Origin of the sequence: Erwinia oleae, assembly GCF_000770305.1 — a bacterium.
In the GTDB taxonomy this organism is placed as follows: Bacteria; Pseudomonadota; Gammaproteobacteria; order Enterobacterales; family Enterobacteriaceae; genus Erwinia; species Erwinia oleae.
Window position 1 is genome coordinate 56986 of record NZ_JNVB01000002.1, and the last position, 56608, is coordinate 113593.

The window sequence follows — 56608 nt, forward strand, 5'->3', positions numbered from 1 at the left end:
TACTCATGCAGAAAACTCCTTGCGGCGTTCACCACGTCCTCAACCGGGATGGCGGAAAGGTAGCGAAGAGACGTTTTGGTATCAATGCTGTCCGGCGAGGGCAGCGGCGCATAGTCGCCCGCCCAAATCACCCGATTATGCTCGCCCCAGGGACGCCATTGCGTCAGTTTGGTCGGGCCGAACAGCGCGATGCAGGGTGTATTGAGCGCCGCCGCCATGTGCATGGGGGCGGAGTCCACGCCGATAAACAGTCGGGCGTGATCGATAAGCGACGCCAGCTGCGGAAGGGTAAGTTGCCCTGCCAGCGAGATAGCATGGCGGTTATGGCTTAGCGAAAGAATGTGCTCAATCATCGCCAGCTCCTTCTTGTCGGGCGCGGCGGTCAGGACAATATCCGTATCGGCTGCCTCAAGTGCGTCAATCAGCTCCGCCATCTTCGCATCTTCCCAACACTTATAGGTCCAGCGTGAGGTGGGCTGGATCACGATATAAGGTCGCGACGTTGTCTGGTGCTGTGCCAGCGCCGCCTGCGTTTTCTGCCAGTCGCTTGCGTCGTAGTGCATCGCCACAGACCGGCCTTCAGAGGCAATGCCAAGCGGCGCCAGCGCAACAAGATTCTGTTCAACGGTATGAAGCTGGCTGTGTCGCTCGGTGGAAACGCGGTGGGTATGTGCTTTTTGCCACAGCAGGTTGCGACGCTTTTTGTAATCAAAGCCAATCCGCACTTTTGCACCGGACAGACCCGTAACGATCGCGCTGCGCCACTGGTCGGCAAGGTTAATCACCAAATCGTAATGGCAGCGACGTAGCGTCTTAACCAGCGCCATCTCATGGCGGAGATGCCTGACGACTCCCTCATTTTTCCATTTGCGATCGATAACGTGCAGATGGCGAATGGCCGGATGCGCCTGAAGCATCGGCATCGTCTCCTTATACAGGAGCACGTCAATAGCCGCCTGCGGATAACGCTGGCGAAGCGCATGAATAACCGGCGTGGTAAGCAGCATGTCGCCATGATGGCGCAGCTTAATCAGCAGGATGTTTTGCGGCGCGAACGCGTCAGGGATCGGTTGAGGCGTAGCCATACTCAATTTTCTCGAAGTGAACCGGGGGCGATTGTAAGGGAAACGCCGGAAAGGGGAAAGCCGGCGGATATCATCGACGGCGCCAGCGGTAGAGACGGCTCAGCCACAGCAGCAGCTGATACCATTGCCGAAGGCCGCGAGCATTTCGCAGCATACGGGCGGGCGTCCGGGTGGCGAACAGGTCGGCGATGATCGCCTGCCGCGCGTCGGCATCCGGTTCGCGACGGACGGCATGACAAACGGTCAGCGCTTCTCGCGTCACCTGACGGTAAATCTCAGGGTAGATTTTCACCCGATGGCGATAGCGCTGATTGATCTCATCCAGCATCTGCGCAATCTTCAGATAGTGTCGTTGGTACTCGACATTACGCTGGCCGGTGCGCTTCTGGTTGCTGATGGACTGGTCATGTACGTAGTAGCGGTACATCACCTCGTCGGTGTAGCGCACGCGACGGGCGTTCAGCATCAGCTCGGTGGTCCAGGGAATGTCCTGATGATGCAGGCCCGGCTCAAACAGCAGATTTAATTGCCTGATCAGCGACAGCCGATAAATACCCAGCCAGACCACGTGCAGATAGCGGTTCGTCGCCAGCGCTTTGCTGAGCCACGCAGAGCCGTCCATGACGTCGGTGGACTGAAGTCTGTCGCCGGGAATCAGCACTTTGGCCTTGCCCGAACCCGTGAAAAAGCGCTCGGCATTGCATTGGGCGACATCCAAATCGTCCGCTTCCGCCATTGCGATCAGCGTGCTGTACAGGTTGGGTGAGAGCGTATCGTCGGCATCCGGAAAGGTGACGTACTTACCGCGCGCAATGGCAAGACCCGCATTGCGCGCGCGGGAGACGCCGCCGTTTTGCTGATCGATAACCTGAACGTGCGCGTGTTCTGCGGCGTAACGATGCGCCATTTCCGCCGACACATCGGTTGATCCATCGTTGACAATGATGACCTCAATGCTTTCAAGCGTCTGTTCAAGCAGGGAGGTCATAAACGCCTGAAAGCTGTTCCCGGCATTGTACATGGGAATGATAACGCTCAGCGTCGGAGGTAAAGCTTCTGAATGCAGGATCATACTCAGCGTGACATCTTAGTTTGCTCGGCCAGCACCGGTTGTCTGGCGACGATAAAGTGATAAATATCATCAAGTTTTCGCTGATTAAGCTCGTAAAGCTTTTCAACAGGTTGATGAAACTGGTAAAGCGCATGGAAAACAAAAGAAGAGGCCGAAATATGATCCGGGCCAATCAGCAGTACGTCCCCGAGCGGGCGCTGTTCTTCAACGCAACATGGACCGTAAATCAGGATCACCGGTACGTTTTGCGCGTCGGCAATGTAGACGTTGCCGGAGTCGGAAGCGACGTAGAAATCCATGTTGCCGATCGCCCACGGTAGCCCTTCCAGCTTTACTTTGCCGATCAGGTTGATGACGTTTTCAGGCTCGCCGACAACCTTCATCAGGTCATGGTATCTCGGCAGTTCCCCTGGTGAACCGAAAACATAAAACAGGCAGGGGAGATCGCTGAGCCGGTCGAACAGCCGTTTCCAGACGACCGGGGGAATGGTTTTCGCCTGGTTGCCCGCAGAGATACTGATGCCAATTTTTATTTTGTCGTTACGGAAAACGTCCCCGGGCGTGTCCTGTGGTTTCAGTAACGGCAGGGTGGCGTGTTTAGGATAGCTCTCTCTGGTCAGGGAGCGATCGGCCAGCTTAAGGTAGTTTTCCAGCGTGAGCGTATTTTTCTCATGATTCACCGTGCCAGAAGCGGTCAGATAAAAGATCGCCTGATACCACTTACGGCGGTAGGTCGTGAGAAACTGCTTGTTACCGGCATTGCAGCAGGCGGCAAAAAACAGGTTGGCATTATTCGGTAACAGCAGGTAGACATTTTCGTAACGATTCATCAGCCGAAGCGCCAGTTTGAGCCTGGCCAGCGTGTTGGTTTTATGATCCTCGATATAAAACAGCGCGTCCAGCGTGGCGTCATGCTTCGCAAGGGGAGCAACCGAATGGCTGATTAGCGCATCGCTATGCTGTAAGTGACTGAGCAGCGGCGTAATATTAATGAAATCACCGATTTTTGCCGTCTGAATAACCAGATTGCGGGACGTCTTTTTCCGCCTGAGCTTCATCAAAAGCTTCACCGGTAAAAGAAGAATAAACAGCAGGACATAATTCACGCTCTTTTCTCCCTGAGCGAACGGACAACGCCTCTGTAACCGGGGCGCTGATAAGAAGGCTGAACACCAGCCCCATAACAATAATGAGAGCTCAGATAGCCGTTCCAGAATGTGAGCGTTATCATGGGCTTAGGCCTTGTAGGTAAAGTCTTGAACGTGTGTCATCCGTGGAACCTGTCGTCACTGATGCGTCGATGCAGACTAAGGGCGACATTAAAGAGTAAAATTTTACGGCTCACTCATTTTTTATTTATCAAATCAACATACTGATTGCATATCTTTTCAATGCTGTAGGCGTCGAGATCCAGATCGGCGATGTTCGGAGGCGTGAAATATACTTCACGAATCGTCTCTGCCAGAGAAGCCACATTCATTTCAGCCAGGCCGCGACTTAAATCGCCGGTCATGATACTGATTGGCCCGCCGGGGCAGCGCGTACTCACCACTGCCGTCTGGCAAATCAGCGCCTCCACCAGCACATTGCCAAAACCTTCGCTATCAGAACTGACAATCAACAGCTTTGCATGGCGAATGTAGGGATAGGGATTGGCGATAAACCCTTTAAAAAGGACGCGATCGTTAATACCCAGCTCATCCACCAGCTGCCTGACTTTATCGGTCGATTCACTGCTTCCCTGCCCAATCAGCAGCAGTTTTGCGGTCAGACCGCTGGCGGCATAGGCACGCAACAGGCGATCGTGACGCTTGGTCTGATGAAAGCGTCCGACATGGATAACATAATCCTCGTTCGCCATATCGCAGGGTTCAAGTGAGAGCTGGCGGACGGCGTCAAAATCAAACGGATTAAATATCACACGTTCGCGCCGGGGTTTTACATAAAAAGAGCTTTTCAGATCGTCCAACACGAATTGCGACACGCCAATGAGGTTGCGATCCTGATAAACGCAGCGCGTTTTGAATTTTTTAAGCCATAACGAAAAACCGCTGCGGCGCGCCAGATAAGAGGCAGAAAACACGCCATGCAGGCAAAACCACGTTTTTTCAGGTTCAAGCACTTTCGAGCGGCTGACGATGCGATCGGTTTTGTGCAGGTGTGAAACAATCAGATCGTAGCGCCCGCCGGACTGCTCTGCTGCCTTAATCGCCTTATCGAGAAGGGCGGCGCGGCGATGCAGTTCCGTCAGCTTGCGCCAGGGCTTTTTGCAGCGGTCTTCTATTACCTGATAATCCACTTGAGCCGGCATCGGGTAATCACAGACGGTGCGCAGGGAAAAAAGCGAGACGCGATGCCCGCGTTCGATCAGCCCTTTTGACAGGCTCAGCACCACCTTTTCTGCTCCGCCGCCCGGCAGACCGTCAATGATCAGCAATATGCGCTTGGACAATTTTTTATCCTTTAAAAGAGAAGACACAGCCGCATTGCAGTGCTGTTGTTTCAGGTGCGCCAGGCATCCTGATGAGTAACATCTGTTTGTTACCTGATTTGACCCGCACCGACTTCAAAGCATTATTGTTTCCATGGCAAAGATAATCTTAGAAAATTAATAAAGATAGTGCTACAGGGAATCTCTTCGTCAGCGACGGTAGCGGTAAATCTCTTTGCGTCGCGCATAACGGCTGCGTAACATACCCTAAAGGCATTATGGAGCCCGTCAACGGCATGAATAAACCTGCATTTATTATCACCATTGATACCGAAGGGGATAACCTCTGGCGTAATCGCAGTGGCAATGTGACGACCGAAAACGCGCGCTTTCTCGGCCGCTTTCAGCAGTTATGTGAAAAATACGCCTTTAAACCGACCTGGCTCACTAACTATGAAATGGCGATCGATCCGGTTTTTATCGCGTTTGCGAAGGAGGTTATCGCACGCGGCACGGGCGAAATTGGCATGCATCTCCACGCGTGGAACAGCCCGCCAGACTTCAGGCTGACCGATAACGACTGGCAATTTCAGCCCTATCTTGTCGAATATCCACGGGATGAGATGCACAGAAAAGTGGCTTTTATGACCCGTCTGCTGGAAGAGACGTTTCAGACCAAAATGCTCAGCCATCGGGCAGGACGCTGGGCATTTAATGAAGCCTATGCGCAAATTCTGATTGAATTCGGCTATCGCGTTGACTGTTCCGTCACGCCGCGCGTGAACTGGCAGTTTTCGCCCGGCGCGCCGCAGGGGAAGGGCGGCACCGACTATACGCATTTTCCACAGCACGCCTACTACCTTGATCCAGCGGATATTTCACGGCCGGGGCGTTCTTCACTGCTTGAAGTGCCGATGAGCACCCTTTATAAACATTCGGCAATGGTGAATGGTATCAGGCAGGGTTACGATCGGCTGCGGGGTAAAAGACGAAGCCCGTCCGTTTACTGGCTGCGCCCGACCGGCGGCAACGTACAGCAAATGATCCACGTGGCGGAAAAAACGCTGGCGGGCGGGGCGGACTACGTCGAATTCATGCTGCACTCGTCTGAGTTTATGCCTGATGGCAGCCCAACCTTCAAAACCGAAGCGGATATTGACCGTCTTTATGAAGACCTGGAACACCTGTTTATCTGGTTACAAACGCGAACCGTCGGCATGACGCTGGCGGACTATGCCCTGGCGAAATCGGCGCTGACGTAATTAATTGCTCCATTTTTCTGAGAACCATTATGCAAATCAGTGAAAACAATAAAGCGCGCTTTCGGGCAGCCCTTTACTTTCTGGCCCTCGGCGGCGCGTTGCTTTCTGTCATGCTGACATTTATGGATGTGAAATCAGCGAAAGTTTCTTTTTACTGGACGTTTTATTTCTCGCTGGCAGGCGTGCTCTTTCACTATAAACAGTATGATCGCTCGCGGCTTTGGCTGTTGGGGCTTTTGCTCGCGTTCGGGCTGACGAAAGTGATTTGGTTTTACTGGGAATATCTGGGCAAAGTAAACTTCAATCCCTATAACGATTATCTGAACGCAGGGAAACGTCTTCTCCTCGCCTGCGTAATCGGCTATTGGCTGTTCGGCCAGATGCACAGATTCCAACGGCGTTCACTGGATTTTATTCGCTACGGACTGCTCATCGGGTTCGCGGCCGCCACGATTTTTGGCTTTTATCAATATTTTGGCAGCGCCAGCCGCGTCGAATTTGCGCTTAATCGCGCCACCATTTCGGCCTATGGGTATGCGATGCTCTCGATGATGGTGCTGTTTCTGCTGGCGGCAGAGAGGCACACGCTGATAAACATTCTCGCCTGCCTGGGCATCTTTTTGCTCTCCTATTTTGTACTGATGCAGACAGGTACGCGAAATATGATAGTCGCCTATCCGCTCATCATTCTGGCGGTCGGAGTAGTGCAGTTCCGCCACTTTGGATGGAAAACTCTTTTTGCGGTGATTGTTACGCTCGGCATCCTTATTTCACTTAGCTACAAACCGGTCATCAAGCCCCGGATCGACAGGACATTGAGCGAATATACGATTTATGAGAACAACGACGGGAATGAAAATGGTTCTCTGACCACCCGCCTGGCGATGTGGAAGGTAGGGGCATACTGCCTGCAACAACATCCGTTTGGCATGAATTCAGAAGCGCGCACGGCCTGTTTTGAGCACTACGTGAACACCTATCATAAAGACAAGGTTTCTTTGATCTATGAGAAAGTGCACCTTCATAATGAGGTTCTGGATACCGCCAGCCTTCAGGGCATTCAGGGCGCTGTTGTTTTGCTGCTGTTCTACTTTGCGCCGATCGTTTATGCGCTGCGCAGGCGTAATGCCTTATTGCTGGCGGTGATGCTCGGCGTCGTTGTCAGCGGTTTAACCGATGTGGTGTTTATCAGCCGTGAGTTAACCGTGTGTATCGCGCTGATGATGATTATTGCTGAGATATGGCGCGCGCAAACCCGTTCCGCCCTCAGACGCTAATTCTTTTGCTCAGCACGGGGCCTTACAGGCCCCGATTTCTCACGGTCAGCATCTTTCTCTTATAGCTCAGCCGGATTTTTCCATTCAGCATAAACCGAAGCGGACTCATGCGCCGCAGGCGTTGCTCAACCTCTTTTCCCTGTGGCGTATCATGAAGCTGCGAGTAATAACGATTGGCAATATCCAGCCAGTGACAGGTAATAAGCGGGGCATAACGCGCAGGCAATACCTCGTCGAGATGGCGAGTCGCCTCAATCAGGCAGTCAATCTTGTGGTGATCGATGGCTGATGACAGGCTCTGTGGATGTTTGCGATACAGGTAGAAACCGGCGCGAGAGTAAAGCGTTTTGCGGCTGTGCATCAGCATCAACGGGAAAAGCCAGGTATCTTCATAACAGATAAGATCCGGGAAGGCGTGTTGTTGCAGCAGGCGACGGGCAAAAAACTGTCCGATAAAGTGCGCCTGATAGTCGCGATGGATCAGAAAACGTTCAACAGCGTCATGCTGCGTTAATTCTTCCGGCACGGCAGGTTGCCAGGCCAGCTGGGGGCCGTCAGTCCGTGTTTCAATGATTTTACTCAGCAGAATGTCGGGACTGCGCTGCGCCAACAGCGCGAGCCTGTCCGCCAGCGCGTCGGGCAGCAGCCTGTCGTCGCTGTCTACCATCAAAATGTAGTCGCCACGAGCCAGTTGCACCGCGTGATTACGAACGCGGCCGACGTTGCGATAGCGCGTCTTCTCCGTGCGAATGTGAGGATAGCGTCCGGCGTAGTCGTCGATAATCGCCTGGGTATCGTCGGTGGAGTCATCGTTGATGATGACGATCTCCGCGCGGTTGTGCGCATCGGCCAGAGAAGCAAAAACGCTGTTCAGCGTCTCCGCCAGCCAGGGCGCGCAGTTGTGCGCGGCAATTAAAATAGTGAGCTGCGGGCAGACGTCCATCAGGCGTCAGCACTGAGCAGAGGAAGAAGCATCGTCTGTACATCCGACGCGGAAATAGCCGCCATCGCGTTTCCCTCCGCAGGCCGGACGACAAACTGGTTTTTTCCGTATCCGCCAATCAGGCCGGGGTCGGTCGGGCCATACAGCGTGATATTAGGACGATCGAGCGCGGCAGTCAGATGGCTCAGGCCGGTGTCGACGGAAACCACCGCCCTGGCACCGGCCAGCACGCGTGCGATCTGCTCCAGCGTAAGCCGGGGCAGCACCTCAACGTTGTCAAACCCCTGCGCCAGACGTTGCGCGCGCTGATGTTCATGATCGGTGCCCCAGGGAAGCTTGATGCGCAGCCCGGTGTTTTGCAGCAGGCCGATAAGATCGCGCCAGTGTGACTCCGGCCAGTGCTTGGCGTCGCGGGTGGTGGCATGCAGGAAAACCAGATACTGGTTGACGTCGGCGGGCGGTTCAGCCAGAAAGTGGCTGGCGATGGCATAGTCGCCTTTACTTTCCGGCAGCGGATAGCCGAGGCTTTTCGCAAACAGTTCGCGCGTGCGCTGCACGGCGTGCTGCTGTTTGTTAATTTCATGACGTTGGTCATACCACCAGCTGGCAAAAGGCTCACGCGCGCTGCGGCTGTCCTGGCCGTGCTTGATGCCTTTGGCGATGCGGGTGACCAGCGCCGCGCTTTTGATTAAGCCCTGCGCATCGATCACCAGATCGTACTGGCGCGACTGAACGTCCTGCTTAAAGCGAAAGCGCTCTTCCCGGACATCGCTGCCAAACCAGTGTTTCCGCCAACGGCGAATGGCGACCGGGATCACCCGATCTACCGCCGGATGCCAGGCGGGAATTTGTGCAAATCCCTCTTCCACTACCCAGTCGAAGCGAATGCCGGGAAGGGCGCGCATGGCATCCGTCAGCGCGGGCAGCGTGTGCAATACGTCGCCCATGGAGGACGTTTTAACAATCAGAACCTGCATTCGCTCTCCTGGTTTTTCTCCAGCAGGGTTTCCAGCTCAGCGAGAACGCGCTCTGGCGTGATATCAATCAGGCTTTGATGGTAGCCTTCCGCGGCATCCCCTTTGCGCACCCGGTGATAGCCGGTGATCAATCGGATAACGCGCGCTTTGTGCGACAGCGGCGGGGTAAAGTCGGGGCTGCTGGGGCCATAAAGCGCCACCAGCGGACGATCCAGCGCGGCGGCGATATGCATCAGTCCAGAATCGTTGCTGACCACGGCGCGGCACTGCGCCAGCAGGATCACCGCCTGCTCAAGCTGCGTTTCGCCTGCCAGATTGTGGCAGCGTTCGCGGGCGTCGGGATGAAGGCTTTGCACTATTTGCTCGCCGGTTTCTTTATCTTTTGCCGAACCAAACAGCGCTATCTGAAAACCTTTGTCGATCAGCATCTGTGCCAGTTCTGCATAGTGATGGTGCGGCCAGCGCTTGGCCGGACCGAACTCGGCGCCGGGGCAGAAACCGATCAGCGGGCGCGCTGGCGACAGGCCGAAAGCGGCAGAGGTAGCTACTTTTTCTGCATCATTGACGTCCAGTTTGGGCCACAGCAGCGGCTGCGGAAGATCGCTTGCGCGCCGCACGCGCGATTTATCGTAGGCCAGCGCTACATAGCGCTCCACCATTAACGGCCAGGCGGCTTTATCCAGCACGCGCGCATCGTTTAACACGCCGTAGCGCATTTCACCGCGCCAGCCGGTACGCGTTTTGATCCCGGCGAAAAAGGGCACCAGGGCGGATTTGAAGGAGTTGGGCAGAACATAAGCGCGATCGTAACCTTTATCACGTAGCGCGTGGCCCAGCCGACGGCGCTCGCCTAACGCCAGCGCGCCGTGACCCAGCGGCATCGGCAGCGCCTCGTTAACCTCCGGCATGCGCGACAGCAACGGACGGCACCACGGAGGCGCCATTACGTCGATGACGGCATCCGGGTGGTTCGCCTTCAGCGTGCGATACAGACTTTGCGACATCATCATATCGCCCACCCAGGAAGGCCCGATGACCAGTATTTTCATCGGCACCCTTTACGCTTTGCGGTTGAGCCAGGCCATATAGTCGGCCACGCCTTCGGCGACGGTTTTGAACGGCTTATCGTAACCTGCCGCGCGAAGCCGGGTTAAATCCGCCTGGGTATAGCCCTGATAGCGGCCTTTCAGCTTTTCCGGGAAAGGAATGTATTCAATTTCACTCTTCTGATGGAATTTCAGGGCGGCCTCAGCCACTTCCTGGAACGACTCCGCCCGGCCCGTGCCGCAGTTGAAGATGCCGGATACGCCGTTTTCCCAGAACCACAGGTTGACGGCGGCCACGTCTTCGACATGGATGAAGTCGCGTTTAAAGCCGTCGCTGCCTTCAAACAGTTTGGGATTTTCACCGTTATTAAGCTGCATATTCAGATGAAACGCCACGCTGGCCATGCTGCCTTTATGGCCTTCGCGCGGGCCGTAAACGTTAAAATAACGGAAGCCGCAAATCTGCGATTCTGCCTGCGGCAGCACCTGACGCACGTAGTGATCGAACAGCATTTTGGAGTAGCCGTAGACGTTCAACGGCTCTTCGAACTGGCGCTCTTCAATAAAATTGTCGTTACGGCCGCCATAGGTCGCGGCAGAGGAGGCGTAAAGGAAGGGGATCTGGCGCTCGATGCAGTAGTGCATCAGCTCCTTGGAGTACTGATAGTTGTTATCCATCATGTACTTGCCATCCCATTCGGTGGTGGCCGAGCAGGCGCCTTCGTGGAAGACCGCTTCCACATCGCCGAAATCTTCATCCGCAAGAACGCTAATCAGGAAATCTTCTTTATCCATGTAATCGGCAATATCCAGATCCACCAGGTTGGCGAACTTGGTGCCGTCTTTCAGGTTGTCGACCACAAGAATGTCCGTATAGCCTTTCAGATTCAGCGCTTTAATGATATTGCTGCCGATAAAACCAGCGCCGCCGGTGACGATAATCATGAGCTTTAACCTTAAACAGTGGGGGTGAAACGGGAGGTTTCACACACTAATGCTTAATATCATAACATCTCAGCACCACCCGGACAGCCGCAGGCGGCAGGAATTATCTTTCGTCGGCGTTAAATATGCTGTGAAAATCACACAACACGATCAGCACTCTCGTGACAACGCGCGCGCTTCAGTAAGATGTTTCGCTCATTTGCTCCCGTCGGAGAATAAAAAATGGCCTCATCATTTTATCAGCAGCTTACGCAGCAACTTGCCACGCTTCACGAAGACGGTTTGTTTAAGGAGGAGCGAGCGATCGCCTCCGCTCAACAGAGTAATTTAACGCTTGCGAGCGGCGAACAGACAATCAACTTCTGCGCCAACAACTATCTGGGGCTGGCAAACCACCCGGCGCTGATTGCGGCGGCGAAGGAGGGCATGGACAGCCACGGTTTCGGCATGGCCTCCGTGCGTTTCATCTGCGGCACGCAGGACACGCACAAACGGCTGGAGCAGCGGCTGGCAGAGTTTCTCTGCATGGAGGATGCCCTGCTTTACTCCTCCTGTTTTGACGCTAACGGCGGCCTGTTTGAAACGCTGCTTGATGCAGAGGACGCGGTGATCTCCGACGCGTTAAACCACGCCTCAATTATTGACGGCGTGCGGCTGTGCAAGGCGAAACGCTATCGCTACGCCAACAATGATATGGCCGAGCTGGAAGCGCGTTTGACGGAGGCACGCAGCGCGGGCGCGCGACATATTATGATCGCCACCGACGGCGTGTTTTCGATGGATGGCGCGATAGCCAACCTTAAGGGCATCTGTGATTTGGCCGATCGCTACAACGCGCTGGTGATGGTGGATGATTCGCACGCGGTCGGCTTTGTCGGCGAGGGCGGGCGCGGCACCCACGAATATTGTGAGGTAATGGGGCGCGTCGATATTATTACCGGCACGCTGGGTAAAGCGTTGGGCGGCGCATCCGGCGGCTATACGGCGGCGCGTAAAGAGGTGGTGGAGTGGCTGCGTCAGCGTTCGCGTCCTTATCTCTTTTCCAACTCGCTGGCGCCCTCAATTGTTGCCGCCTCGCTGCGCGTGCTCGACATACTGAATGAAGGCGACGGTCTGCGTCAGCGCCTGTGGGAAAACACGCGTTTCTTCCGTGATGCGATGACGCAGGCGGGCTTTCGACTGGCGGGCGCCGATCACGCCATCATTCCTGTGATGCTGGGCGAGGCCAAGCTGGCGCAGACGTTTTCGCGTCGTCTGCAAAAAGAAGGCATCTATGCAATTGGCTTCTTCTATCCGGTGGTGCCGCAGGGGCAGGCGCGCATTCGCACGCAAATCTCAGCCGCGCACACGCAAGAGCAGCTAACGCGCGCGGTGGAAGCCTTTACCCGTATCGGCCATGAACTGGGCGTCATTGGAGGGAAAACGGCATGAAAGGCTTAGCCAAGCTGCGGCCTGAAGAGGGCATCTGGATGATCCATGACGCGCCCGTTCCCGAGCCGGGGCATAACGATCTGCTGATCAAAATTCGCAAAACGGCCATCTGCGGCACCGACGTGCACATCTACAACTGGGACGTGTGGTCGCAGAAAACCATTCCGGTGCCAATGATCGTCGGCCATGAATACGTGGGTGAAGTGGTCGCGGTGGGCCAGGAAGTGAAAGGGTTTGCCATCGGCGACCGCGTTTCAGGTGAAGGGCATATTACCTGCGGGCACTGCCGCAACTGCCGCGCCGGGCGCACCCACCTGTGCCGCAACGCCATCGGCGTCGGCGTTAATCGCCAGGGCTGCTTTGCGGAATATCTGGTCATTCCCGCCTATAACGCCTTCCGCATTCCCGACAACATTTCCGACGAGCTGGCCGCCATTTTCGATCCCTTCGGCAACGCCGTGCACACCGCGCTGTCGTTTGATCTGGTGGGCGAAGACGTACTGATTTGCGGCGCGGGGCCAATCGGCATTATGGCGGCGGCGGTCTGTCGCCACGTCGGCGCCCGGCACGTGGTGATCACCGATGTGAATGAGTATCGCCTCGATCTCGCGCGCAAAATGGGCGTAACGCGCGCGGTCAACGTCAGTCATGAAAAGCTGCCAGAAGTGATGCACGAACTCGAGATGACGGAAGGCTTCGATATCGGCCTTGAGATGTCCGGGGCGCCCGCCGGTTTTCACAGTATGCTGAGCGTGATGAATCATGGCGGTCGCATCGCGCTGCTGGGCATTCCGCCTGCGGAAATGTCGATTGACTGGAATCAGGTAATTTTCAAGGGACTGTTTATTAAAGGCATTTACGGGCGGGAGATGTTCGAAACCTGGTACAAGATGGCGGCGCTGCTCCAGTCCGGGCTGGATCTCAGCCCAATCATTACCCACCGGTTCAGCATCAACGATTTCCAGCAGGGTTTCGATCGCATGCGTTCCGGGCAGTCCGGGAAGGTGATCCTGGAATGGTGATCGCTTCCGGGCCGGTTGCACACCGGCCCGGATGTCTTACCCTTTTTTTTCGTCATCCGTCAGATAGCGGACTTTGCGCGTGTAGTCCTGCCCTTTAAAGGTCATCTGTGCGTCCGGCGATTCAAGGTATTTCTGCCATTCGGAAAGCGGGAAGCCACCGTGCGCGCCGACAACCTCTCCCGGAATAGCTGCGGTAGCGCCGCCGATCTTCTTCGAAACGGGCCAGTTCATCCAGTCGCCCAGATTCACGGTTTTGAGATCCAGCATATCGAGCAGGGCAGCCAGCGGAAGCTGATCGGTTGGCGGCTGAGAGTCATCCATCAGCGCCCACGTATCCTGAAACAGCGTGAGCCACAGCGGACAGATACGCTGCCAGGTTTTTCGCGTAGCGGCGAGGAATGCGCCGTTAACGTGATCGGCAATAAAGGGACGCACACTGTTGCGATAATAGGCGGGACGATTCTCCTCAGGCGCGCCCATCAGCTTGGCAATCATTCTGCCCTGGCGGAAACTGGAGTAAATGTGTCCGTCGTGCATCTGAATATCCGGCATTTTAAGCAAGTTCAGGTCGGAATCGATCATCAAAATGCCGTCTGTTTTTGCCTGTAACGGCGCCTGAAGCTTAATCAGCCGGCTGCGATAAATTTGCTTGTAGCGGTAGCTCTCTTCGCGGAAAGGCACCTCCAGCGTCACCACGCGCGTTCTGTCAGGCAGTTCACCAAACTCATCGGCTGATCTGTCGCTGACGATGACGATCTCCTCTGCCCCCGGTGCAAAGCGGGAAGCGAACAGCGCGCTGAGTTTTGCTTCAGCAATAAAATCTTCGCCGGTACAGGGGATCACTACTGACGTGACGGGAATATTTCCCCGCGCGCTTTCATAGGGAAGGTTATGACGCGAGCGAATGTAACGAAAATGGGGTTTCATAAATTCAAACATGCGATGAGTTCCCGTGTGCCGCACTTTTTAAACGTGATTCCACGCCAGAGACATAGTGCTCAATGGCATAGTGCTGTTTTACGCTGGCGTTGGCCTGGGCCAGCAAATTTTTACGCGTGTCCGCATCAAGGTAAAGGGTTTTCATTTGCGCGAACAGACCGTCAATGTCGCCATACTCAAACAGCAGGCCGGTCTGCGCGTGCGTCACGAGTTCGGCGGTGCCGGTCACGCGTGAACCGATGACTGCCGTGTTCAACAGCATTGCCTCCAGCACCACGCGCGGCAACCCCTCGCTTTTGGATGCAAGCACAAAAACGTCAAACGCAGCGAGATAGTCCAGCGGATTGCTGCGAAAACCGGCAAACGTGACGCGATCGGCAATGCCTGCTTTTTTCGCCTGCGCCTGTAGCGCAGCCAGATCGGGGCCTTCGCCAAGAATAACCATTCGCCAGCGGGCCTGCGGAAAGGCGGCGGCAAATTTCTCCAGCGCGCTCAGTACATGATGATGTGATTTACGGGCAATCAGCGAACCGATGCTGCCAAACACAAAGGTGTCGTCCTCAATGTCCAGCAGCTCGCGGCGCATCGTCAGGCGGTCAGGCAAACGCTGGTGGATATCGATGGCGTTAAAAACGGTAAAACATTTTTCCGGCGCAACGCCATTATCCAGCAGCACCTTTCGCACGCCGTTTGAAACGGCGATGACCGCATCGGCGCGCCGGTTCACCAGCCTTACCAGCTGCGGATTGAGCACCGGCTCAATGCGGCAGTGTTGCACCACCGCAATCGGCAGCCCCTCCGCCGCCAGATAGCCTTCTGCATTGGAGCCGGGCTGGTTATTCATATAGAGAATGTCTGCCTGATAGTCGGCAATAAGCTGGCGGATACGTCTGGCATTGGGTCGTATGCGCCAGCGCATATCGATATGGTTAGTCATTTTCTGACGCTGCGTGCGGCTATAAAAAACCAGGGTACGAAGCACCTCTTTGGCCATTTTTGCCCAGCGCGGCTGTTTACGCTGTGGGATCAGGATAAAAGGGATGCCCAGCGCCTGGAGAACCTGTTTGATTGAATCGCCTGCACCACGCCGGTAGTTGTGATAAAAACAGCAGCGCACATCAAACTGCGTGCGATCGATACGCTTCAGTAACTCAAGCATGCTGTTGGTGCCGCCGCCCCATTCGTTGCCGGTATCCAGCAGCAGAATTTTTTCAGGCCGTTGTGTCATCGGACCGCTTCCCGTATCAGAAAGTCATTAAGGCGTCTTCGGGGCGCTGAACGTCAGCCCGGAAAAATGGGTGTTGATATAGCGCATCGCGCGGCTGCCGCTGATGCTTTCCGCTATCACCTCAAGCGCACGGCTGGCTGGCACCGGCTGCTGTTTCACGACGCAGAGTTTTACACCACGAAACGGATTGCGCGGCGGTGCGGGCTGAGGCAGAGGACCGGTTCGCTGCGCCTCGTTCAACAGCTGGCTGGGCCGCACCAGCGTGATATCCGACGGCAACGTCGGCAGCATCTGCTGAAGAACGTTGACGGTTGTGGGATGAGGATGGCCGATAGCGATAGCGTAACCGTCACGTTGAGCAAGCCTTACCGCGCGGGTAAACTGGTTGCGTATATCGGCTTCGTTCTGCGTATCATCAAGAAATACCCGGCGTTTAATGACCTTCACACTGGTGCCTGCCGCCGCGCGGGTTGACTGGCTGTTGCCGATGGTCATGCTGTCGAGAAAATAGAAGTTATAGTGATTCAGCACGCGCATTACTTTTTGCATGCCCGGCAGGCTGGAAGTCATCGCGCTGCCCATATGATTGTTCAACCCGACTGCGCCGGGCACGTTGGCCACCGCATGGCGAATAATTCGTTCGATTTCGGCATCCGACATGTCGGGGCGCAGCGTGTCTTTTTCCAGCGGCTGTTTGCTCAGCGGCGCCATTGGCAGGTGGATCAGCACTTCATGACCCCGCTGGCGGGCTTTGGTTGCCATTTCACGCGCGTGCGGCGCGTCAGGCAAAACGGCAACCGAAATCGCCGACGGCATCTGTAATACCTGGTTTTCCTGAGCCGGACGATAACCAAAATCGTCAATAACAATTGACAGCTTGCCCGCGTGCGCGGCGCAGGCCAGCATGAGGCCCGTCAGCACGCCGCAAAGTTTGCGCAGAAGTAACAAATTATCTTCCTAACCACGGTAGTGGATTAACCGCCTGTCCCTGACGTCGAATTTCAAAATAGAGTGAAGGCGTACCCTGGCCGCCGCTGGTGCCCACCAGCGCAATCGGCTGTCCTGCCTTAACCTGAGCGCCTACGCTGACCAGCGCGCTCTGGTTATAACCATAAAGGCTCATATCGCCTTTACCGTGTTCAACCACCACAACCAGCCCGTAGCCCTGGAGCCAGTCGGCCATCAGCACGCGGCCATCGGCGATCGATTTCACTTCAGTGCCTTCTGCGGCGCTGATCACCAGCCCTTTCCAACGTAGCTCGCCCTGTAGCTCTTCGCCAAAGCGATGCTGTAAGCTGCCGCGAACCGGCCAGTTAGCCTGTCCTGAAGGGCGGCCAAGCCCACCGGTGCGGGACATCAGCGAGCGCTCGCTTTCGGTCGGTTTATAGGTGGTGCCTTTGCTCTTCGCCTGCTGTTGCCGCGCCCGAACGCGTTCGGCCTCGCGCGCTTCCCGTTCCGCGCGCGCGCGTGCTTCCCGCTCGGCTTTGGCAATCTTATCGCGCAGGCGAATTTCGTTTTGCCGCAGCTCGACCAGTTGCGCCCGATCTTTCTCCAGCGAAGACTCCAGCGTTCCCAACGTTTTTTTGCGATCCGAGCGCGCGCTCTCCAGCTTCTGCGCCTGCGCCTGCTGCTGTGAAAGGAGGTTCTTTTGCTGCGCCTGTTTATCAATCCGCGCGGCTTTCTCCGCCGACAAATCGTTGCGTGTTTTTTTCAGATCGTCGATAGATTTCTGGCGGGCGTCATTGAGATAGCCGAAGTAGGCCAGCAGGCGTTCACTGCGCTGGCTCTCCTCACCGCTGAGGATCAGCTGAACGCCGCTGTGTTGCCCCTGACGAAACGCCGCATCCAGCTGCTCCGCCAGCAGCGCTTCCTGCGATGCCTGCCGGGTCTCAAGCTTATCAATGGAGGCGGTCAGGCTGTTGATCTCTGTACGTAAACTGTTCAGCGCAATCTGCGTTTCACGTAGCTGGCGACTGGCTTGCGCAATGGTTTTTTCCTGACTCTGCAACTGCGCGAGCAGTTTGCTTCGCTGTTGTTGCTGAAGGCGGACGCTCTTCTCTTTTTCGGCGATGTTCTGCTGAATGGTTTTCAGTTCAGATTTATTATCGTCCGCCGCCCGGCTTTCCGCAGGCAGCAGCAAAATGCCTGCGCTGAGCACGCAGGCGGAAAGTGTGAACATGCCAGTTCGTAGCAGAAAGCCAATGGCCGATCCGTTACCTGGGGTTCGCAGACGTAAAACTGTCGAATTTTCCCTCATAGGAAAGGATTATTCCACGATGAACAGCGGCTTACCAGCCATCCGTAAACGCTTTTGCATTTCGTTTAGTAACGATGTCATTAACGTATTCACTTTCCGCCTGTCGCTATTCACAGAAACCAGACCCGGCATTGCACAATAAATAACCGTTCATTTGACGAGCGAAACAGCGCTTCGCGAGGGATTTACACAGATGACAATTTTTTTTGGGAAACAGCCCCAGAAAACGCAACTCGAACCGCTTCACGTCTGTACATGACAGCACTGGCAGGTATACTCAGAGGCCTTGTTTTCGCTTATTAACCCTTTCGGGAGTTGTTACCCCTCATGCAAGATATTATGCAGTTCGCAGGCAACCATACCATTCTGAGTCTGGCGTGGGTTGTTCTGCTGGTTTTGGTGATCGTGACCACCGTTAAGGGCATGTTCTCTAAGATAAAAACGGTCAGCCGCGGCGAAGCGACTCACCTTATCAATAAAGAAGAAGCCGTTGTAGTCGATGTTCGTTCACGTGATGACTACCGCAGAGGCCACATTTCTAACGCCATCAACCTTTCCGCCGCCGACATCAAAAAAGGCAGCCTGGGCGAACTGGAAAAACATAAAGCGCAACCGGTGATTGTTGTTTGCGCAAACGGCACGTCTGCCGGTGATTCCGCCTCACAACTGAACGCGGCAGGATTTGAAAAAGTCTATATCCTGAAAGAAGGCATCGCTGGCTGGAGCGGCGAGAATCTGCCGCTGATTCGCGGTAAATAATAGTGGAGAAGCCGTATGGCAAACGTAGAGATCTATACCAAAGCCACCTGCCCGTTTTGCCATCGCGCAAAGGCGCTACTGGATCAGAAGGGCGTGAACTATCAGGAAATCGCTATTGATGGTGATGCCGATAAGCGCGAAGAGATGATCAAACGTAGCGGCCGTACTACCGTTCCACAGATTTTTATTGATGCACAGCACATTGGCGGCTGTGATGACCTGTTCGCGCTCAACGATCGTGCAGGCCTCGACCCGCTGCTCAAATAAACGGGCAGATGGCGTGATAACGGATTATTAACCCATAGGATTACGTAATATGTCAGAGCAAAACAACACCGAGATGGCTTTCCAGATCCAGCGCATCTACACGAAAGATATCTCCTTCGAAGCGCCAAACGCGCCGCAGGTCTTTCAGAAAGAGTGGGAGCCAGAGGTCAAACTGGATCTGGATACCGCATCCAGCCAGCTGGCTGATGAGATTTATGAAGTCGTTCTGCGCGTTACCGTGACCGCAACGGTGGGTGAAGAAACCGCATTTCTGTGCGAAGTTCAGCAGGCGGGTATTTTTTCCGTTGCCGGTATTGAAGGTAACCAGATGGCGCACTGCCTGGGCGCATATTGCCCCAATATTCTGTTCCCGTACGCGCGTGAATGCATCACCAGCCTGGTTTCACGCGGCACGTTCCCGCAGCTTAACCTGGCTCCGGTAAACTTTGACGCGCTGTTCATGAACTATCTTCAGCAGTCAAGTGAAGGCGCCGCTCCGCAACAGGACGCATAATGTCTTCCGCCAACGCCTCAATGAGCGTTATCGGTGCCGGATCTTACGGCACCGCTTTAGCTATCACGCTGGCAAGAAACGGCCATCAGGTTGTTTTATGGGGTCATAATCCACAGCATCAGGCCCAGCTTCAGGCGGATCGCTGCAACACTGCTTTTCTGCCTGACGTGCCGTTTCCCGACTCCCTCAGCATGGAAAGCGATTTAGCGACGGCTATTGCGGCAAGCCGCGACCTGCTGGTGGTGGTTCCCAGCCATGTCTTTGGGGACGTGCTGCGGCAAATAAAGCCTCACCTGCGCCAGGACTCTCGTATTGTCTGGGCAACCAAAGGTCTGGAAAAAGAGACCGGCAGGCTGCTTCAGGACGTTGCTCGTGAGATTCTGGGCGACGACATTCCGCTGGCGGTCATTTCCGGCCCTACCTTTGCAAAAGAGCTGGCAGCCGGTCTGCCGACCGCTATTGCGCTGGCCGCGACGGAGACGAAATTCGCCGACGATCTGCAAACGCTGCTGCACTGCGGCAAAAGCTTCCGGGTTTACAATAATCCCGATTTTATTGGCGTACAGCTTGGCGGCGCGGTGAAGAACGTTATCGCCATCGGCGCGGGTATTTCCGACGGGATAGGCTTTGGCGCCAACGCGCGAACGGCACTGATCACCCGTGGTCTGGCCGAAATGACCCGGCTGGGCAGCGCGCTGGGCGCCGATCCCACCACCTTTATGGGCATGGCGGGCTTAGGCGATCTGGTGCTGACCTGTACCGATAACCAGTCACGCAATCGACGCTTCGGCATGATGCTCGGGCAGGGAAAAGATGTTGAAACCGCGCAAAATACCATTGGCCAGGTAGTGGAAGGTTTCCGAAATACCAAAGAAGTTAAGGCGCTGGCCGCCCGCTGCGGCGTTGAGATGCCAATAACCGAGCAGATTTATCAGATCCTGTATTGCGAAAAAAATGCACGAGAGGCAGCATTAAGCCTGCTCGGACGGACAAGAAAAGACGAAAAGTAGTTCCGGCTGAGCGGTAAAACAATGCTTCATCAGCAGCCAACTGGCGTGATGCACTATTCGACGGGAGAGAGCCATGGCGTGCGTAGAACCTGAACAGGTCTGGGACAATATAAAAGCGGAAGCGCGTGCGCTGGCTGATTCTGAACCGATGCTGGCCAGTTTTTACCACGCAACGCTGCTTAAGCATGATGACCTTGGCAGCGCGCTGAGCTACATGCTGGCTAACAAACTGGCAAACGCCATTATGCCGGCTATCGCGATCCGTGAAATCGTGCAGGAGGCATACAACCAGGATCCTTCGATGATCCAGTCCGCCGCCTGCGATATTCAGGCGGTACGCCAGCGCGATCCGGCTATCGACAAATATTCCACTCCGCTACTTTACCTGAAAGGCTTTCATGCGCTTCAGGCTTACCGCATCGGCCACTGGCTTTGGGGCGAAGGGCGACGCGCGCTGGCGGTTTATCTGCAAAACGAAGTGTCTGTTTCCTTCGCGGTAGATATCCATCCCGCCGCAAGAATTGGCCGCGGTATCATGCTGGATCACGCAACGGGTATCGTGGTGGGTGAAACGGCCATCATTGAAGATGACGTGTCGATTTTACAATCCGTTACCCTCGGCGGGACGGGCAAGACCAGCGGCGATCGCCACCCGAAAATTCGTGAAGGCGTGATGATTGGCGCAGGCGCGAAGATCCTCGGCAATATTGAAGTGGGGCGTGGCGCTAAGATCGGCGCAGGGTCGGTGGTATTACAACCGGTGCCGCCGCACACCACGGCAGCAGGCGTGCCCGCGCGGATTGTTGGCAAACCGGGCACCGACAAACCCGCAATGGATATGGATCAGCACTTTAACGGCACCGTCGCAGGCTTTGAGTTTGGCGACGGCATCTAGCATCAGGCCTGTTCCTTAATAACCGCGCCCGCATAACCAAGCTGGCGCCAGGCTTCATAAACCACCACCGAAACCGCATTTGACAGGTTCATGCTGCGGCTGTCCGGCTGCATCGGGATGCGGATCTTCTGCTGAGCGGGCAGCGCATCAAGAATGGTTGCGGGCAAACCACGCGTTTCAGGTCCAAAAAGCAGAAAGTCGTCGGGCTGATAACTGACGGCGCTGTGTGCTGGCGTGCCTTTTGTGGTCAACGCAAAGAGGCGAGAAGGCGATTCTGAGGCGAGGAAAGCAGCGTAGTCGGCATGACGGCGAACCGCCGTGAACTCATGATAATCGAGCCCGGCGCGACGAAGCCGTTTGTCATCCCACGTAAAACCGAGCGGTTCAATCAGGTGCAAACGAAAGCCGGTGTTGGCGCATAACCGAATAATATTGCCGGTGTTAGGCGGGATTTCAGGTTCGTATAAAACAATATTTAGCATCGGCTCTGGCCCTCGCGAAAGAGGGCCAGAGCATAGCAAACTATCTCAGTTTTTGCTGGAGTAAAGCGGCAGCCAGAGCGTCAGGCGCAGGCCGCCAAGCGGGCTGTCGTCGGCTTTAACCCAACCGCGATGTTGCTGGATCGCCGTTTCAACAATCGCCAGGCCCAGTCCCGTTCCGCCTGATTCCCGATCGCGCGCCTCGTCAGTACGATAGAACGGTCGGAAAATCTGCTCGCGATCTTCTTCACTCACGCCGGGGCCATCATCATCAACGTGAATGGTAATGCCCTGTTTATCCACGGCAAAGCTGACGGAAATCTTTGAATATGAGTAGCGTAGCGCATTACGCACAATGTTTTCCAGCGCGCTGTCGAGCGCATTTGGGTTGCCGTAAAGCGGCCACGGCCCTGGCGGATAGGGTACGTCCAGCGTTTTACCCATTTGCTCTGCTTCAAATTTGGCATCGTCCAGCACGTCAGACCACAGGTGATTGGCCTTCAACGCCTCGCTAACCAGCGCGTTTTTGTGCTGCGTGCGCGACAGCACCAACAGATCGTTAATCATGCCGTCGAGGCGCTGGGCTTCCATCTCGATGCGCTGTAGCTCTTTCCCTTCGCCCTGGCGGCGGCGCATCAGCGCCGTAGCCAGTTGCAGCCGCGTCAGCGGCGTTCTCAGCTCGTGCGAGATATCCGACAGCAGTCGTTGCTGCCCGTTCATCATGCGTTCAAGCGCGCTGACCATCTGATTAAAACTGGCACCGGCCGCCAGAAACTCCTGCGGGCCTGCTTCCAGTTCAGGGTGCTGCCGCAGATTACCGGCCGCCACGTCATCTGCCGCATGCTTCAGTTTCCTTGCGGGTTTTGCCAGGCTCCAGGCGAGCCAGAGCAGCAGCGGCGAACTGATTAACATTGTGACCATCAGCAGCAGCAGCGGACGGTCAAAAAGCAGGTTGATGAAGTCAAGCTGGGAACTGCCCGCCGGGCGAATCAAATAAAGCTGGTAGCTGTCTTCACCATCGCGAACGGAAAACGGCCCGACCATCTCAACCCGGCCGTACTTTTTCTTCTGCGGTCGATCGGCGTTATCAGATTGCCCGATAAAATTACGGATTACCTGCATTTCATTATGCTGAGCGCCAATCACGCGGCCTTCGCTGGTGACCAGCAGAAGTCGCTGGCCCGGCGGCGCCCATTTATCAATTGCGCGAAACAGCCTGCGCCACCACATAAGATCGTTGGGCGGATCCTGCCTCAACTCAGCCTCAACGTGCTGCTCAATCATCGTGCCCTGCCGCTGCTCGTTATCAAGCAGCGACGTCATCTGGCGGGTATCAAGCTTGGGAACCATCAGCACCAGCATCAGCACCAGTGCGAGAGTCAGCCAGAAAATGGCGAATATGCGGGTGGTAAGGCTGGAAATCATGTAGCGGAAACCATCAGATAGCCACGGCCGCGCAGCGTTTTGAACCAGGGATGACCATCCTTGCGATCCGGAAGCTTACGTCGCAGGTTCGAAATGTGCATATCGATAGCGCGATCGAACGGCGTCAGACGCTTGCCAAGCACTTCCTGACTCAGATGCTCACGAGAAACCACCTGACCCAGATGCTGCGCCAGCAGGTAAAGCAGAGTGAATTCCGTGCCGGTCAGATCCAGCGTCAGGTCGTCAAAGCTGGCCTCCTGGCGCCCTGGGTTAAGCCGCAGATGATCGACCTCCAGCGTCGGCGAACTGCTATCGTGCTGCTGTTGCTGCTCACTCCAGTTAGAACGACGCAGAATGGCGCGAATACGGGCCACCAGTTCACGATCGTTAAACGGTTTAGGCAGATAGTCGTCTGCGCCCAGTTCCAGCCCCAAAACGCGGTCCAGCTCGCTTCCGCGAGCGGTAAGCATAATCACCGGCGTCTGATGTTGCTGACGCAGTTCTTTAAGCGTGTCGATACCGTTTTTCTTCGGCATCATCACGTCGAGTAAGAGTAAATCAACTGTGTTATCTAACAAGGCCAGCGCTTGTTCGCCGTCGCCAGCAACAACCACTTCAAACCCTTCCATTTCAAGCAATTCTTTAAGCAGCGAAGTCAATTCGCGATCATCGTCAACCAACAGGATTTTATTCATTTTTTATTGCCCTCCGCAGGCAAAATACCGTGAACGAATGCTGTCAATCCATGACTTTACGTAGTTTTACACCGCCTGACGCATGTTTGCAGCGTTGTCCGTAGACTGGATTTCGTTGAATCGAAATATGGACCGGGAGTTAACGATGCGCAAAGCAACAGCAGCCGTCGTTGTGATACCGGCGCTGATCATAGCATTTTCAGCCGCAGGGGCCGCCGAGGTGGCGACAACTGATGGCATGCCTCAAAGCGAGGCGGCGCCACGCAGTATGACGCAGATTCCTCAAACACACATGTTTGATGGTATCAGCCTCACTGAGCAGCAGCGCCAGCAGATGCGCGATTTAATGCGTCAAACGCGCCGAGAGCATTCTCTCATAAGTATTAACGATTTAGATCAACTGCATAAACTAGTCATTGCAGAGAATTTTAATGAAACGGCCTACAAGGCAGAGCTGGACAGAATCGCGCAGGCGGAAGTAACGCGTCAGGTTGAAATGGCGCGTGTGCGCAACAAGATGTATCAGCTCCTTACGCCAGCCCAGCAGGACGTTTTAAAACAGAAACATCAGCAGCGCATGGATAAAATGCGCCAGCTGACCAGTTTGCAGCAGCCTTCATCGCTGCATGCAGCAAGTAGTAGTACCAGCAGTAGTCAGTAATGCCGTAACCAGTAACATAGTATCCCTGTTTTCCTTGCCATAGACACATCCCTGTCTTCCCCGCCATGATGGCGGGGCTTTTTTTTGCTCAAAATTCATTATAATTACCTTCCGATCCTTATGGAGTTTGGCATGGAATATCCCTACGCCCGGTTGGTAAACGCGGCTGCTCTGGCGGCAACCACGCTCGCTTCTCTGCTGTTGATTGTGAAAATTTTTGCCTGGTGGTACACCGGCTCGGTCAGCGTGCTGGCCGCGCTGGTTGATTCGCTGGTTGATATTGCCGCGTCGCTGACCAACCTTTTCGTGGTGCGCTATTCTCTTCAACCTGCTGATGAAGAGCATACGTTTGGCCACGGCAAGGCAGAATCGCTCGCGGCGCTGGCGCAAAGCATGTTTATTTCAGGCTCTGCGCTGTTTCTGTTTCTTACCGGTCTCCAACACCTTGCCTCGCCCGCGCCGATGCGTGCGCCGCTGGTAGGGATGGTGGTGACGCTCATTGCGCTCGGCCTGACGATGGTGCTGGTAACCTTTCAGCGTTGGGTGGTGCGTAAAACGCGCAGCCAGGCGATTCGCGCCGATATGCTTCACTATCAGTCTGACGTAATAATGAACGGCGCCATTCTTGTCGCACTGGGGCTGAGCTGGTATGGATTTAAACGTGCCGACGCGCTGTTTGCCCTGGGCATTGGCGTCTGGATTTTATTCAGTGCGCTACGGCTGGGTTATGAGGCCGTTCAGGCGCTGTTGGATCGCGCGCTACCGGATGATGAGCGACAGGCAATAATCGACATTGCCTCGCGCTGGCCTGGCGTTATCGGCGCGCACGATATCCGAACCCGGCAGTCCGGCCCGACCCGCTTTATCCAGCTGCATTTAGAAATGGACGATAATTTGCCGCTTGATCAGGCGCATCGGTTCGGAGACGAGGTTGAAATCGCGCTGTTAAAACGTTTTCCCGGATCGGATGTCATTATCCACCTGGACCCCATTTCCAGCGTTATGCCGCACGAGCGTGAATCGGTCGTTTTGCCTGATAAATAAACGGGTTAACGGTTTTAAGGGCGAAAACGTGATACTGTGCAAAAAAAATAGCCGTTTGATGACTGACCTGAATCAATTCAGCAAACTGGCTTTGATATACTATTGCAGATATTCAGCGATAAGCTCGCTTGCGTCGTGTGACCCGGCGTCCAGAATTTACATTTGCATTAACAAGTTCAGAGGTTGTCATGATTAAAAAAATCGGTGTACTGACAAGCGGCGGTGACGCTCCGGGTATGAACGCAGCGATTCGCGGCGTGGTTCGCGCTGCGTTGAGCGAAGGTCTTGAAGTGTGCGGCATCTACGATGGCTATCTTGGCTTGTATGAAGATCGCATGATCAATCTCGATCGCTATAGCGTCTCTGACATGATTAACCGCGGCGGCACGTTCCTCGGCTCCGCGCGTTTTCCGGAATTCCGTGAAGAAGCTGTTCGTACCGTTGCGATTGAAAACATGAAAAAGCGCGGTATCGATGCGCTGGTGGTTATCGGCGGTGACGGCTCCTATATGGGCGCAAAACGCCTGACGGAAATGGGTTTCCCCTGCATTGGCCTGCCGGGCACCATTGATAATGACGTCGCGGGCACCGATTACACCATTGGCTATTTTACCGCGCTGGAAACGGTGGTTGAAGCGATTGACCGCCTGCGTGATACCTCTTCCTCGCATCAGCGTATCTCTATCGTTGAGGTGATGGGGCGTTACTGCGGCGATCTGACGCTGGCAGCGGCCATCGCGGGCGGCTGCGAATTTATCGTGCTGCCGGAAATCCCGTATACGCGTGAAGAGCTGGTTGAAGAGATTAAAGCGGGCATCGCGAAAGGTAAAAAACACGCTATCGTGGCTATTACCGAACATATCTGCGATATCGACGAACTGGCGAAATACATCGAGTCTGAAACCAAACGCGAAACGCGTTCAACGGTGCTGGGACACATCCAGCGCGGCGGCGCGCCGGTGGCCTATGACCGCATCCTGGCCTCACGGATGGGCGCTTACTCTATTGAGCTGCTGTTGCAGGGCTACGGTGGCCGCTGCGTGGGCATCCAAAACGAGAAAATGGTTCACCATGACATCATTGACGCTATCGAAAATATGAAGCGTCCGTTTAAAGGTGACTGGCTGGATACTGCTAAACGACTCTACTAAATCGTTGGGCGCTGGCGACAGCGCCTTTCTTATGCATTGCGTTATACTCTTTAGTTATTACAGCTTATTTTTAATTCTTTAATTCATGAAACACTTTATGTCACGCTCTCGGTAAGCATTCATCCCCGGGAGCGCATCAATGAAGAAGTGGAGTGTAGGATTAACCCTGATCCTGGCATCAACCAGCGTGTTAGCTAAAGATGTTCAGCTACTGAACGTCTCATACGATCCAACGCGCGAGCTGTATGAGCAGTACAATAAGGCGTTCAGCGCCCATTATAAGCAGGAAACGGGCGATAACGTGGTGATCCGCCAGTCGCATGGCGGCTCCGGCAAGCAGGCGACCTCGGTAATTAACGGTATTCGTGCGGACGTGGTGACGTTAGCGCTCGCGTCAGACGTTGATGCCATTGCCGAACGCGGCCGCATCGATAAGAACTGGATCAAACGGCTGCCGGACAACTCCGCGCCTTATACCTCCACGATCGTTTTCCTGGTTCGCAAAGGCAATCCTAAGCAGATCCACGACTGGCAGGACTTAACCAAACCAGGCGTTTCTGTTATTACCCCAAACCCGAAAACTTCTGGCGGCGCTCGCTGGAACTATCTGGCCGCGTGGGGTTGGGCGCTGGATCAAAACAATGGCGACAAAGCCAAAGCGCAGGATTACATCAAGGCGCTGTTTAAAAACGTTGAGGTACAGGACTCCGGTGCACGCGGCGCAACCAATACATTTGTTGAGCGTGGCATTGGTGACGTATTGATTGCATGGGAAAACGAAGCCTACCTGGCGGTAAACAAGTTAGGCAAAGACAAGTTTGAAATCGTAACGCCGAGCGAATCAATCCTGGCAGAACCCACCGTTTCCGTCGTCGATAAAGTGGTTGATGAGCGTGATACGCGTAAAGTTGCTGAAGAATATCTTAAGTATCTTTACTCGCCGGAAGGCCAGGAGATCGCCGCGCAAAATTACTATCGCCCACGCGATCCCAACGTCGTGAAAAAGTATGCCGATAAGTTTGCGCCGGTTAAACTGTTTACGATTGACGATGCAAAATTCGGCGGCTGGAGCGAAGCGCAGAAAACCCATTTTGGCAATGGTGGAACTTACGATCGCGCGATGCAGCGTTAAGCATCTTTAATAGTCGCCGCGATTGATTATTTGACATGATCTTTATCACCTGTTCATTTACATTGTGAACAGGTGATGTTCAGAGGCGTAGATCATGCAGGCGCGAAAGCGAGTCCTGTTAGCAGTTGCGATAACAGGTATAGTCATAACGGCGGGTTGCGCCTCGGTGGTATTCCATAAAAAGAGTGCCAATGCACTGTGGAAAACGGTCCGCGAGCAATGCGTGCCCAATCAGCAAGAAAATAACGATCCCACTCCCTGCCGCATCGTCGATCTTCGCAACGGTTTTGTGGTGATGAAAGACCGCAATGGCCCTCTGCAATACCTCCTTGTGCCGGTTAACAGAATTACCGGTATCGAAAGTCCGCAGCTTCTTAATCCCGCTACGCCTAACTTTTTCGCTGAAGCCTGGCGCGCGCGACACTATATGGAAGAACGCCGTGGAGCGCTTATCGACGACAGGGTGTTTTCACTGACCATCAACTCGCCGACCGGCAGAACGCAAAAACAGCTGCACATTCATATTTCCTGTCTGCGGCCTGATATTCGCCAGCGGCTCGACACGCTTAACAGCACGCTGAATGACCACTGGCAATCCACGCAGCTTGCCGGTAACGATTACCAGATCCGCACCATTACGCGTGATGAAATGAAGAGAACGAGCCCGTTTATTCGCATCGCCAATGAGCTGCCTGGCGCGCGCGAGGAGATGGGGAAATACAGTATTGCGATTGCTGCGCTGCCGGACGGGCGCCGCGCCCTGATGGTAACAAAACGCAACCTGCTGAAGCTCAACCGCGCCTCGGCGGAGGAGCTTCAGGATCACAGCTGCCAAATCCTACAGCCGTCAGGGCAGAAGGGGTAACTACTTCGCCGGTTCTGCTGCTTCCGCGCCAGCTTCTTTCGGTTCGCCGTCTGCGGTGGCGATCCAGGCGGCGCAAAATAACGTCAGTCGGGCGAAGAAGTAGAAAAACGCCATCAGCCCCAATACTGACCCAAAGGCCGCGCCGGATGGCGACGAGGCAAGCTTGGGCAGCGTCAGCGTCATAATAAATTTGATCACTTCAAACCCAATAGCTGCCAGCAGCGTGCCGCGAAACAGCGCTTTTTTGCGCGGTTTATGGCGCGGCAGAATCCAGAAAATCCACAGGAACAGCAGATAGTTAGCCATGATTGAAATCGTCAGGGCAATCAGCGTCATCACCGGTCTGAGCCATTCAACATGGGACAGCCCAAGGGCTTCAACGATGCTTTCCTGCGCCGCGCCAGCGATTGAGGTCAGCGACAGCGTGACAATCAGCGCCACCACCAGGCCGATAAGCGAGATCAGATCGCGGGTGTATTTAAAATAGATTTTCTCTTTTTCCTGCTTTCTGCGTTCCCAGACGTCGCGAAACTGCGCGCGGATGGCTTCCCGCAGATTCCCCATCCAGCTGATGCCTGAATAAAGTGCGATCAGCAACCCGGTCAGGCCCACGGTAGTGCGCTGCTGCACGGCGGTATTGACCGTGTTTTTCAGCGTGGTCGCGAGGGTGGGATCGCTGATGCTGTTGACTATCTTGCCAATCAGCTCGGTCAACAGATCAGGATGGGAAGCCAGCACAAACCCGACGGCGGCAAAAGAGACCATCAGGATCGGGATGAGCGATAAGAAAGAGAAATAGGTGATTGCCGCGCCAAACTGGCTGCCCAGACGGTCATTAAAACGCTCGCCGGCACGCATGAAATGGGCGACAGCGGGAATGGCTTCGACCCTGCTCACGAAGCGAGAAACGCGTGAAATAGACTTATCGACAGTTTTATTGCCGGTTTTAATGTCAATGGCCGGCTTCTCATCGGTGTGATCCCCGACGGATGAGTTTTCCTTCATGTCGTTAGCGTGTCCTTTAAAAGAGAATGTTAAGTGGAATTATAGACTGCCGCTCAGGCAACGTAGCGTTTCATCGCCTGCGTCAGCCATTCCATGAAAACCTGAACCCGACGCGCAAGGTTGCGACGGTGTGGATAAAGTAGCGAAACCGGCATCGGTTCTGCGCGAAACTGCGGCAGAATTTCCACCAGCGTTTTTTCTTTCAGCGCCGCGCGCGCGCCGCACTCCGGCGCCTGAATAATGCCTAAACCGGCCAGACAGGCTGCACGATAGGTCTCCGTACTGTTGACCGTGACCGCGCCGCCGGTTTTCACGTAACGACAGATTTTGCCATCAAAAAACTCAAAGCCGGAAGAGGGCGCTCCCAACTGCTGGCTGTAGTGCACCATCGCATGCTGTGCAAGATCGTCCAGTGAGGTTGGCGTGCCGAAACGGGCCAGATAATCCGGGCTGGCGCAGTTGACCAGGGTCAGCGAACCGAGCGGGCGGGCGATCAGCCCGGAGTCGGCCAGCGTACCCACGCGTATTACGCAATCAAAACCTTCCCGCACCACGTCAACCCGCCGGTCGCTGCTGCTCAACTCAAGTTCGATGCCGGGGTACTGCTGAAGAAAGGCAGGAAGCTGCGGCAGAATAAAATCACTGGCCATGCTGACCGGCATATCAACGCGCAGCCGTCCGCTCAGCGTGGCGGGATCGTGTTGAAACAGTGAATCCATCTCCTCCAGCGTCGCCAGCACGTCGCGGCAGCGATCGTAATAGACCAAACCATCCTGGGTAAGCTGCACGCGCCGCGTGGTGCGATGCAGCAACCGGACGCCCATCGTGTTTTCCAGCGCCTGGATCTGGCGGGAGAGGCTGCCTTTCGGCAGGCCGAGGCTTTCAGCGGCACGGGTAAAACTTTGCAGTTCCGCTACCCTGACAAAAACCTGCATTGCGTGAACTTTATCCATTTTTTCGCTTTTTGTTGCCTGAAATGAAACAGTGAAGCGCTCGTAAGGGTATTTATAGTTTATTTCAGCAGTAATATCCTTGATTTTGTCCACAGCACAACAAACGGAGAAGAGAATGAGCAATAAAATCGCAGTGATCACCGGTGGAAACCGGGGTTTAGGTGAAAATGCAGCGCTGAAGCTGGCGAAAAAAGGCGTTGATATTATTTTAACGTGGCGCAATGGTGGAGAACAGGCGCAGACGGTGGTAGAGCGTATTGAAGCGCTTGGTGCCCGCGCGGTGGCGCTTCAGCTCGATGTGGCGGACAGCGGCAGCTTTGCTGACTTTGCCCGCAACGTGCAAAAACAGCTTAAAAACGTCTGGCAACGTGATTCTTTTGATTATTTATTGAACAATGCAGGCACCTCGCTGCATGCCAGTTTTGTAGAGACTACTGAAGCGCAGTTTGATGAAGTGGTAAACGTCCATTTTAAAGGCCCGTTCTTTCTTACGCAGACGCTGTTACCACTGATGGCCGATGGCGGCAGCATTCTGAATATTTCCAGCGGACTGGCGCGCTTCAGCCTGCCAGGCTCCGGCGCTTATGCGGCGGTGAAGGGTGCCATGGAAGTGCTGACGCGCTATCAGGCGAAAGAGCTTGGCGAACGTCGCATCACGGTAAATATTCTGGCGCCGGGCGCTATCGCCACTGACTTCAGCGGCGGAATGGTGCGTGATAATCCGGAAGTGAACGCCTTTGTCGCTTCGCAAACCGCGCTGGGACGCGTCGGACTACCGGACGATATCGGCGATGCGGTGGCGCAAATCCTCAGCGATGAGAGCCGCTGGGTGAATGGTCAGCGCATCGAAGCCTCCGGCGGCATGTTCCTTTAAGCCACCCCGCAGTCAGAGCCGCAGCGTGCCATCAATCACCGTGGTGACCAGGCCGCCGATCCACACGCCGTCGGCGGTCCTGGAGACGCTGAGACGGCCCGCGCGATGCAGCGCGCTGCCCTGACGCACACGATAATCCAGCTCAACGCCCAGTGCCTGAAAGTAGCGCGCCAGGCAGGCGTTGGCGCTACCGGTAACCGGATCTTCCGTCAGCGAGCCCTGTTCAATCAGCAGCGCACGCACTTCATACTGCTCATTTTCGCCCGCCAGCGGGCCAAATATCATGACGCCGTTGACGCTGGCTTTGCAGAGCAGACGCGCCAGTCCCGCCACATCCGGCTTAACGCTGAGCACCGCCGCCGCTGAGGTCAGCGGGATCAGGAGCCAGCGGATCCCCATATCCGCGATGGTCACCGGCAGCGTGGTGTCAATTGACGGGCTGTTAAGCGCGCTGCCGATCGACGCATCGCTGAACGCCGTCATCGTCGCTTCCGGCGCGGCAAAAGCCAGCGCGCCTTCCGCGCCAATTTTCACCGTGATCAAACCGAGCGCGCACTCCTGCACCAGTTGTCCGGGCGTTTTAGGGTCGAGGCCGTTTTCCAGCAGCGCATGCGCGGTACCAAGCGTAGGGTGGCCTGCGAAGGGCAGCTCGGTATCCGGTGTGAATATCCGAACGCGATAGTCCGCCGCAGCGTTTTCAGGCGGCAGCACAAAAGTCGTTTCGGACAGGTTTGTCCAGCTCGCCATCGCCTGCATCTGCGCATCGCTCAGGCCGCTGGCATCCAGCACGACCGCCAGCGGATTGCCGTTAAGGGGTGAAGAAGTGAACACATCGACTTGTTTAAAGGGGCGCAACCAGGTCATAGTTTAGAGTCCGTCCATTTTTATTGATTGAAGAGTATCAGCCTTATGTTAAAAATTTTAGGACGCGCCTCATCAATTAACGTCAGAAAAGTGCTTTGGGCTTGTGAGGAGCTCGCTCTCCCTTTCCAGCGTGAGGAGTGGGGAGAAGGGCAAAAATCGTTGCAGGATCCCACCTTTAAAGCACTTAATCCCAATTCGCTGATCCCGGTACTTCAGGAAGACGACTTCATCCTGTGGGAATCTAACGCTATTATTCGCTACCTGGCAAATACACGACAGGCCGAATGGCTCTATCCGCAAGAGCCGCGCGCACGCGCCAGGGTCGATCAGTGGCTGGACTGGCAGGCTACCGAACTCAACACTTCATGGCGATATGCTTTTATGTCGCTGGTGCGCCACTCGCCCGCGCATCAGGACGCACGTTTGCTGGCGGCGGCCTGCAAAGGCTGGAACCAGATGATGACGCTGCTCAACGAACAGCTCGCGCGTACGGGGGGCTTTATAGCCGGCGAGGCGTTTTCGCTGGCGGACATCCCGATCGGACTGTCGGTGAACCGCTGGTTTGAGACGCCGTTGGATCACGCCGACTTACCCGCCGTACGCGCCTATTATGAGCGGTTGACCGTAAGAAAAGGCTATGCGAAATGGGGCCGTAACGGCACGCCTTAGTCGCCGTTTGCGGCAATACCGCTCATTTCACACGCCAGCGCGCCGGTTCGCTTCAGCGCCCAGGTGTAGCGGTCGTCGAACGGGTAGCAGCATGAAAGCCGCAGCGCGCTGTTGCAGCGATCGCTGAGCGTATAGAGCGCGCCGGGCGTCAGGCAGATCTTTTCCTGAAGCAGGCGGTGAAAAAGCGCCACGCTGTCGAGGTTTCCGGGCAGCTCAACCCAGAAGACAAAGCCGCCTTCAGGCAGCGTGGCTCGCGTGCCCTGCGGAAAGTGGCGGGCAATGATGCCGCGTGCCTCGTCCACCTGAGCAGCATAACGACGGCGCAGCGTCCGCAGGTGATGATCATAGCCGCCCGACTCAAGGAAATGCCCCAGCGTTTCGGACAGCAAGCGCGATTCGGTCAACGATGAAACGGACTTCAGTCTGGCCAGCGTTCGGGTGAAACGTCCTGCCGCAATCCAGCCAACGTGGAAATCAGGCGCAACCGTTTTTGTGTAGCCGGTACAGTAAAGTACCCAGCCATCCCGATCGAACGCTTTTACCGCAGGCGACAGTGGCCAGCAAAATTGTAGCTCGCCATACAAACCGTCCTCAATCAGCGGAACCTGATAATCATTCACCAGCTTTGCCAGCCTTTTTTTGTCCTCCAGCCTCATGGTGAATCCCAACGGGTTTTGCACGGTGGGCATCGCCACAATGGCATTCAGCCGCTTTTCGCGTAGCAGCATTTCCAGGGCGTCAAGCGACAGGCCATGCCGGGGATCGGTCGGGATCTCAATGACCTTTAAATCGAGGCTGGCCAGCAGCGGAAAAAGATAAAAATAGGTCGGTGTTTCCAGCCCTACGCAGTCGCCCGGACGGGTGACCGTCCGCAGAGCCAACTGCAACGCTTCCATACAGCCATGCGTCAGCGTGACATCTTCTGCCGTCAGGCGAATGCCTAAATCCATCGAGCGGCGCGCCACCTCGCGACGCAGGCGCTGGCTGCCGGGCGGCAGCGCGTAGCGGCCTATCAGCTCGGGTTCACGACGCATCAGCGATGCCATGATGCGGCTGATTTTCGCCGTGGGGAAAAAATCACTGTTCTGCGGGCAGGCAAGGGAGATATTGGTGTAGTCAGGATGGTTCTGGGCGGCAAAAACCGCGTCGATTAAATCCAGTTTTTCACTGCTGGGCGAATGCACGCTGGCACGATGGTCGGGCCGGGTCATGATCGACGGCAACACGCTGCGCACGAAGTAGCCCGACTGCGGGCGTGCAGCGATCAGACCGCGATCTTCCAGAATCCGATAGGCGGCCAACACGGTATTAATGCTGACCTGATGATGACTGGCGCAGCGACGCAGCGCAGGCAAACGGCTCCCCGGCGCGAACGTGCCGTTGTGAATGGCATCGGCCAGCGTTTCCGCCAGTTGCGAATAGAGCGTGCTTTCCTGAGGATCGATAACGGACACAGTAACCTCAACAGATGATGGGTACAATTGCTAAAATAACCTTATTGTACTCATTACAATAGTGTATCTCTGAATCTGTTACCATTGCTTTTCTGCTTTTATGATGGAGTTCTTATCAGGCGGCAGGAAATCTTACTATGCTCGATCCCTCTTTTTTTAGCTATGTCACGGTGATGTCGATCACCCCAGGCCCGAACAACCTGATGCTGGCGACGTCCGGCGTCAATTTTGGCCTGCGGCGCACCTTACCGATGATGTTTGGCATCACGCTCGGATGTGCACTGCAAATGATCATCGCTTCATTGCTGTTAGATGTTTTACTCAGTTGGATGAGCGTGATCAAACTGCCCCTGACGATGCTTGGCTGTGCCTGGCTGGTGTGGCTGAGCTGGAAAATTTTTCGCGCGGGCGCGCCTGAGATGCAGGAAAAGGCCAGACCGATGTCTGTTCTGGGCGGCGCACTGTTTCAGGCGGTCAATCCCAAAGCCTGGCTGATGACCTGTAATGTGATGCTGGTATATACCGCCAGCAGCAGCGTGGTAACGGTCGTCGCAGGTTTTGCGCTGCTGAATTTACCCTGTATTCTGCTGTGGGCCGCGGCCGGAAACCGGCTTGGAAAGCATTTGCAGGTGGCCTGGAAGCTGCGTCTGTTTAACAGCGTGATGGCGCTGTCGCTGCTGGTAACCACATTCTGGATGCTGATGGAAGCCTTCAGGTAAAAGAGCGGCACATGGCCGCTCAGGCGTTATTCCGGCATGTTGCTGTTGTCCTGCTGCGATGGCCATTTCCAGTTTTGCACTTCAGGAATGTCTTCGCCGTGTTCGCGCACGTAAGCATGATGCGCGGCGAGTTTTTCCTGAAGGGCATCCAGCACGTCGCCGGCTTTTTCCTGAAGTCCCGGCACGCGCAGAATCGCCTCCTGCGCCAGGTGATAGCGATCCAGCTCGTTCAGTACCGTCATATCAAACGGCGTGGTGGTGGTGCCCTCTTCAATGAAGCCGCGGACATGGAAGTTACGGTGGTTAGTGCGCAGGTAACTGAGGCGATGTACCAGCGATGGATAGCCGTGAAAGGCGAAAATCACCGGCTTATCAGGGGTAAATATTGCATCGAACTCCGCCTCGCTCAGGCCGTGTGGATGCTGATCTTTCGTTTGTAATGCCAGCAGATCGACAACGTTAACCACGCGAACGCGCAGGTCGGGCAGGTACTGACGCAGCAGATCCACCGCTGCCATCGTCTCCATGGTCGGCACGTCGCCGGCGCAGGCCATGACGACCTCGGCAGGGTTGTCGGCCGTTTCATTCCCCGCCCATCGCCAGATGCCCATCCCTTTTTCACAGTGTTGGATCGCCGCCTCCATGGTCAGCCACTGCGGTTCCGGCTGTTTACCGGCGATGATCACGTTGATGCGGTTCCAGGTGTTCAGGCAGTGATCGCCCACCCACAACAGCGTATTGGCATCCGGCGGCAGGTAAATACGGACAATATCCGCTTTTTTATTGGCAACGTGATCGATAAAACCCGGGTCCTGATGGCTGTAGCCGTTGTGATCCTGTCGCCAGACGTGCGATGAGAGCAGATAGTTCAGGGAAGAGATGGGTTCACGCCACGGGAGCTTGCGCGAGACCTTCAGCCATTTCGCGTGCTGGTTGAACATTGAGTCGATGATATGAATAAACGCCTCGTAACAGTTAAACAGCCCGTGTCGGCCGGTTAACAGATAGCCTTCCAGCCAGCCCTGGCACTGGTGCTCGCTGAGGATCTCCATAACGCGTCCGTCCGCAGCCAGTTGCTCATCGTAAGGGCGGGTCTCTTCCATCCAGCGACGGCTGGTAACGTTAAAGACGTTGCTGAGACGGTTAGAGGCCGTTTCGTCCGGGCCGAACAGGCGGAAATTGTCCGGGTTGCTTTCAAAGATCGCGCTCAGGTAATCGGCCAGCACCGCCGTGGACTGCGCCTGGGTTTCGCCCGGTTGCGCAACGTTCACCGCGAACCGGCGAATATCCGGCGTTTCAAGCGGCTTACGTAATCGCCCGCCATTGGCGTACGGCGTGGCGCCCATGCGCTTTTCGCCCTGCGGTGCCAGCGCCTTAAGCTCAGGCCTCAGCCGGCCCGCCTCGTCAAACAGCTCCTCCGCCCGATAGCTTTGCAGCCATGATGCTAAAATCTGACGGTGTTCGTCGTTCTCGCGGCAGGCTGAAACCGGCACCTGATGAGCGCGCCAGAAGCCTTCCACTTTTTTACCCTCAACGGTTTTCGGGCCGGTCCAGCCTTTCGGGCTGCGCAGGATAATCATTGGCCAGCGTGGTACGCCCTGCGCCGCGTTTTCCCGTGCGGCGCGCTGAAAGTGTTGAATGCGATCAAAAGTGATATCCAGCGTATGGGCCATCTCCCGGTGCATTTTTTGCGGATCGTCACCGGTCACAAACAGCGGTTCGTAGCCGTAGCCCTCAAAAAGCTGTTTCAGTTCATCGTCGCTGGTGCGGCCGAGGATCGTCGGGCTGGCGATTTTGTAGCCGTTCAGATGCAAAATGGGTAATACGGCGCCGTCGCGAGCGGGGTTGAGGAATTTTATGCCGTGCCAGCTGGCGGCCAGCGGCCCGGTTTCGGCCTCGCCGTCGCCAATCACGCACGGCACAATCAAATCAGGATGATCAAAGGCCGCACCGAAGGCGTGAACCAGTGAGTAACCCAGCTCGCCGCCTTCGTGAATGGAACCCGGCGTTTCGGGCGCGGCGTGGCTCGGAATGCCGCCGGGAAACGAGAACTGCTTAAAGAGTTTTTTCATTCCTTCGGCATCGGCACCGATCGCTGGCCAGATTTCGCTGTAGGTGCCTTCTAGCCAGGTATTGGCAACCATGCCCGGCCCGCCGTGCCCTGGTCCGCAGATGTAGAGCAGGTTAAGGTCGCGCTCACAGATGATGCGATTCAGATGGGCGTAGATAAAATTCAGGCCCGGCGTGGTGCCCCAGTGACCAAGCAGGCGCGGTTTGATGTGCTCAGGGCGCAGCGGTTCGCGCAGCAGTGGGTTATCCATCAGGTAGATTTGCCCGACCGAAAGGTAATTTGCGGCGCGCCAGTAGCGATCGATCAATGACAGCGTTTGGTCGGAAACCGGTTTGGGCTGGGGCGTATGCATCAGTATCTTCCTCGTAACGGGTAAGATAAAAGCATAGACGCCAGGGCGGGTGGTAGCCGAAGGAATAAAAAAAGGGCGGATATATCCGCCCTTTCACTACGTTATGTTATTCATTCACGACGGCGGGTATTGAACCGTCGTCGTTGGCCGCCGCAAAAGGCGTGTAGTCCAACTGGAGAATGCGGCTGGTTTCAGACAGCTCTTTCTCGGTAGCCGCCGTGTTGCCGTCCAGTTTCTGACCGTAAGAGGGGATCATCGTTTTCAGTTTTGACTGCCACGCTGGCGTGTCGATTTTGTCCTTAAACACCTTTTTCATCAGATCCAGCATGATGGGCGCGGCGGTGGAGGCGCCCGGCGATGCGCCCAACAGGGCAGAGATGGTGCCATCCTGCGAGGTAACGACTTCGGTGCCCAGCTTCAGCACGCCGCCTTTGTCAGCATCTTTTTTGATGATCTGCACGCGCTGACCCGCTTTAACCAGACGCCATTCATCTTTCTTCGCGTTCGGGAAGTACTCTTTCAGCGCCTGATAGCGATCTTCATCGCTCAGCATCAGCTGGCCAATCAGGTATTTTACCAAATCGAAGTTATCCAGCCCCACATCTACCATCGGCATAAAGTTTGAGGTGGTGGTTGAATGGAACATATCCCATAGCGATCCGTGCATCAGGTATTTGGTGGAAAACGTGGCGAATGGCCCGAACAGCAGAACCTGCTTGCCGTCCAGCATGCGGGTATCCAGATGCGGCACCGACATGGGCGGCGCGCCGACCGAGGCTTTACCGTACACTTTCGCCAGGTGACGTTTTACCACCTCCTGGTTGTCGGTAACGAGGAACTCGCCGCCAACGGGAAAGCCCGCGTAGGCTTTGGCTTCCGGAATGCCGGTTTCCTGCAACAGCGTCAGCGCCGCGCCGCCCGCGCCGATAAAGACGTATCTGGCACGCACGGTCGTTTCTTTGTCGTTGTTCTTCAGATCGGCCACCTTCACGTTCCAGCTGCCGTCGTCGTTACGTTGAAAACCGCGCACTTCATTGTGCGTCTGCAACGTAAAGTTCGGATTTTTTTGCAGTGAAGCCACCAGTTGGCGGGTGATTTCGCCGAAGTTCACGTCGGTACCGATAGGAATGCGCGTCGCAGCCACCGGCTCTTTGCCATCACGCCCTTCCATGATCAGCGGCACCCACTTTTTGATCTGCGCCGGATCTTCTGAGTACTCCATACCGCGGAAAAGCGTGCTTTTTTGCAGCGCCTCGTAGCGTTTTTTCAGAAACTTAACGTTCTCATCGCCCCACACAAAGCTCATGTGCGGGACGCTGTTAATAAAGCTGTGCGGATTGGTCAGCACGCCCTGTTGCACCTGATGCGACCAGAACTGGCGGGAAATCTGAAACGATTCATTAATTTCAACCGCTTTCTGGATCTCGACCGTGCCGTCCTCTTTTTCCGGCGTGTAGTTCATTTCGGCCAGCGCGGAGTGTCCCGTTCCGGCGTTGTTCCAGCCGTTTGAGCTCTCTTCTGCCACGCCGTCAAGCCGCTCGACCATGCCGATCCGCCAGTCAGGCTCCAGCTCGTGCAGGTAAGTACCCAGCGTGGCGCTCATGACGCCGCCGCCAATCAGTAACACATCAACGTTTTTTGGTTCTTCATTTGCCATAGCCGCGCCCGTCAGGCCCAGGGCGCTGAAACAGGCGGTAAGCAGTAGTGCTAATTTTCGCATGAGGCGATATCTCCAACTCATAAGCCGGCCTGAAGCCGTTTTTTGTTACCAACGGTTTGATAAACCCTTAGTTTTAAAATGGTTTATTAAACAGTCAGTTAATGGGCGGGAAAGTGTACATTGTTACGGATACTTTAAAAAAATGTTTAAAGTTTAAAAACTATTGGAAGTAATCAGGGCGGGAAAAAGACCTGCTTCGCGAGCGCGAAGCAGGGAGGTGCATCAGGCGTTTTTGGCTTTCGCTGCGGCTTTAACGATCACGGCGAAGGCGTCGGCCTTCAGTGAGGCGCCGCCAACCAGCGCGCCATCGATGTCCGGCTGCGCGAACAGTTCAGCCGCATTTTTGTCGTTGACGGAACCACCGTACTGAATAATGACCTGCTCCGCCACGGCTGCGTCTTTCTTCGCTATGTGATCGCGAATGAATTTGTGAACGGCCTGAGCCTGCGCAGGCGTGGCAGATTTGCCGGTGCCGATCGCCCAGACGGGTTCGTAAGCAATAATTACGCCGTTGAACGCCCCGGCGCCCTGGCTGTTCAGTACCGCGTCGATCTGGCGCGCGCAAACTTCTTCGGTTTTACCCGCTTCGTTTTCCGCTTCGGTTTCACCGATGCACAGAACCGGGATCAGACCCGCGTCTTTCAGTACCGCGAATTTTTTCGCAATCAGCTCATCACTCTCTTTATGATAAGTACGGCGTTCTGAGTGACCGATAATGATGTATTTCGCGCCGATGTCTTTCAGCATCTCGGCGGAAACTTCGCCGGTGAAGGCGCCGGAAAGATTCACATCAACGTTTTGCGCGCCCAGCGCAATTTTGCTGCCCGACACGGCATGTTTTGCCTGGTCCAGATACATCACTGGCGGAGCGATGGCAACGTTGCAACCGTCAACGGTGCTCAGCTCATTTCGTAAACCGGCAATCAGCTCTTTGACCAGGGCTTTATTGCCGTTCAGTTTCCAGTTTCCCATGACTAATGGATGTCGCATCATATCCTCCACGCTTCGCGTGATACGGTTAAATTACGCTGCTTCAGCAACGGTGTCTGTCAGACAGTATAGAGATCTACGCAGTGAAAGGCTTTGCTTTTCGTCATTCTTTGCGACCGCTCAGTCGGTGGCCAGCGACAGTTTTATCGGCTCGATGGCAAAGGTCAGCCCTTTTTCACCGTTATCCGCAATGACGTAGCGCAGTGCGCCCTCTTTCTGTTCAAAGTAGCGCGAGCCTTTGCCGTTATTCAGCAGTTCGTCCAGCCGTTTAAGGCTTTGCGCTTCGTTGAGCGTGGGCTCAAAAAAACGCTCCAGAGCGGCCATATAGGCGCGCGCGCTGTCTCGTGCCGCTTTCTCTTCCGGGCCGGGCACCGGCAGCCAGGTAATCTGTAACGTCTTGATCTTGCCCGTGCCTTGCTCAAGCGCGGTAGACGCGTAGAGATTTTCATTGATCTTACTGGCGGCGCGGGTCAAATTGCTTTTGTCACCACGACCATCAATGGCGCGATACTCGGCAATCGGCAATTCAGGGTTCAACGCATTATACTTTTCGCGAAACTGGCCGATAGTCATATCAAAGGTGGGCGCGCCCGTCAGCAGGTAGGGCGCAGTCGGCATGTGTTCGGCGCGATCCTGCGGTGCGGGTTCTTCAGCCCTGAGCGACGCCGTCGCCAGCGTACTGCAAAGAAAGATGCCGGTGAAGATCGCTTTTTTCATGTTGTCCGCCTTAACCCGTATTTTCAGCACAAGATTAGACCGGACAATGACCAGCAAAGTCAAAGCCTGACGCTGTCCTGAGGGATAAAAAATGACCTTACAAGCGTGGTGTTTTTCCTGGCAAGGCAGAATCGGGCGACGTGACCTGTGGGTTTGGCTGGCGCTGTGGCTGATGCTGATGATTTTGCTGCTGGCCCTGGCGGATCGTGGCTGGCTCAGTAGGCAGACCGCCGCATTGTGCGTGGTCTGCCTGCTCTGGCCCAGCGGCGCGGTGGTGGTTAAACGGCTGCACGATCGCAATAAATCAGGCTGGTGGGGGCTGCTGTTGATCGCGGCGTGGATACTGCTGGCCGGAAACTGGGATACGCTCTCACCCGAATGGCATGTTGCGCTGGGGCGCTTTATTCCGCTGCTGATCCTGATAACCATGACGCTTGAGCTGGTTGTGTTTCCCGGTACCCGCGGAGAAAACCGCTTCGGCAAAGCGGCATGCGCCGTCAATTATCGACGGCGGCCCGACTACCAGTAGTGTTCGCTGGTGATGTGTCCCGGCTTGCGTTTAAGGTGTTTACGCATCGCCCGCGTTTCTTTCAGCATCTGCTGCGTGTCTCTCACCATCTGCGGATTACCGCAGAGCATGATGTGGCTGTCTGCGGCGTCCATTTTCAGGCCGACCGCCGCTTCCAGTTCGCCGCTCTCGATCAGCGCCGGCACGCGGCCGGTTAACGATCCGGCAATCTCTTCACGACTGACCACGGTCTGGATACGCAACTGTGCGCCGTAGCGTTGCTGAAGCTGCTGCATCAGCGGCAGGTAACTTAAGTCCTGCGCGTAGCGTGCAGCATGAAGCAGGACGATATTGTCAAAACGCTCCAGCCCTTTGCCTTCCTGCAATATAGAGAGATAAGGGCCGATGGCGGTGCCGGTTGCCAGCATCCACAGCGTTTTACAGTCGGGTATCTCATCAAGCACGAAAAAACCCGCCGCCTGCTTAGTGATCATCACCTGCTGGCCGGGTTGCAGCGCATGAAGGCGCGGGCTGAGCTTGCCTTCCGGCACGGTAACCAGATAAAACTCCAGCTTCTCGTCGCCCGGCGCATTTACGTAGGAGTAGGCACGTTGAACGCGTTCGCCGTCAATTTCCAGCGCCAGTTTGGCGAACTGACCGGCGATGAAAGGATCGACGGGTGCGGTCATGGTGATGCTGAACAGGCTGTCCGTCCAGTCGGTCACCTTTTCTATCCTGGCGTTGACCCATTCGGCCATAAACAACTCCTTAAACGGTGTAGCCTGGTTTTTCACTATTTTCGCTGCAATAACGCCCGTTTTCCAGTGCAGGCCGGGTTCGAAAGCTCAGATCGGCAAACTTACAGCAGGTAAGGGTGCAGCGCGGCGTCTTTGCGATCCAGATAGTGAACTGACTGAATGCGGCGGATGGTGCGCGATTTGCCACGGATCAGCAGCGTTTCGCTGGTGGCCAGATTTCCCTGACGCGTCACGCCTTTCAATAAATCGCCGCTGGTGATGCCGGTGGCGGCAAAAATAACGTTGTCGTTGCGCGCCATGTCGTCCAGCCGCAGTACGTTGTCGGTGTCGATGCCCATCGCGCGGCAGCGTTTCAGCTCTTCTTCGCCCAGTCTGCGGTTGTCCGGGGTGTCGCCTTTCACCTGATGACGCGGTAGCAGGCGGCCGTGCATATCACCATCCAACGCGCGGATCGCCGCCGCGGAAATCACCCCTTCCGGCGCGCCGCCAATGCCATACAGCACGTCGACTTCGCTGTCCGGCATGCAGGTAAGAATGGAGGCGGCAACGTCGCCGTCCGGGAAAGCGAAAATGCGCACGCCCAGGGCCTGCATCGCGGCAATCACCGCATCGTGTCGCGGTTTGGCAAGCAGGGTAACGGTCAGCTCGCTGAGCGGTTTATTCAGCGCACGCGCAACGTTGCGTAGGTTCTCCTCCAGCGGCAGCGCAAGGTCGATCGCTCCTTTTGCGCCGGGGCCGACGATCAGTTTCTCCATATACATATCGGGCGCGTTGAGAAAGGCACCTTTTTCGCCTACGGCCAGCACCGCCAGCGCGTTTGCCTGGCCCATTGCCGTCATGCGCGTGCCCTCAATCGGATCAACCGCGATATCCACCGCATCGCCTTCGCCGCTGCCGACTTTCTCGCCGATATAGAGCATCGGCGCCTCGTCGATTTCGCCTTCGCCAATCACGATTTCGCCGTCAATATTCACCTTATTCAGCATAATGCGCATGGCGTGGACGGCCGCGCCGTCGGCGGCGTTTTTGTCTCCGCGCCCCAGCCATTTATAGCCGGCCAGTGCAGCGGCTTCCGTTACGCGTGAAAATTCAATGGCAAGTTCTCGTTTCATGGTTTGCCTCAGGAAAGAGTGAGGCGGGGAGTTTATCACAGCGGGGAAAAGAGGGGTAAATGCCCGCGATCGTGGCGATCGCGGGCGCGACAAGGGATTACGAGTCGTCCTGATCTTCCCACGCCTGCGCGCGGGCAACGGCTTTGCGCCAGCCTTTATAGAGATAGTTACGCTCGGTGGTTTCAATGCCCGGACGGAACTCGCGCTCAATCACGGCTTTTGCACGTACTTCATCCAGATCCTTCCAGAAGCCAACGGCCAGGCCGGCCAGATAGGCGGAACCGAGCGCAGTGACTTCACGCACTTCCGGGCGCTCAACGCGCGCGCCAAGAATGTCGGACTGGAACTGCATCAGGAAGTCGTTGGCCACGGCGCCGCCGTCCACGCGCAGCGATTGCAGGCGCGTATTGGCGTCGTGCTGCATCGCTTCCAGCACGTCACGCGTCTGGTAAGCAATGGATTCCAGCGTGGCGCGAATGATGTGGTTGGCGTTGGCGCCGCGCGTCAGGCCGAACAGCGCGCCGCGTGCATACGGGTCCCAGTATGGTGCGCCAAGGCCGGTGAACGCTGGCACCATGTAAACGCCGTTGCTGTCTTTGACCTTCATTGCAAAGTATTCAGAGTCGGTTGAATCGCTAATCAGCTTCATTTCGTCGCGAAGCCACTGGATCGCCGCGCCACCGATAAATACCGCACCTTCCAGCGCATAGTTCACTTCGCCACGCGGACCGCAGGCGATAGTGGTCAACAGACCATGCGTGGAGGTCACCGCTTCGGTGCCGGTATTCATCAGCATAAAGCAGCCGGTGCCGTAGGTGTTTTTCGCCATACCGGGCTGGACGCACAGCTGACCGTAAAGCGCCGCCTGCTGGTCACCTGCAATGCCCGCGATAGGAATACGCGTACCGCCTTTACCACCGATGTTGGTCTGGCCGTAAACTTCCGATGACGATTTCACTTCTGGCAACATTTCACGCGGAATATCCAGGATATCCAGCATGCGCTGATCCCATTCCAGTTTGTGAATGTTAAACATCATGGTGCGCGAGGCGTTGGTGTAATCGGTGATATGCACCCGTCCCTGCGTCATTTTCCATACCAGCCAAGAGTCGACGTTACCGAACAGCAGCTCGCCGCGTTTTGCGCGTTCGCGCGAACCTTCAACGTGGTCAAGGATCCACTTCACCTTGGTACCGGAGAAGTAAGGGTTGATGACCAGACCGGTGGTATGCTGGATATACTCTTCCAGCCCCTCTTTTTTCAGTTTGGCGCAGTAATCAGCGGTGCGCGGATCCTGCCAGACGATGGCGTTATAAATCGGTTTTCCGGTCTCTTTATCCCAAACGATGGCCGTTTCGCGCTGGTTAGTAATACCAATCGCGGCGATCTCATCGGAGCGGATGTCCGCATGGGCCAACACTTCCACCAGCGTGGAGCTCTGCGAAGCCCAGATATCCATCGGGTCATGCTCAACCCAGCCGGGCTTAGGATAGATTTGCTGAAATTCGCGCTGCGAAACGGCCACAATGTTGGAATCGTGGTCGAGAATTACCGCGCGGGAGCTGGTTGTGCCCTGATCGAGCGCGACAATGTATTTTTTTTCTGTGTTCATAGTCAGTTCCTGATGGTCAAAAGGTTTACGCTTTACGCTGTTCAGCACGCGTTATCGTCTTCTTTTCTTCTGCTACCACTACCTTACCCGGCAGATTGCGCGCGATCAGAGAACGGTAACCAACGGCACCGACAATAGCGCCTACAATCGGGCCAAAAATGGGCACGAGGAAGTAAGGAATATCGCGTCCACCGGTAAAAGCAACGTTACCCCAGCCTGCCAGCCACGCAAATAGCTTAGGTCCGAAATCACGTGCCGGGTTGAGAGCAAAGCCGGTCAGCGGGCCCATTGCACCGCCAATCACCGCAATCAGCAGGCCGATCAGCAGCGGAGCCATCGGGCCGCGCGGCAGGCCGTTGCCGTCGTCGGTCAGCGCCATGATCAGTCCCATCATCACGGCGGTGATCACCGCTTCAACGAGGAATGCCTGACCGACGCTGATATGTGGGTTCGGATAGGTTGAGAAGATACCGGCAAGTTCAAGGCTGGCGACGCTGCCGCGTACCATTTGATGCGTCTGCTCATAATCGTAGAACAGGTTGTAGTAGAGGCCATAAACCAGCGCGGCGGAGCAGAAGGCCCCCGCGATCTGGGCGATGATATAAGGCACAACTTTGCGGCGCTCAAAATTGGCGAACAAAGTCAGCGCGATTGTCACTGCCGGGTTAAGATGCGCACCGGAGACGGCGGCGCTCAGGTAGATCGCCATGGCAACGGCGATACCCCAGATGATGCTGATTTCCCATAATCCCAGCACCGCACCGGCCACTTTGGCGGCCGCCACGCAGCCAGCACCAAAGAAGATGATGGTGGCGACGCCGAGAAACTCGGCGATACATTGCCCTTTTAGTGTGCTTGTTGAATGACTCATAATGGCGTTTCCTGAAGGCGAGGTTAAATGTTATACGGCACTTTTTATTGTCGATGACTGTGTTGCCCTAATCTAATGTAGGACTGATGTAAATTTATCGTTAACGAGCATAAACGAGAAATAGCGAAATTAAAAGTTGTGCTCTGCGTCATAAAAATGAGCGTTTTCGCGTGTTTTGGCTTTCATTAAACCGCGTTTCCGCGCGATGAACTGCGTAGAATTTCGCAATTTGTTAACTATAGCCTTACTTCTGCCGTGGATAATGTTAAAGAATCCAGGAGGAGGATGAAAATTGTTACAGACTACGCCGCAGGCGGCTTCGCTGCTGGACTTGATGGTCGCGTCTACTTACAATCGGAACATCGTTGTTATCTGCACTACTGCGGCTGGCAGCATCAACGCCTTGCGTTTAGGAGAGGTCATTTACCATGTCATTTGAAGTGTTTGAAAAACTGGAAGCGAAAGTACAGCAGGCGATTGATACCATCACCCTGTTGCAGATGGAAATTGAAGAGCTGAAAGAGCAGAACAACAATCTGAATCACCAGATTCATGAGGCTTCAGGTAACAGCGAATCGCTGGTGCGTGAAAATCAGCAGCTGAAAGAAGAGCAGCACGTATGGCAGGAGCGTTTACGCGCGCTGTTAGGTAAAATGGAAGAAGTGTGAATTTGGCCGCTTTATGAAGGGTGCGTTAAGCACCCTTTTTGTTATTCGATATCGAGGGGATCTTCAGAAAGGATAATGCCGGTGTTGTCAGCATAGAGATGATCGCCGGAGAAGAAGGTCACGCCGCCGAAATTCACTCGCACGTCGCTTTCACCAATGCCTTCTCCAGCCGCGCCAACCGGAATGGCCGCGATAGCCTGAATACCAATATCCAACTCTTCCAGGTCATCCACCTGGCGTACAGAGCCGTAAACCACTATTCCTTCCCACTCGTTTTGCAGTGCCAGACGCGCCAGAGCGGCATCCACCAGCGCACGTCGCACCGAGCCGCCGCCGTCAACCAGCAGGACGCGACCACGGCCGTTTTCCTCCAGCAAATCAAAGAGTAGCCCGTTGTCTTCGAAACATTTAACCGTCACGATTTGTCCGCCAAACGAGGTGCGTCCGCCGAAGTTGGAGAAAAGCGGTTCAACGACGTTCACATCTTCATGATAGATGTCGCAGAGCTCAGAAGTGTCATATTTCATAAGGGTTTCATCTGTTTGCCACAGGGAAGGTAAGTATATCGCTTTACCCGGGAGATTGGCAAAATCATCAATGGGTTAAAGTTGCGATGGGTCAAGCACATCACAACTAATTGAGCAGCAGGCCGAATGAAAACAGCACGTTGACCAGCAGCGCGGTCTTTACGGTTTTTTCCAGCATCGGCCGCATTGCCAGCGCGGTGCGTTGCTGCATAACAAAACGCGCCTGACGGAAAAGAAGAGGAGCGGCAATCAGATAAAGCCACCCGGCGCCCGCCTGCGTGGTTAGCAGCGTAAACAGGATGAAGCATAACAACGAACCTGCCAGCAGCAATGCATGATAGCGCCGTGCGTTGACTGGCCCCAGCCGTACCGCCAGCGTAAATTTTCCCTGGTTACGGTCGCTGTCGATGTCGCGCATGTTGTTAACGTTCAGCACCGCAACGGCAAGCAGGCCGCAGGCGGTGGCGGGCAGAAACAGCACGCCGTCAATGTTGTGCACCTGAAGGTAGTAGCTGCCCAGTACGCCCAGCCAGCCAAAGAAAATCAGCACGGAAAGATCGCCCAGTCCCAGATAGCCATACGGTTTTTTGCCGACCGTATAGGCAATAGCAGCAACAATCGCCAGCGCGCCGAGCGCAATAAATCCCAGCATGTCATGCAGCGACTGGCAGGACGTCGCCACCAGCGTCACGCCTGCGCCAATGGTCAGCAGAACGGTTAAAATCAGCGCGCGTCGCATCTGCCGCTCGCCGATGAGTCCTTTTTGCATGCCGCGCAGCGGGCCAATACGATCAGGCGTGTCGCTGCCTTTAACGGCATCGCCATAGTCGTTCGCCAGGTTGGACAGGATTTGCAGCAGTGCGGTGGTCAGAAGAGCAAGGCCGGCAATGGCAGGATCGAAATGTCCCTGCCACCAGGCCAGCGCCGAACCGGTAATGACCGATGCGCACGCCAGCGGCAGCGTTCGCAGACGAAGACTTTCCAGCCAGGCGCGTGAAGCGCCGTGAGCTGAGACAAACTGAACATTTTCCGTCATGGTGAAGGGCCTTTGCTGGAGACAACCGAAGGAGAGTCACAGCAGTCTATCGCCGACGAATGGGTTAAAAATTAATCCGCATCAAGAATGGTGATGCTCTTGACGACTTTTGGCATATTTATAACCATTCGCGCCCACTCTGAACGTGAAAAGGGGAGCCGACGCTCCCCTTTTTATCAGCCCGCAGGTGTTACAGAATAAAGCGGCTGAGATCTTCATCTGCCACCAGCTCATCCAGATGCTGGCTGACGTAGTCCGCATCAATGGTAATTGACTGGCCGTTGCGATCGCTTGCGTCATAGGAGATCTCTTCCATCAGACGCTCCAGCACGGTATGCAGACGACGCGCGCCGATGTTTTCAGCCGTCTCATTGACCTGCCAGGCGGCGGCGGCAATGCGCTGGATGGCGTCATCGGTGAAGTGAATATCCACACCTTCAGTCTTCATCAGTGCTTTGTACTGCACGGTAACGGAGGCGTTCGGTTCGGTCAGAATACGCTCGAAGTCTTCCGTGGTCAGAGCCTGAAGCTCAACGCGGATCGGCAGACGGCCCTGTAACTCAGGGATCAGATCGGACGGGCTGGCGACCTGAAACGCGCCGGACGCGATAAACAGGATATGATCTGTTTTCACCATGCCGTGCTTGGTGGACACGGTACAACCTTCCACCAGCGGCAGCAGATCGCGCTGGACGCCCTCGCGGGACACATCCGGGCCGGAGCTTTCGCCCCGTTTACACACTTTATCGATCTCATCGATAAATACGATGCCGTGTTGTTCAACCGCGTCAATCGCTTCCTGCTTCAGCTCTTCCGGGTTGACCAGTTTGGCGGCTTCTTCTTCAATCAGCAGCTTCATGGCCTCTTTGATTTTCAGCTTGCGCGGCTTCTGCTTCTGGCCGCCCAGGTTCTGAAACATGGACTGAAGCTGGCTGGTCATCTCTTCCATGCCCGGCGGCGCCATGATCTCAACGCCCATCGGCGAGGCCGCCAGATTGATCTCAATTTCTTTGTCGTCAAGCTCGCCCTCGCGCAGCTTTTTGCGGAAAGACTGGCGTGCGGCGGACGGTTCGGCGTTGGTTTCAGCCTGTCCCCAGTTATTTTTAGCCGGTGGGATCAGCGCATCAAGGATGCGCTCTTCCGCCGTCTCTTCCGCGCGGTAGCGATTTTTCTCAATCGCCTGCGAACGCACCATTTTTATCGCAGAATCGGTCAGATCGCGAATGATGGAATCAACCTCCTTCCCGACGTAACCCACTTCGGTAAACTTGGTCGCTTCAACTTTGATAAACGGCGCGTTCGCCAGTTTGGCGAGACGACGTGCGATTTCAGTTTTACCCACGCCGGTCGGGCCGATCATCAAAATGTTTTTTGGCGTGACTTCGGTACGCAGCTCTTCATCAAGTTGCATGCGGCGCCAGCGGTTACGCAGAGCAATAGCAACGGCGCGTTTGGCGCCGTCCTGGCCGATAATAAATCTGTTCAGTTCGCTGACGATCTCGCGCGGAGTCATTTCAGACATAATCAGGATCCTTACGCTTTAGACGGTAATTCTTCAATGGTGAGATTGCTGTTGGTGTAAATGCAGATATCGCCTGCAATACCCAACGCTTTTTCCGCGATATCGCGCGCGCCAAGCTCGGTATTCTCCAGCAGAGCACGGGCGGCTGCCTGTGCGTAAGGACCACCGGAACCAATGGCAATCAGATCGTTTTCAGGTTGGATAACGTCACCGTTGCCGGTAATGATCAGCGAGGCGTTTTCATCAGCTACGGCCAGCAGCGCTTCAAGCTTGCGCAGCATCCGGTCGGTGCGCCAGTCCTTCGCCAGCTCAACGGCTGCCTTCACCAGATGTCCCTGATGCATTTCCAGCTTGCGTTCAAACAGTTCAAACAGCGTGAAGGCGTCCGCGGTACCGCCAGCAAAACCAGCAATGACCTTATCGTTATAGAGACGACGCACTTTTTTGACGTTGCCTTTCATTACGGTATTGCCAAGCGTCGCCTGGCCATCACCGCCAATGACCACCTGTCCGTTGCGTCGCACACTTACAATTGTTGTCACGGGCAAACCTCTCGTTGCATAAATAAAATAGCCTCGCCCGTAAGCGAGGCAGCAATGCAACAAGATATGGGGCAGGTTCGAAGGGTTTCAACCCCCGATGGAAAGAGGAATACAATTTGTATGGCCGGAGCCGCGCAGCTTCTTCAACGTGCTGTCTGCGCTGGCGCGTCCGTTGTACGGGCCAATCACCACGCGATTCCAGCCGCCGCCGCTGGTGATCCGGCTCTCAAACCCTTCGAAGGCCAGCTGAGCGCGGATCGATTCGGCCTGATCGGTGCCTTTAAAGGAGCCGCACTGTACCATCCAGCGCTGCGCTGTTTCCTTTTCAACGTCCTTCGGCTTGCTTTCTGCTTTTGGCTGCGGCTCGGCGGCGGCCTGCGCAGGTGCCTGGCGAACCGGCTCGCGCGTCACAGGAGCGGCGGGGCGAGGCTGCGTTTTTACGGGATGCTGCGTCTGCACGGGCTGCTGCTGTTGCATTCGCGACTGCTGCTGGAGCTGAGTTTGCTGTTGCTGCTGCATCCGCGACTGCTGCTGAAGCTGAGTTTGCTGCTGCTGCTGCATCCGCGACTGCTGCTGAAGCTGAGTTTGCTGCTGCTGACGCTGAAGCGTTTGCTGACGCTGAGCAGGCGTCTGTTCATTCCATGGCACTTCATTCAACTGGGTAGGCTGCTGACGCATGTCCGCCTGCATTTGCTCAAGCAGCTGCCGTTGCTCGTCGGTAAGCTGCGTTTGCGAATGCACCTCGCCACCCGCCGACGGTTCCGTTGGCGTAGGAACGGTAATCTGACGATTTTCAAGTTCTTTAATATAGCGCCAGCGCTCTTCAGGCTTCGGCGGCAGGCCGTTGCCCACCGCTTTATGATCGGGAATGACCGGCGTTTCTTCTTTTTTATGATGTGCGATAAACCACAGGCCGCCAACGAAGGTGACGAGGACTGCGACGGCGAGAACCACCATAATTTTCGATACGCCTGAACCACCGCTACGCTTTTTACTGCGACTGTTGGTCTTCTTGCGACGCGTCCCTGTCGAACGCCCGCGGCCTACGTAATCTTTTTGTGCCACTATCGTTCCGCTAATAATCAATAAAAAAGGAGAGGGCGGGCAACATTGCCGCTGGAGTACCCAGCTTTTAGCCCGCCATGTTACTCAAGGGCCGGAACTTTGACCAGCGGGAATGGCGGTAAGAATCTCCTGATTCTTGAAATTTACCGCCAGAGGCACCGGTTTAACGCGCGTTTTCATCCCGTAGGGAAGGGGCCGTGCTACCGCGAATTTTGAGCTCGAAATCCAGCAGCCTGGAGCCGCTGTTGACGGTTTTTCCCTGAAGCTGCTCAAGCAGCAGGTTCATCGCTTCGCGGCCGATCTCAAAACGCGGCTGCGAAACGGTGGTGAGCTGCGGGTCACTGTAGCGGGAAAGCTCAATATCATCAAAGCCAATCAGCGAGATATCCTGCGGGATGCGCAGCCCCATGATCTTCGCTTCAGACATCGCGCCCAGCGCCATGATATCGCTGTGGCAAAAGAGCGCATCCGGCGGCTCCGGCAGCGCCATCAGGTACTGCATGGCCCGGCTGCCCGCGTCAAAGGTGAAATCACCGCGTACAATATAGTGCGGGTCCACTGCGATACCACTGCGTCTGAGTGCCTGAATATAGCCTTGAAGGCGATACTGGCAAAGCGGCATATCCTGCGGCCCGGCAATACAGGCAATGCGGCTGTGGCCCAGCCTCAGCAGGTGATTGACCGCCTCGAAGGCCGCGGTCAGATTGTCGATATGCACCGTGGGAAGATCCAGCTCTGGCGCAAATTCGTTCGCCATCACCATTGGCAGCAGCGCGCGCTGCTCTTCATTAGTACTGTCAAACGGCACCTGCGAACCCAGCAGCACCATACCGTCGATTTGACGCGTAAGCATCAGGTCGAGAAACGATCTCTCCTGCTGATTCTGATGCGCGCAGTCGCCCAACAGCACCAGGTAGCCTACGGCTGCGGCCACCGATTCCACGCCGCGGATCATTTCGCTGAAAAAGGGATCGCAAATATCAGGAACGATAACCAGGATGGTGCGTGATTCGCTGCGCTTGCTGTTGCGCGCCAGCGTATGAGGCGAGTAACCCACGGCGGTCACGGCGTCTTCAACTTTCTGACGCGTGACGGCGGAGACTTTTTCAGGACTCATCAGGGCACGCGAAACGGTGGCTGTCGATACGCCCGCCTTTTCCGCCACGTCCTTCATGGTCGCGCCCGTTGCCTCTCGATGATGCACCAACGTTTTATCCTCCTCTCTCCGCCGCGTGTAAACGATCGCTCTGATAAATGAAGCGCACTTACGCGTCCCTGTTTCGATCTCCATCACATTTTTATCAGATGTGGCGGGCCGTCGTTACTTAATTTGCATAAAAAATGTGACTTAAGCGACTATTTTCGAGGTGTCTCGCAGGACGTATTGCAAGACGCGACTTTTTTCAACCTTCTGTTGGATCGACATCCAGCGTCCATTTCACCTTTCGCGCCTGCGGCAAGGTACCGATCAACGGAAGGGTGTTTTTTATCAGGCGCTGGAGCGTGCCGCGTGAAGGATGCTGCAACAGCAACTGCCAGCGATAGCGTCCGCTGCGCTTGGGTTGCAGTGCGGGAACCGGGCCCATGACCCAAAACGCTTCATCTTTAAGCGGGCTGGCTTCCAACAGGTTGCGTAGCTGCTGGAGAAACAGCGATGACTGCTGATTATCGTGATCTTCCGAGCGAAAAAGCGCGTGATGAGTGAACGGCGGCAGCAGCACGGTTTTCCGTTCCTCCAGCGCCTGGCGGGCAAACGCATCGTAGCCTTTATGCATCAGCGTTTGCAGCAGCGGATGTTCAGGGTGATGAGTCTGGAGCAGCACCTCTCCCTGCTTTCCGGCGCGCCCGGCGCGCCCGGCAACCTGCGTATACAGCTGGGCAAAGCGCTCGGCGGAGCGAAAATCTGCGGAGAAGAGCGCGCCATCCACATCAAGCAGAGAAACCAGCGTTACGTCGGGAAAATGGTGGCCTTTTGCCAACATCTGCGTGCCGACAAGTATCCGCGCACCGCCGCGATGGACATCAGCCAGGTGTTGTTCAAGCGCGCCCTTACGGCTGGTGGTGTCGCGGTCAATACGCGAAAGCGGCACGTCGGGAAAGCGTTGCGTTAAATTGTGCTCCAGCTGCTCGGTGCCAAGCCCGACCGGCACCAGATGCGTCGATCCGCACTGCGGGCATTGGTGAGGCACAGGTCGCTGGCTGTCACAGTGATGGCAGCGAAGTTGATGGTGCTGTTGATGCAGCGTGTAATAGCGATCGCAGCGCTGGCATTCCGCAATCCAGCCGCACTCGTGGCACAGCATGGCAGGCGAAAAGCCACGGCGGTTGAGAAACAGCAGCACCTGGTTATCCGCCTGAAGATGCTGGCCGATTCTTTTAATCAACGCAGGCGAAAGACCGCCTTCCAGTCTTACGCCCTTTAAATCAATAAGATGCTGCGTCGCCTGACGCGCATTACCCGCCCGTTTACTCAGATTGAGCTGGCGATATTTGCCGGTTTGTACGTTGTGCAGGGTTTCCAGGGCCGGGGTTGCCGAGCCCAAAACGATGGGAATATCTTCCTGTCGCGCGCGAAACACCGCCAGATCTCGCGCCTGATAGCGCCAGCCTTCCTGCTGTTTGTAGGAGCTGTCATGCTCTTCATCAATAATGATAACGCCCAGGTGGGCAAAAGGTGTGAACAGTGCTGAACGTGTACCGATAATAATCGCCGTTTCACCGCTGCGGGCGCGCAGCCAGACCGCCAGCCTCTCGCTGTCGTTCAACGCAGAGTGCAGTACATCTACCGGCGCAGTGAAACGCTCACGAAAACGCGCGATGGTTTGCGGCGTCAGGCCAATCTCCGGCACCAGCACCAGCGCCTGACGGCCGCTCTCCAGCACGTTTTCCAGCACGCTGAGATATACCTCTGTTTTACCGGAACCAGTGATCCCCGCCAGCAGCCAGGCGGCAAAATGGTCGTCTTCACTACGGATCGCGCCCACGGCCGTGGCCTGCTCGGTGTTGAGACGAAGCCTTTCGCCAGTGACGCTGAACCGGCTGCGCCAGTCCTCAGAGGCGGGCGCCAGGCTGCGAAGCTCACAGAGTCCTTTGGCACGCAGCGCCTGAAGCGTGGCGTCGGTGATATCGTGCTGGCCGATCTCATGGCGCCAAAGGCTACGCTGGCGCAGAGCCGCAAGCGCCTGCTGCTGCTTTGGCGCACGCTTCAGGCTTTCAGGCGCGGTGGCGTGTCCCGTTTCGCTCAGCGTCCACTGAAACAGCGGTGCCTTTTCTGCCGGTTTGCCCTGGCGAAGCAGCACCGGCAGCGCGTGAAACAGCACTTCGCCGTGCGGAAAATGGTAGTAGTCAGCCGCCCACAGCAGGATACGCCACAGGGAAGGAGGAAACAGTGAGGCACTGTCCATCACACGAATAATTTCTTTCAACTGCTCACGCGGCAGGTCACTGCCTTCACGCAGGCCAACAACAATGCCCGTTGCCTTACGCTTGCCAAAAGGGACTTCCACGCGCGCGCCAACAGCAACCGTCGGCAGATGCGCCGGCAACAGATAATCGAAGTGGCGGGCAAGCGGGACCGGCAGGGCAACCTGAACAACGGGCATGAGATCATCCGGATGAATTTGTGAGCGGAATAGTGTACACTGTGTCTTCCTGAATGTGCGGATTCGATTGCAGCGAACGGTTACTTTCTGTATAGTTCGCCGCCTTGATGCTGCATTCAGGTATCAATTCATCTGAATTTTAATCATCGTGTGGTGCCGGTGCAGGAATTTCCTGGCACGGGAGAGCGACACGGCCTTAACTGAGGTTTCCCATGAAAAAAGATATTCATCCAAATTATGCTGAAGTTACTGCTAAATGTTCTTGCGGTAACGAAATCAAAACCCGCTCAACGGTGGGTCACGATCTGAACCTGGACGTGTGTGGCAAATGCCACCCGTTCTACACTGGTAAGCAGCGTGACGTTGCTACCGGTGGTCGTGTGGACCGCTTCAACAAGCGTTTCAGCATCCCGGGCAGCAAATAAGCTGCTGCAAGCTCCGCTTCGGATGCATAATAAACCCGGCTTCGGCCGGGTTTTTTTATATCTGAATCATAATGAAACCGGAGCAGAGTGAGATGAACCTGAACGGCAAAAGACACCGTGCTGATAATCACCAGCACGGTGTCTTGCATAGCCCAAAATCAGGCGGTAATCACCACGTAATTATTCTGCGTCTTCAATAATCTCTTCAATCGGGTTCAGCACGATGTATTTTGCATCAATGTTACCCTCTACCTTATTGATGCTGGTTACCTTAGGTGCTTTAATCGTCAGTTGTTCTGCTTTTAACGTACCGGCGCTGCAAAAGATGAACCAGTTACACTCCCCATTAACGAGGGTGCCTTCGGTGGCAAGGGTCAGATTTTTCCCTTCCAACATTCCAACGTTGCGGATGCCTTTTTGTGCACTGATGTTCATGTCCTGGCTGGCACTAATTGTACCGCTGTTATTAAGGTTTGCAGCCAGCAGATCCACATTGTTAGCAGAGATAGCGCCGCCGTTAGTCGCGGCACCTCCGGTAAACAGAGTCAATGATTTGCCTGCTTCAATCGAGCCGCTCGCCAGAGTAATGCTTTTGCTTGAGAGCATTTCAATATTGCCGCCTGTTTTAATGGTGCCACGGTTAGTGATATTACCGCTCCAACCGAACAGAGTGTCAAAAATTGAACCGAGCAGGTTATTCTCGTCTGGCGCAGCAGGGATAGCATAAAGGCCAATGGTACCAAACTGAGAGGCCAGCGTGCCTTCGTTGACAACGTCTCTGGTCGTCGCCAGGCTAATCATGTTCATTGACTCGATTTTGCCTTCAGCTTTATTTTCAATGCTGTCGCTGGCGTTCACACTTGTTCCAAACATCGAAGAGATAGTGCCGGTATTGACCAGCTTACCACTGCTGTTGATTTGAATAAGCTGACCGTTAAGGAGGCCTTTATTATTTACGCCCGCGCCCGCCTGAGTGGTGGCGAGGAAAATTGTGTTTGCCGTAATGCCGCCTAACGACTGAACATCAATAGTGGCATTTTTCGCTTCCTTGCCCGCTTCGATTTGCCTGGTTGCGCGGTCATAGCGATAATTTCCAGCAATAGCGTTTACGCTACTGGATTTCACCATGCCGTCAAGCTGGATATTATTCGCCAGCAACT

General features: G+C 55.5%; 56 protein-coding genes (3 of these 56 only partly in view). 20 read left to right on the forward strand and 36 right to left on the reverse strand.

Going from position 1 to position 56608, the window contains the following annotated elements:
• Positions 1–7, reverse strand: the beginning of a protein-coding gene (locus GS12_RS00970; protein ID WP_034943169.1) for a glycosyltransferase family 4 protein. Its footprint begins 1127 nt before the window's first position; the window shows 7 of its 1134 coding nt (coding positions 1–7); the start codon lies at positions 5–7; the stop codon falls past the left edge of the window.
• Positions 1–1085: the 5' portion of a putative lipopolysaccharide heptosyltransferase III gene (gene rfaQ / locus GS12_RS00975; RefSeq protein WP_034943171.1), read on the reverse strand. 1 nt of this gene lie to the left of the window's left edge; the window shows 1085 of its 1086 coding nt (coding positions 1–1085); the start codon lies at positions 1083–1085; its stop codon straddles the left edge of the window (only 2 of its three bases are visible, at positions 1–2). Before rfaQ ends, GS12_RS00970 begins: the two co-directional genes overlap by 8 nt.
• 70 nt (positions 1086–1155) lie before the next feature.
• Positions 1156–2157: a glycosyltransferase gene (locus tag GS12_RS00980; RefSeq protein WP_034943173.1), complete on the reverse strand. Its 1002-nt coding sequence runs from the start codon at positions 2155–2157 to the stop codon at positions 1156–1158.
• Positions 2158–2159: 2 nt separating this feature from the next.
• Positions 2160–3263, reverse strand: coding sequence for a glycosyltransferase family 9 protein (locus GS12_RS00985; protein ID WP_034943175.1), 1104 nt, complete (start codon positions 3261–3263; stop codon positions 2160–2162).
• Positions 3264–3502: 239 nt separating this feature from the next.
• Positions 3503–4609: a glycosyltransferase gene (locus GS12_RS00990; RefSeq protein WP_200884499.1), complete on the reverse strand. Its 1107-nt coding sequence runs from the start codon at positions 4607–4609 to the stop codon at positions 3503–3505.
• A 275-nt stretch (positions 4610–4884) separates the two neighbouring features.
• Here GS12_RS00990 and GS12_RS00995 point away from each other — a divergent pair, with 275 nt between their 5' ends.
• Together GS12_RS00995 and GS12_RS01000 are read left to right on the forward strand one after the other, a co-directional pair.
• Positions 4885–5850: a polysaccharide deacetylase family protein gene (locus tag GS12_RS00995; protein ID WP_034943270.1), complete on the forward strand. Its 966-nt coding sequence runs from the start codon at positions 4885–4887 to the stop codon at positions 5848–5850.
• Positions 5851–5879: 29 nt separating this feature from the next.
• The gene (locus GS12_RS01000; RefSeq protein WP_034943176.1) at positions 5880–7127 is read left to right on the forward strand and encodes an O-antigen ligase family protein; all 1248 of its coding nucleotides are present in this window, start codon (positions 5880–5882) and stop codon (positions 7125–7127) included.
• 22 nt (positions 7128–7149) lie between these two features.
• Here the strand turns inward: GS12_RS01000 and GS12_RS01005 are convergent, their stop codons facing one another.
• From GS12_RS01005 to rfaD, 4 genes are read right to left on the reverse strand one after another with little or no spacing between them, the layout of a single operon-like run.
• Complete coding sequence (locus GS12_RS01005) at positions 7150–8070, reverse strand: glycosyltransferase family 2 protein (protein WP_034943178.1); 921 nt, start codon at positions 8068–8070, stop codon at positions 7150–7152.
• Positions 8070–9047, reverse strand: coding sequence for a lipopolysaccharide heptosyltransferase RfaC (rfaC, locus tag GS12_RS01010; RefSeq protein WP_034943179.1), 978 nt, complete (start codon positions 9045–9047; stop codon positions 8070–8072). Before rfaC ends, GS12_RS01005 begins: the two co-directional genes overlap by 1 nt.
• A complete protein-coding gene (rfaF, locus tag GS12_RS01015) occupies positions 9035–10096 on the reverse strand; it encodes an ADP-heptose--LPS heptosyltransferase RfaF (protein WP_034943181.1) in 1062 nt (353 codons plus the stop codon). The genes rfaC and rfaF overlap by 13 nt, the downstream gene beginning before the upstream one ends.
• A 9-nt stretch (positions 10097–10105) precedes the next feature.
• Entirely contained in the window at positions 10106–11038 is a 933-nt protein-coding gene (gene rfaD, locus GS12_RS01020; RefSeq protein WP_034943183.1) for an ADP-glyceromanno-heptose 6-epimerase, read from the reverse strand.
• A 222-nt stretch (positions 11039–11260) separates the two neighbouring features.
• On the opposite strand from rfaD, the gene GS12_RS01025 reads away from it, so the two are divergent.
• Both GS12_RS01025 and tdh read left to right on the forward strand, forming a co-directional pair.
• The gene (locus GS12_RS01025; RefSeq protein WP_034943184.1) at positions 11261–12469 is read left to right on the forward strand and encodes a glycine C-acetyltransferase; all 1209 of its coding nucleotides are present in this window, start codon (positions 11261–11263) and stop codon (positions 12467–12469) included.
• Complete coding sequence (tdh, locus tag GS12_RS01030; RefSeq protein WP_034943186.1) at positions 12466–13491, forward strand: L-threonine 3-dehydrogenase; 1026 nt, start codon at positions 12466–12468, stop codon at positions 13489–13491. The genes GS12_RS01025 and tdh overlap by 4 nt, the downstream gene beginning before the upstream one ends.
• 36 nt (positions 13492–13527) lie before the next feature.
• On the opposite strand, the gene GS12_RS01035 is transcribed toward tdh, so the two are convergent.
• From GS12_RS01035 to envC, 4 genes are read right to left on the reverse strand one after another with little or no spacing between them, the layout of a single operon-like run.
• Positions 13528–14430, reverse strand: a complete 903-nt coding sequence (locus GS12_RS01035) for a glycosyltransferase family A protein (RefSeq protein WP_034943188.1) — start codon at positions 14428–14430, stop codon at positions 13528–13530.
• Positions 14423–15658, reverse strand: coding sequence for a glycosyltransferase (locus tag GS12_RS01040; protein ID WP_034943190.1), 1236 nt, complete (start codon positions 15656–15658; stop codon positions 14423–14425). The genes GS12_RS01035 and GS12_RS01040 overlap by 8 nt, the downstream gene beginning before the upstream one ends.
• A gap of 27 nt (positions 15659–15685) precedes the next feature.
• The gene (locus GS12_RS01045; RefSeq protein ID WP_052118315.1) at positions 15686–16564 is read right to left on the reverse strand and encodes a divergent polysaccharide deacetylase family protein; all 879 of its coding nucleotides are present in this window, start codon (positions 16562–16564) and stop codon (positions 15686–15688) included.
• 43 nt (positions 16565–16607) lie between these two features.
• Complete coding sequence (envC, locus tag GS12_RS01050; RefSeq protein ID WP_034943193.1) at positions 16608–17915, reverse strand: murein hydrolase activator EnvC; 1308 nt, start codon at positions 17913–17915, stop codon at positions 16608–16610.
• A gap of 327 nt (positions 17916–18242) precedes the next feature.
• On the opposite strand from envC, the gene GS12_RS01055 reads away from it, so the two are divergent.
• The 5 genes from GS12_RS01055 (at position 18243) to cysE (ending at position 21360) form a co-directional block, all read left to right on the forward strand.
• The gene (locus tag GS12_RS01055; RefSeq protein ID WP_034918446.1) at positions 18243–18674 is read left to right on the forward strand and encodes a rhodanese-like domain-containing protein; all 432 of its coding nucleotides are present in this window, start codon (positions 18243–18245) and stop codon (positions 18672–18674) included.
• A 15-nt stretch (positions 18675–18689) separates the two neighbouring features.
• Positions 18690–18941, forward strand: coding sequence for a glutaredoxin 3 (gene grxC, locus GS12_RS01060; RefSeq protein WP_034943195.1), 252 nt, complete (start codon positions 18690–18692; stop codon positions 18939–18941).
• 49 nt (positions 18942–18990) lie between these two features.
• Positions 18991–19455, forward strand: coding sequence for a protein-export chaperone SecB (secB, locus tag GS12_RS01065; RefSeq protein ID WP_034943197.1), 465 nt, complete (start codon positions 18991–18993; stop codon positions 19453–19455).
• Positions 19455–20465: an NAD(P)H-dependent glycerol-3-phosphate dehydrogenase gene (gpsA, locus tag GS12_RS01070; protein WP_034943199.1), complete on the forward strand. Its 1011-nt coding sequence runs from the start codon at positions 19455–19457 to the stop codon at positions 20463–20465. Before secB ends, gpsA begins: the two co-directional genes overlap by 1 nt.
• Positions 20466–20538: 73 nt before the next feature.
• Positions 20539–21360, forward strand: coding sequence for a serine O-acetyltransferase (cysE, locus tag GS12_RS01075; RefSeq protein WP_034918453.1), 822 nt, complete (start codon positions 20539–20541; stop codon positions 21358–21360).
• Between the two features lie 2 nt (positions 21361–21362).
• Here cysE and trmL read toward each other — a convergent pair whose 3' ends face one another.
• The 3 genes from trmL to cpxR are packed head-to-tail and all read right to left on the reverse strand — an operon-like array spanning position 21363 to position 23959.
• Entirely contained in the window at positions 21363–21842 is a 480-nt protein-coding gene (gene trmL, locus GS12_RS01080; protein ID WP_034943200.1) for a tRNA (uridine(34)/cytosine(34)/5-carboxymethylaminomethyluridine(34)-2'-O)-methyltransferase TrmL, read from the reverse strand.
• A 45-nt stretch (positions 21843–21887) separates the two neighbouring features.
• Complete coding sequence (gene cpxA, locus GS12_RS01085) at positions 21888–23264, reverse strand: envelope stress sensor histidine kinase CpxA (RefSeq protein WP_034918457.1); 1377 nt, start codon at positions 23262–23264, stop codon at positions 21888–21890.
• Positions 23261–23959, reverse strand: coding sequence for an envelope stress response regulator transcription factor CpxR (gene cpxR / locus GS12_RS01090; protein WP_034918460.1), 699 nt, complete (start codon positions 23957–23959; stop codon positions 23261–23263). The genes cpxA and cpxR overlap by 4 nt, the downstream gene beginning before the upstream one ends.
• Before the next feature lie 145 nt (positions 23960–24104).
• Here cpxR and cpxP point away from each other — a divergent pair, with 145 nt between their 5' ends.
• The 5 genes from cpxP (at position 24105) to GS12_RS01115 (ending at position 28812) form a co-directional block, all read left to right on the forward strand.
• Positions 24105–24620: a cell-envelope stress modulator CpxP gene (gene cpxP, locus GS12_RS01095; protein ID WP_034943202.1), complete on the forward strand. Its 516-nt coding sequence runs from the start codon at positions 24105–24107 to the stop codon at positions 24618–24620.
• Between the two features lie 132 nt (positions 24621–24752).
• Positions 24753–25664: a CDF family cation-efflux transporter FieF gene (gene fieF / locus GS12_RS01100; RefSeq protein ID WP_034943204.1), complete on the forward strand. Its 912-nt coding sequence runs from the start codon at positions 24753–24755 to the stop codon at positions 25662–25664.
• A 188-nt stretch (positions 25665–25852) separates the two neighbouring features.
• Positions 25853–26815 (forward strand): 6-phosphofructokinase, encoded by a 963-nt coding sequence (gene pfkA / locus GS12_RS01105; protein WP_034918465.1) that lies wholly within the window; start codon positions 25853–25855, stop codon positions 26813–26815.
• A 139-nt stretch (positions 26816–26954) separates the two neighbouring features.
• Positions 26955–27947, forward strand: a complete 993-nt coding sequence (locus GS12_RS01110) for a sulfate ABC transporter substrate-binding protein (RefSeq protein WP_034943206.1) — start codon at positions 26955–26957, stop codon at positions 27945–27947.
• A gap of 94 nt (positions 27948–28041) precedes the next feature.
• Positions 28042–28812, forward strand: coding sequence for a CDP-diacylglycerol diphosphatase (locus tag GS12_RS01115; RefSeq protein ID WP_034943207.1), 771 nt, complete (start codon positions 28042–28044; stop codon positions 28810–28812).
• On the opposite strand, the gene yhjD is transcribed toward GS12_RS01115, so the two are convergent.
• Positions 28813–29817, reverse strand: a complete 1005-nt coding sequence (yhjD, locus tag GS12_RS01120; protein ID WP_034943209.1) for an inner membrane protein YhjD — start codon at positions 29815–29817, stop codon at positions 28813–28815.
• Between the two features lie 53 nt (positions 29818–29870).
• Positions 29871–30770 carry a LysR family transcriptional regulator gene (locus GS12_RS01125; RefSeq protein WP_034919589.1) on the reverse strand — a complete coding sequence of 300 codons (900 nt, stop codon included), beginning with the start codon at positions 30768–30770 and terminating at the stop codon, positions 29871–29873.
• Positions 30771–30885: 115 nt separating this feature from the next.
• On the opposite strand from GS12_RS01125, the gene GS12_RS01130 reads away from it, so the two are divergent.
• Positions 30886–31644, forward strand: coding sequence for an SDR family NAD(P)-dependent oxidoreductase (locus GS12_RS01130; protein WP_034943211.1), 759 nt, complete (start codon positions 30886–30888; stop codon positions 31642–31644).
• Between the two features lie 12 nt (positions 31645–31656).
• Here GS12_RS01130 and GS12_RS01135 read toward each other — a convergent pair whose 3' ends face one another.
• Entirely contained in the window at positions 31657–32508 is an 852-nt protein-coding gene (locus GS12_RS01135) for a PhzF family phenazine biosynthesis protein (RefSeq protein WP_034943213.1), read from the reverse strand.
• 45 nt (positions 32509–32553) lie between these two features.
• On the opposite strand from GS12_RS01135, the gene GS12_RS01140 reads away from it, so the two are divergent.
• Entirely contained in the window at positions 32554–33177 is a 624-nt protein-coding gene (locus tag GS12_RS01140; protein WP_034918478.1) for a glutathione S-transferase family protein, read from the forward strand.
• On the opposite strand, the gene GS12_RS01145 is transcribed toward GS12_RS01140, so the two are convergent.
• Positions 33174–34631: an aminotransferase-like domain-containing protein gene (locus GS12_RS01145; protein WP_034943214.1), complete on the reverse strand. Its 1458-nt coding sequence runs from the start codon at positions 34629–34631 to the stop codon at positions 33174–33176. The genes GS12_RS01140 and GS12_RS01145 overlap by 4 nt on opposite strands.
• 137 nt (positions 34632–34768) lie before the next feature.
• On the opposite strand from GS12_RS01145, the gene GS12_RS01150 reads away from it, so the two are divergent.
• The gene (locus tag GS12_RS01150) at positions 34769–35350 is read left to right on the forward strand and encodes a LysE family translocator (protein WP_034943215.1); all 582 of its coding nucleotides are present in this window, start codon (positions 34769–34771) and stop codon (positions 35348–35350) included.
• Positions 35351–35376: 26 nt separating this feature from the next.
• Here GS12_RS01150 and GS12_RS01155 read toward each other — a convergent pair whose 3' ends face one another.
• The 4 genes from GS12_RS01155 to GS12_RS01170 all read right to left on the reverse strand — a co-directional run bounded on the left by GS12_RS01155 (position 35377) and on the right by GS12_RS01170 (position 41200).
• On the reverse strand, positions 35377–37773 hold the full coding sequence (locus GS12_RS01155; protein WP_034943218.1) for a phosphoketolase family protein: 2397 nt from the start codon (positions 37771–37773) through the stop codon (positions 35377–35379).
• 106 nt (positions 37774–37879) lie between these two features.
• Positions 37880–39493 (reverse strand): malate dehydrogenase (quinone), encoded by a 1614-nt coding sequence (gene mqo / locus GS12_RS01160; RefSeq protein ID WP_034918490.1) that lies wholly within the window; start codon positions 39491–39493, stop codon positions 37880–37882.
• Between the two features lie 222 nt (positions 39494–39715).
• Positions 39716–40483, reverse strand: a complete 768-nt coding sequence (gene tpiA / locus GS12_RS01165) for a triose-phosphate isomerase (RefSeq protein WP_034918492.1) — start codon at positions 40481–40483, stop codon at positions 39716–39718.
• 120 nt (positions 40484–40603) lie between these two features.
• A complete protein-coding gene (locus GS12_RS01170; protein WP_034918494.1) occupies positions 40604–41200 on the reverse strand; it encodes a DUF1454 family protein in 597 nt (198 codons plus the stop codon).
• 91 nt (positions 41201–41291) lie between these two features.
• On the opposite strand from GS12_RS01170, the gene GS12_RS01175 reads away from it, so the two are divergent.
• Entirely contained in the window at positions 41292–41729 is a 438-nt protein-coding gene (locus tag GS12_RS01175) for a DUF805 domain-containing protein (RefSeq protein WP_034943219.1), read from the forward strand.
• Here the strand turns inward: GS12_RS01175 and fpr are convergent.
• From fpr to GS12_RS01195, 4 genes are all read right to left on the reverse strand, one after another.
• Positions 41720–42466 (reverse strand): ferredoxin--NADP(+) reductase, encoded by a 747-nt coding sequence (gene fpr / locus GS12_RS01180; RefSeq protein ID WP_034943221.1) that lies wholly within the window; start codon positions 42464–42466, stop codon positions 41720–41722. The genes GS12_RS01175 and fpr overlap by 10 nt on opposite strands.
• A 101-nt stretch (positions 42467–42567) precedes the next feature.
• Positions 42568–43578, reverse strand: a complete 1011-nt coding sequence (gene glpX, locus GS12_RS01185) for a class II fructose-bisphosphatase (RefSeq protein ID WP_034943223.1) — start codon at positions 43576–43578, stop codon at positions 42568–42570.
• A gap of 97 nt (positions 43579–43675) precedes the next feature.
• Positions 43676–45190, reverse strand: a complete 1515-nt coding sequence (glpK, locus tag GS12_RS01190; protein WP_034919590.1) for a glycerol kinase GlpK — start codon at positions 45188–45190, stop codon at positions 43676–43678.
• A gap of 25 nt (positions 45191–45215) precedes the next feature.
• Positions 45216–46061, reverse strand: a complete 846-nt coding sequence (locus GS12_RS01195) for an MIP/aquaporin family protein (RefSeq protein WP_034918503.1) — start codon at positions 46059–46061, stop codon at positions 45216–45218.
• Positions 46062–46489: 428 nt separating this feature from the next.
• Here GS12_RS01195 and zapB point away from each other — a divergent pair, with 428 nt between their 5' ends.
• Complete coding sequence (gene zapB, locus GS12_RS01200) at positions 46490–46729, forward strand: cell division protein ZapB (RefSeq protein ID WP_034918504.1); 240 nt, start codon at positions 46490–46492, stop codon at positions 46727–46729.
• A 41-nt stretch (positions 46730–46770) separates the two neighbouring features.
• Here the strand turns inward: zapB and rraA are convergent, their stop codons facing one another.
• The 7 genes from rraA to priA form a co-directional block, all read right to left on the reverse strand.
• Positions 46771–47256 carry a ribonuclease E activity regulator RraA gene (gene rraA / locus GS12_RS01205; protein WP_034918508.1) on the reverse strand — a complete coding sequence of 162 codons (486 nt, stop codon included), beginning with the start codon at positions 47254–47256 and terminating at the stop codon, positions 46771–46773.
• A gap of 106 nt (positions 47257–47362) precedes the next feature.
• Positions 47363–48292 carry a 1,4-dihydroxy-2-naphthoate polyprenyltransferase gene (locus tag GS12_RS01210; protein WP_052118311.1) on the reverse strand — a complete coding sequence of 310 codons (930 nt, stop codon included), beginning with the start codon at positions 48290–48292 and terminating at the stop codon, positions 47363–47365.
• 190 nt (positions 48293–48482) lie between these two features.
• Entirely contained in the window at positions 48483–49814 is a 1332-nt protein-coding gene (gene hslU, locus GS12_RS01215) for an HslU--HslV peptidase ATPase subunit (protein ID WP_034943225.1), read from the reverse strand.
• Between the two features lie 11 nt (positions 49815–49825).
• Complete coding sequence (gene hslV, locus GS12_RS01220) at positions 49826–50356, reverse strand: ATP-dependent protease subunit HslV (RefSeq protein WP_034918513.1); 531 nt, start codon at positions 50354–50356, stop codon at positions 49826–49828.
• Between the two features lie 87 nt (positions 50357–50443).
• Positions 50444–51421, reverse strand: coding sequence for a cell division protein FtsN (gene ftsN / locus GS12_RS01225; protein WP_072016811.1), 978 nt, complete (start codon positions 51419–51421; stop codon positions 50444–50446).
• A gap of 163 nt (positions 51422–51584) precedes the next feature.
• Entirely contained in the window at positions 51585–52628 is a 1044-nt protein-coding gene (gene cytR, locus GS12_RS01230) for a DNA-binding transcriptional regulator CytR (protein ID WP_072016813.1), read from the reverse strand.
• A gap of 196 nt (positions 52629–52824) precedes the next feature.
• Complete coding sequence (gene priA / locus GS12_RS01235) at positions 52825–55023, reverse strand: primosomal protein N' (RefSeq protein ID WP_034943229.1); 2199 nt, start codon at positions 55021–55023, stop codon at positions 52825–52827.
• 212 nt (positions 55024–55235) lie between these two features.
• Between priA and rpmE the strand changes: the two genes are divergently transcribed.
• Positions 55236–55448 carry a 50S ribosomal protein L31 gene (gene rpmE / locus GS12_RS01240; RefSeq protein WP_034918521.1) on the forward strand — a complete coding sequence of 71 codons (213 nt, stop codon included), beginning with the start codon at positions 55236–55238 and terminating at the stop codon, positions 55446–55448.
• Between the two features lie 180 nt (positions 55449–55628).
• Here the strand turns inward: rpmE and GS12_RS01245 are convergent, their stop codons facing one another.
• Positions 55629–56608 carry the 3' portion of a filamentous hemagglutinin N-terminal domain-containing protein gene (locus tag GS12_RS01245; protein ID WP_034943231.1) on the reverse strand. 526 nt of this gene lie beyond the right edge of the window, so only the last 980 of its 1506 coding nucleotides appear in the window; its start codon lies off the right edge, out of view — the gene reads right to left on this strand; its stop codon occupies positions 55629–55631.

What these genes read in the sequence shown, in the direction of transcription:
- GS12_RS00980 (WP_034943173.1), bottom strand. Translation starts at nt 2,157, where the DNA reads ATGATCCTGCATTCAGAAGCTTTACCTCCGACGCTGAGCGTTATCATT.
- GS12_RS00995 (WP_034943270.1), top strand. Translation starts at nt 4,885, where the DNA reads ATGAATAAACCTGCATTTATTATCACCATTGATACCGAAGGGGATAAC.
- GS12_RS01000 (WP_034943176.1), top strand. Translation starts at nt 5,880, where the DNA reads ATGCAAATCAGTGAAAACAATAAAGCGCGCTTTCGGGCAGCCCTTTAC.
- GS12_RS01005 (WP_034943178.1), bottom strand. Translation starts at nt 8,070, where the DNA reads ATGGACGTCTGCCCGCAGCTCACTATTTTAATTGCCGCGCACAACTGC.
- rfaC (WP_034943179.1), bottom strand. Translation starts at nt 9,047, where the DNA reads ATGCAGGTTCTGATTGTTAAAACGTCCTCCATGGGCGACGTATTGCAC.
- rfaF (WP_034943181.1), bottom strand. Translation starts at nt 10,096, where the DNA reads ATGAAAATACTGGTCATCGGGCCTTCCTGGGTGGGCGATATGATGATG.
- rfaD (WP_034943183.1), bottom strand. Translation starts at nt 11,038, where the DNA reads ATGATTATCGTCACCGGCGGCGCTGGTTTTATCGGCAGCAATATCATT.
- GS12_RS01025 (WP_034943184.1), top strand. Translation starts at nt 11,261, where the DNA reads ATGGCCTCATCATTTTATCAGCAGCTTACGCAGCAACTTGCCACGCTT.
- tdh (WP_034943186.1), top strand. Translation starts at nt 12,466, where the DNA reads ATGAAAGGCTTAGCCAAGCTGCGGCCTGAAGAGGGCATCTGGATGATC.
- GS12_RS01035 (WP_034943188.1), bottom strand. Translation starts at nt 14,430, where the DNA reads ATGTTTGAATTTATGAAACCCCATTTTCGTTACATTCGCTCGCGTCAT.
- GS12_RS01040 (WP_034943190.1), bottom strand. Translation starts at nt 15,658, where the DNA reads ATGACACAACGGCCTGAAAAAATTCTGCTGCTGGATACCGGCAACGAA.
- GS12_RS01045 (WP_052118315.1), bottom strand. Translation starts at nt 16,564, where the DNA reads ATGCTGGCCTGCGCCGCGCACGCGGGCAAGCTGTCAATTGTTATTGAC.
- envC (WP_034943193.1), bottom strand. Translation starts at nt 17,915, where the DNA reads ATGAGGGAAAATTCGACAGTTTTACGTCTGCGAACCCCAGGTAACGGA.
- GS12_RS01055 (WP_034918446.1), top strand. Translation starts at nt 18,243, where the DNA reads ATGCAAGATATTATGCAGTTCGCAGGCAACCATACCATTCTGAGTCTG.
- grxC (WP_034943195.1), top strand. Translation starts at nt 18,690, where the DNA reads ATGGCAAACGTAGAGATCTATACCAAAGCCACCTGCCCGTTTTGCCAT.
- secB (WP_034943197.1), top strand. Translation starts at nt 18,991, where the DNA reads ATGTCAGAGCAAAACAACACCGAGATGGCTTTCCAGATCCAGCGCATC.
- gpsA (WP_034943199.1), top strand. Translation starts at nt 19,455, where the DNA reads ATGTCTTCCGCCAACGCCTCAATGAGCGTTATCGGTGCCGGATCTTAC.
- cysE (WP_034918453.1), top strand. Translation starts at nt 20,539, where the DNA reads ATGGCGTGCGTAGAACCTGAACAGGTCTGGGACAATATAAAAGCGGAA.
- trmL (WP_034943200.1), bottom strand. Translation starts at nt 21,842, where the DNA reads ATGCTAAATATTGTTTTATACGAACCTGAAATCCCGCCTAACACCGGC.
- cpxA (WP_034918457.1), bottom strand. Translation starts at nt 23,264, where the DNA reads ATGATTTCCAGCCTTACCACCCGCATATTCGCCATTTTCTGGCTGACT.
- cpxR (WP_034918460.1), bottom strand. Translation starts at nt 23,959, where the DNA reads ATGAATAAAATCCTGTTGGTTGACGATGATCGCGAATTGACTTCGCTG.
- cpxP (WP_034943202.1), top strand. Translation starts at nt 24,105, where the DNA reads ATGCGCAAAGCAACAGCAGCCGTCGTTGTGATACCGGCGCTGATCATA.
- fieF (WP_034943204.1), top strand. Translation starts at nt 24,753, where the DNA reads ATGGAATATCCCTACGCCCGGTTGGTAAACGCGGCTGCTCTGGCGGCA.
- pfkA (WP_034918465.1), top strand. Translation starts at nt 25,853, where the DNA reads ATGATTAAAAAAATCGGTGTACTGACAAGCGGCGGTGACGCTCCGGGT.
- GS12_RS01110 (WP_034943206.1), top strand. Translation starts at nt 26,955, where the DNA reads ATGAAGAAGTGGAGTGTAGGATTAACCCTGATCCTGGCATCAACCAGC.
- GS12_RS01115 (WP_034943207.1), top strand. Translation starts at nt 28,042, where the DNA reads ATGCAGGCGCGAAAGCGAGTCCTGTTAGCAGTTGCGATAACAGGTATA.
- yhjD (WP_034943209.1), bottom strand. Translation starts at nt 29,817, where the DNA reads ATGAAGGAAAACTCATCCGTCGGGGATCACACCGATGAGAAGCCGGCC.
- GS12_RS01125 (WP_034919589.1), bottom strand. Translation starts at nt 30,770, where the DNA reads ATGGATAAAGTTCACGCAATGCAGGTTTTTGTCAGGGTAGCGGAACTG.
- GS12_RS01130 (WP_034943211.1), top strand. Translation starts at nt 30,886, where the DNA reads ATGAGCAATAAAATCGCAGTGATCACCGGTGGAAACCGGGGTTTAGGT.
- GS12_RS01135 (WP_034943213.1), bottom strand. Translation starts at nt 32,508, where the DNA reads ATGACCTGGTTGCGCCCCTTTAAACAAGTCGATGTGTTCACTTCTTCA.
- GS12_RS01140 (WP_034918478.1), top strand. Translation starts at nt 32,554, where the DNA reads ATGTTAAAAATTTTAGGACGCGCCTCATCAATTAACGTCAGAAAAGTG.
- GS12_RS01150 (WP_034943215.1), top strand. Translation starts at nt 34,769, where the DNA reads ATGCTCGATCCCTCTTTTTTTAGCTATGTCACGGTGATGTCGATCACC.
- GS12_RS01155 (WP_034943218.1), bottom strand. Translation starts at nt 37,773, where the DNA reads ATGCATACGCCCCAGCCCAAACCGGTTTCCGACCAAACGCTGTCATTG.
- mqo (WP_034918490.1), bottom strand. Translation starts at nt 39,493, where the DNA reads ATGCGAAAATTAGCACTACTGCTTACCGCCTGTTTCAGCGCCCTGGGC.
- tpiA (WP_034918492.1), bottom strand. Translation starts at nt 40,483, where the DNA reads ATGCGACATCCATTAGTCATGGGAAACTGGAAACTGAACGGCAATAAA.
- GS12_RS01170 (WP_034918494.1), bottom strand. Translation starts at nt 41,200, where the DNA reads ATGAAAAAAGCGATCTTCACCGGCATCTTTCTTTGCAGTACGCTGGCG.
- GS12_RS01175 (WP_034943219.1), top strand. Translation starts at nt 41,292, where the DNA reads ATGACCTTACAAGCGTGGTGTTTTTCCTGGCAAGGCAGAATCGGGCGA.
- fpr (WP_034943221.1), bottom strand. Translation starts at nt 42,466, where the DNA reads ATGGCCGAATGGGTCAACGCCAGGATAGAAAAGGTGACCGACTGGACG.
- glpX (WP_034943223.1), bottom strand. Translation starts at nt 43,578, where the DNA reads ATGAAACGAGAACTTGCCATTGAATTTTCACGCGTAACGGAAGCCGCT.
- glpK (WP_034919590.1), bottom strand. Translation starts at nt 45,190, where the DNA reads ATGAACACAGAAAAAAAATACATTGTCGCGCTCGATCAGGGCACAACC.
- GS12_RS01195 (WP_034918503.1), bottom strand. Translation starts at nt 46,061, where the DNA reads ATGAGTCATTCAACAAGCACACTAAAAGGGCAATGTATCGCCGAGTTT.
- zapB (WP_034918504.1), top strand. Translation starts at nt 46,490, where the DNA reads ATGTCATTTGAAGTGTTTGAAAAACTGGAAGCGAAAGTACAGCAGGCG.
- rraA (WP_034918508.1), bottom strand. Translation starts at nt 47,256, where the DNA reads ATGAAATATGACACTTCTGAGCTCTGCGACATCTATCATGAAGATGTG.
- GS12_RS01210 (WP_052118311.1), bottom strand. Translation starts at nt 48,292, where the DNA reads ATGACGGAAAATGTTCAGTTTGTCTCAGCTCACGGCGCTTCACGCGCC.
- hslU (WP_034943225.1), bottom strand. Translation starts at nt 49,814, where the DNA reads ATGTCTGAAATGACTCCGCGCGAGATCGTCAGCGAACTGAACAGATTT.
- priA (WP_034943229.1), bottom strand. Translation starts at nt 55,023, where the DNA reads ATGCCCGTTGTTCAGGTTGCCCTGCCGGTCCCGCTTGCCCGCCACTTC.
- rpmE (WP_034918521.1), top strand. Translation starts at nt 55,236, where the DNA reads ATGAAAAAAGATATTCATCCAAATTATGCTGAAGTTACTGCTAAATGT.